Genomic DNA, 55,533 nt, shown 5'->3' on the forward strand with positions numbered 1-55,533 from the left:
TCGCCGGCCCGGACCTGTATCTGACCGGCGGCACGCTGCTGCTGGATCACGGGTTCGGGATCAGTTCGAACTTCCTGCACCTGTCGCGCATCGACGTGAAGGTCGGCGACCGCGTGGAACAGGGCCAGGTGATCGCCGCAGTCGGGGCGACCGGTCGCGCGACGGGCCCGCACCTGCACTGGGGCATGAACTGGTTCGATACCCGTATCGACCCGCTGCTCGTGCTGGAACGCGGGAAATAACGGCGTGCCGGCCGCTGGCCGGCACGCACACTCAGCCGCGCGCAGCCCACCAGGTCAGCCACAGCGTGCGCATCGGCGTGGCCTGGTACTGGCGATCCTGCGCCCAGGTCTGCTGGCGGGCACGGGCCAACGCGGCGTACAGCCGTCGGGGCCGCGGGCCGGCTACCCGCGCCGGCCACTTCGCCAGCAACTGCTGCGCCCACCTGCGCGGCGCGGCGGTGTCATCCTCGGCCAGCAGCGAACGCGGAATGGCAGCGACACCACTCTCGTGCAGGCGCTGGGCCAGGGTCTGCACCAGCACCGGGGTGGCGACATCGCCACGCGCCGGGCTGTCGAACATCACCGCTTCGACCGCAGCCACGGCGGCCGCATAGGCCTGCAAGGCGCGCAGCGCCTGCGCCGGATCGACCGGTATCGCACGCGCGTCGATCAGATCCGGCAGGGTCTCGGCCAGCTGTGCCCACGGCGCACGCACCGGCTCGAGCACCCGGCCCAGCGGATGGCGCGAACGCTGCGCCGCCCAGCTGCGCAGCTCTTCCCCCCACCACGCCAGTTTGGCGTCCGACGGCATCGGATCGCCGGCGGTGTTGAGGATGTCGTCGAACTCCTGCAGCAGCGAGAACCACGCCACCACCAGGGTACGCTGGTTCTCGGGAACGAAGCGTTCGGCCACCTGCCACTCGGGCCAGCGGGTCCGCCACTTGTCCAGGAAGCTGTCCAGGGCGCTGGAAGTACTCACGGTGTATTCCTTGAAAGGCTAGAGCGTGCGCGGAAGCGGCCACGCCTTGGCATGCTGCAGGTGTTCGGGCAGATCGACGAGGGTGTCGGCCCCCCAGGCCATCGGATCGTCGGCATCGAGCCGATAGCCCCACAGGGCGGCGACGGAGGCCATGCCGGCGGCGTTGGCGGCGACGATGTCGCGCTCGTCATCGCCGACGTAAACGCAGGTGCCCGGTACGATCCCCATGCGTTCAGCCGCGGCCAGCAGCGGCAGCGGATGCGGCTTGCGCTGGGCCAGGGTGTCGCCACCGATCAGCACCTTGCAGCGCTGTTCCCAGCCCAGCTGCGGCACGATCAGGCGGGCCAGGTATTCGGGCTTGTTGGTCACGATGCCCCAGGCACAGCCGGCAGCATCAAGTGCGTCGAGCATGCCGGCGATGCCATCGAACAGCGCCGCGTGCTGGCCGATCAGAGCCTCGTAGCGTTCCAGGAACTCCGGCACCAGCGCATCACGCTCGACCTGCCCCAGTTCGGGAAAGGCCACCGAAATCATCGCGCGCGAACCCTTGGAGACCACCGGGCGCAGCGCGCCCAGGGTGATCGGCCCACGTCGGCGCTCGGCCAGCATCGCGTTGGCGGTGGCCAGCATGTCCGGCGCGCTGTCCAGCAGGGTGCCGTCCAGATCGAACAGCACCGCCGGCGGGAAACCGAGCTCAGACACGGGCGGCGGCGTCCGGCTTGACCGCGTGGGCCAGGTAATTGATGTCGGTGCGCGTGCTCAGGCGGGCCCGGTTGCGCCACGGCTCGTAGGCCATGCCACTGACATCGCGCAGGTTGAAATCCGCTTCGCGCAGCCACTTGCCCAGCTCGGCCGGCTTGATGAAATCCTGGTAGTGGTGCGTGCCCTTGGGCAGCAGCCGCGCCACGTACTCGGCACCGACGATCGCTACGGCGAACGCGGCCGGGGTGCGGTTGACGGTGGACAGGAACAGCTGGCCGCCCGGCTTCAGCAGACGGTGGCAGGCGGCGATGATCGCGCCCGGGTCCGGTACGTGCTCGAGCATTTCCATGCAGGTGACCACGTCGAAGCTGCCCGGCTGCTCGGCGGCCAGGTCTTCAGCGGCCTGCACGCGGTAATCGACGCTGACGCCGGACTCCAGCCCGTGCAGGCGCGCGACCTTGACCAGTTCCGGGGCCAGGTCGATCGCGGTGACGTCCGCCCCTTCCTTCGCCAGCGCCTCGCTGAGCAGGCCGCCGCCGCAGCCGATGTCGAGCACGCGGGCGCCACGCAGCGTGACGCGCTGGGCGACGTACTTCAGGCGTACCGGGTTCAGCGCATGCAGCGGCTTCTGCGGGCCGTCGACGTCCCACCAGCGGTTGGCGAGCGCGGCGAACTTGTCCAGTTCGGCCTGATCGAAATTGGTGGAAGCAGGAGGGGTGTTCATGGGGATCCTTGGTGCATCAAGCACGGATGTGTCGGATACGCTCGCGCCACTGGCGGGCGTTGGCGACGATCGCCGCGGTGTCCATGCCAATCAGTTCGCGCTGGACCAGCTTGGGCTGGCCGGCGATCCAGACATCGCTGACCTGATGGCGGCCGGCGGCGTAGACGAGCTGCGAAAGCACATGGTGCAGCGGTTGGGTTTCCAGCGCGGACAGGTCCACGCAGACCAGGTCGGCCTGCTTGCCGACCTCGATCGAGCCGATGCGGTCGCCGAAGCCCAGCGCGCGGGCGCCGCCCAGCGTGGCCGCGCGCAGCGTGGTGGCCGCGTCCAGCGCGGTCGCGTCATTGGCCACGGCCTTGGCCAGGATCGCCGCGGTGCGGTTCTCGCTGAACATGTCCAGATCGTTGTTGCTGGCGCAGCCGTCGGTGCCGATCGCCAGGTTCACGCCGGCGCGCTGCAGGGCGCAGGCCGGGCAGAAGCCGGAGGCCAGTTTGAGGTTGGATTCCGGGCAGTGCACCACGCTGACGCCGCGCTCGGCGCACAGGTGGATTTCCGCCTCGGTCAGCTGGGTCATGTGCACGGCGATCAGGCGGTCGTTGACCAGGCCGAGCCGATCCAGCCGCGCCAGCGGACGCTGGCCATGCAGCTTGATCGAGTCGCTGATTTCCTGCGCGGTCTCATGCGTGTGCAGGTGCACCTGCATGTCCAGCTGATCGGACAGCATGCGCACGCGTTCGAAGTTCGCGTCGTTGACGGTGTACGGCGCATGCGGCGCGAACGAGGTGCCGATCAGCGGGTCGTTGCGCCACTGGTCGTGCAGCTCGCCGGCCTTGGCGAAGTACTCGTCGTCGGTCTTGGCCCAGGCGGTCGGGAAATCGATGATCACCGCGCCGACCAGCGCACGGAACCCGTGCTGCTTGTAGACGGCGGCCTGGACGTCGGAGAAGAAGTAGTTTTCGTTGGCGCAGGTGGTGCCGCCGCGCAGCATCTCGGCGATCGCCAGGGTGGTGCCGTCGGCCACGAACTCCGGCCCGATCACCGCCGCTTCCACCGGCCAGATGTGCTGCTGCAGCCAGACCATCAGCGGCAGGTCGTCGGCGACGCCCCGCAGCAGGGTCATAGGATTGTGGGTATGCGCGTTGACGAGGCCCGGCATCAGCGCCGCCTCCGGGCGCGAGACCGTCTGCTTGGGCGCAAAGCGCTCGCGCGCATCGGCACGCGGCAGGATCGCGATGATCTCGCCACCGCGCACGGCCACGGCATGGTCTTCCAGCACCACCGCATGCGGTTCGATCGGGACCACGTAACCGGCTTCGATCAACAGGTCACAGGCTTCGGGAATGCGGGCGGTGTCGGTCATGCGGACTCACTGTGCTGGGCGGCGACCCCGAAGGCGTGTGCGACCGGGGCGCTCTGGAGGTAGAGCCGAGCCATGCTCGGCTGCGCGTGGTGTCGGCATCATGAACGTCGGGAAGTGCCGCCGGGCTGCGCCTGGGTGCCGACCAAGGGTCGGTACTGCCAGGGGCCGGCCGATCAACGATCGGCTACCGGGTGGCGCAGCCGACCAACGGCCGGCTCTACCCTAATCCGGCTTCTCCGGATTACTTGCCTGCGCGCGCGGAGTACTCGCCCGAGCGGGTGTCGACCTTGATGATTTCATCCTGGTTGACGAACAGCGGCACGCGGACCACCGCACCGGTTTCCAGGGTGGCCGGCTTGCCGCCGCCGCCCGAGGTATCGCCACGGACGCCCGGGTCGGTTTCGGTGATCTTCAGCTCGACGAAGTTCGGCGGCTGCACGAAGATCGGCTCACCGTTCCACAGGGTGACGATGCAGGACTCTTCGCCCTTCAGCCACTTCTCCGCGCCGCCCATGCCGGCCTTGGTGGCCTGGACCTGCTCGAAGGATTCCGGGTCCATGAAGTGCCAGAACTCGCCGTCGCTGTACATGAAGTCCATGTTGGTGTCGACGACGTCGGCCTTCTCCACGTCATCGGTCGCCTTCATGGTCATTTCGACCACGCGGCCCGACTTGATGAAGCGGTACTTCATGCGGGTGAAGGCCTGGCCCTTGCCCGGCTTGACGTATTCGGTCTCGGTGATGACCGCTGGTTCATTGTTGACCAGGATCTTCATCCCGTTCTTGACGTCGTTCATGCCAACAGTGGCCATGCTGAAACTCCTGAATGGGCAAACGCCGCGCAGGCGCGGCGAGCCGGATAGAATGGGAAATCCCACCGACACCGGTGGGGTGACTCGATATTTCTGACCCACATGATAACCGCAGGCCCCCATTCCATGCAGCTTTCCGCCACGCCCCTGGCCGCCCCCGTCCGCTGGCAGCAACGGTGGCGCGAGGCGATCCGCGACCCGCGCGAGCTGCTGCGGCAGCTGGGGCTGGATCCGGTGGAGCTGGGCGTCTCGGACGAAGCGGCCGGCCAGTTCGCGGTGCGCGTGCCGCAGGGCTTCGCGGCCCGGATGCGCCACGGCGACCGCCACGACCCCCTGCTCCGCCAGGTGCTGCCGATCACCGACGAGCTCAGGATCGTCCCCGGCTTCAGCCTGGACGCGGTCGGTGACGGCGCGGCCAAGAAGGCCACGGGGGTCATCCAGAAGTACCGCGGCCGTGCCCTGCTGGTCACCACCGGCAGCTGCGCGATCAACTGCCGCTACTGTTTCCGCCGCCATTTCGACTACGGCACCGAGAACGCGGCCCGCGAGGGCTGGCGCGATGCGGTGGACGCGATCGCGCAGGACCCGGACATCGACGAGGTGATCCTGTCCGGCGGCGACCCGCTGTCGCTGGCCACGCACAAGCTGGTCGAGCTGACCCAGGCGCTCAGGCAGATTCCGCACCTGCGTCGGCTGCGCATCCACAGCCGGCTGCCGGTGGTGCTGCCCGAACGGGTGGACGACGAACTGGTGCAGTGGCTGGGCAGCCTGCCGTGGCCGGTGGCGTTCGTGATCCATGCCAACCATGCCAACGAATTCGACGCATCGGTGGATGCCGCGATGGCGCGCCTGCGCGAGGCCGGCGCCACCCTGCTCAACCAGGCGGTGCTGCTGCGCGGGGTCAACGATTCGATCGAGGCGCTGCAGGCACTGAGCGAGCGCAGCTTCGCCGCCGGTGTACTGCCCTACTACCTGTACCAGGTGGATCGGGTCGAAGGCGTGGCCCACTTCGAAGTGGACGACGACACCGCCAAGGACCTGCATGCGCAGCTGACCGCGCGCCTGTCCGGCTACCTGGTGCCGAAGCTGGTCCGCGAGATCTCCGGCGACAGCAGCAAGCGGCCGGTGTAATTAACGGGGACGGAGGTAGTTATTAACTACCTCCGTCCCCGTTAATCAGCGGCCCGATTCGAGGAGCTGCACGACCTCGGTCGCGCTGACCGGGTGGCTGAGCCAGTAGCCCTGGGCCAGGTCGCAGCCGCGCTGGGCCAGCAGGTCGAACTGCACTTCCTGCTCGATGCCTTCGGCGACCACGGTGATCCCCAGCGCATGGGCCATGGCGATGATCGCCGTGGTCAGGGCCAGGTCGTCCGGGTCGCGCTGCATGTCGGCGACGAAACTCTTGTCGATCTTGACCCCGTCCACCGGCACCTGGCGCAGGTGGCTCAAGCCCGAGAAGCCGGTCCCGAAATCATCCAGCCAGACCTTGACGCCGGTCCGGTGCAGCTTGTCCAGCAGCGCCGCAGCCAGCATTTCATCGCCGATCACCGCCGTTTCGGTCAGCTCCAGGTGCAGGCGCGAGGCCGGCAGGCCGGTATCGCGCAGGCAGTCGGCGACCAGGGTCGGCAGTTCCCCGCCCCGCAGCTGGCGCGGTGACACGTTGACCGACACGAACAGGCCCTCGCCGTCCACGCCGGCTGGCCATTGCACCGCCTCGGTGCAGGCCGCGCGCAGGACCTTGGGGCCGATCACCTCGATCAAGCCGCTCTGCTCGGCGACTTCGATGAACACCGAGGGCGGAATCGTGCCGAGGGTCGGGTGCTGCCAGCGCAGCAGCACCTCCACCCCGACCATGCGACGGTCGCGGGTGCGGAAGATCGGCTGGTAGGCCAGCCGCAGTTCGCCGCGCTCCCAGGCACCGCGCAGCTCCTGCTCCATGTGCACCCGGCGCTCGACCGCATGGTCCATCGCCCGGCTGTAATAGCGGTAACAGTTCTTGCCGGCCATCTTGGCCTGGTACATCGCGATGTCGCCGTTCTTCAGCAGCGTGGTGGCATCGGCGGCATCGTCGGGGAACAGGGTCACGCCGATCGAGGTGCCCAGGAACAGCTCCCGGCCCTGCACCACGAGCGGCTTGCCCAGCTCGCGCACGAGGATCTCGGCCAGTTCGCGGGCCCCGGCGGCGACATCTCCCTCACCGATCAGGATCACGAACTCATCGCCGCCGAAGCGCGCCAACAACGCCTCGTCGCCGCCGGCCTGGGCGACCGCCGCGCTGATCCGCTGCGCGAACTGCAGCAGCGCCTCGTCGCCGGCCTCGTGGCCCAGGGTGTCGTTGACCCGCTTGAAATCGTCCATGTCGGCGAACAGCAGCCCCAGCCGGTGTCCGGAGGCGCGCGCCGCCATCAGGCGATGATCGAGCGCCTCGCGGAACGCCAGCCGGTTGGTCAGGCCGGTCAGCGCATCGGTATAGGCCATGTGCCGCACTTCGCGGTCATGCCGCGCGATCGCCTGGCTCATGCGGTCGAACGCACGCATCAACTCGCCGACCTCGTCCTGCCGGCGGCTCTCCGGCATCCGCAGGGTGTAATCGCCCGCCTCGATCTGGCGGGCAGCACCGGCCAGCCAACGGATCGGCGTGACCAGCGTGCGCTGCACGTAGATGATCACCACCGCGCCGATCCCGATCAGCAGGCCGAGCATCAGCAGCAGCCACCCCAGATGGCGCTTGCCGACCTGCTGCAGGCGATCGCCCAGGGTCTGGTTGGCCTGCCGCTCCATCGCCTGCACATCGTCCAGCGCCATGCCCACGCGCACCCCGCCGATCCGCTGGTTGCCGATCATGATCGGCATCGCGTTGTCGAGCACCTTGGGCGAGGCCTGCACCACCAGCTCGCGCGCGCCGGCGGCGCCCGCAGCGAGCGGGTCGGTCATGGGCTGGCCGAACTCCAGCACGTCCACCGTGCCATCGTGGATCAGCCGGCCCCGGTCGTCGAACACCAGCACATAACGCACCACCTGCTGCCGGGAGGTATTGCGCACCAGCGCCCCGACCTGCTCCAGGTCGTTGTAGTACAGCGGGTTGGCCAGCGCATCGGACAGCTCACGCGCCAGCGCTTCGCCCCGGCTGCGCACGCTGCGGTCGAACAGGTCATGGATGACCGTGCCACTGAGGTGCTGCACCTCCTCCTGCATCGTGGCCTGGCGCCCAAGCACCACGGCCACGATCGCCACCACGACCAGCATCGCGCCGCCCATCGCCAGCACGAAGCGGGCCTGCATTCCGGAACCCAAGCGACTCATTCCACTTCCATCCGCACGCGCGTCAAGCCTTGTTTCAATTCATCCAGCCGGTGCTGCATCTGCGCATCCACCCGGTGGAACCCGGAAGTACCAAAAAACGTCTTCAATGCCGGCCGTGCCTGCGGATCGGACGCGGCGTCCAGCAGCACCTGCTGCAGGCGGTCGCGCACCTGCGGGTCCAGGCCCTCGCGCACCATCTCGACCGCCCGCGGGTACGGCGCGGTGCGATGGATGACGCGGAAATCGCGCAGGAAATTGGCGGGAATGCGCTTGCCATCGGACCAGTCCACGCTGCTCACCGCCCCCGCGTCGACCAGCCCCTTGTGCACGAACGTGGCGATGTTCGACTCCGACCGTGCGAACACGTAGCCCACCGTATCCGGCGCGGCGACATCACCGATCGAGGCCAGGATCTCCGGCGTTTCGCCATGCTGCAGCAGGGTCATGACCGGCACGAGATACGCACTGGTGGACGCCACGTTCTGCAGGGCCAGGGTGTGCCCGCGCAGGTCTTCCAGGGTCTGGATGGGACTCTCGCGGCGCACGAAGAACACGGTGTGGTAGTCGCGCACGCCGCTGCGCTCGGTCAACAGCAGCGGTCTGGCGCCGCTGCGCAATCCCAAGGCCACGGCGGTGCCGGAGGTTTCGGTCACCCAGTCGACCCGGCCGCGGCGCAGGTAGCTGCCCATCTGCTGGGCATCGCGCGCCATGAGGATGCGGCCTTCGGTGATACCGACGTCGTGCATGCGGGGGATCACGTAATCGAGCAGGGGCTGCAGTTGCGCATAGTGTGACTTGGGGTCGTCGCTGATCCGGCCCAGCACCAGGACATGGGCGGGCCCGGCCAGAGCCGGACCGGTCATCGCGGCGATGGCCAGACACAGCATTACGCTCTGCAGCAGCCTTCGCAGTCTCGACAAGCCCATCACTCCCCCCAAGGAATCGAGACAGACTACCCGAAAAAATGAGAACTGCGTCAGCTTACAGGGGCTTATTCGTCGCCAACCGCGCCATCCGCTGAGCGTCGGACAGGATGCCGCGCAGCAGCCGCACTTCCTGTTCGCTCAGTTCCGTCCGCAGGAACAGGCGGCGCAGCTTGCGCATCGCCGATTCGGGCGCACGGCCCTTGTGGAAATCGATCTCATCGAGGGTATCGCCGAGCTGGCCGAACAGGCCTTCGACCTGGGCATGGCTGGCCGGCGCTTCGCCGAAACCGGGGTCGGCCGGGGCAGCGACCGGGGCCTCGGCGGCGCCGAGGATCGCCATGCGCACTTCATAGGCCAGCACCTGGACGGCGGCGGCCAGGTTCAAGGAACTGAACTCCGGGTTGGAGGGAATGTGCACGGCCGCATGGCAGAGCTGCAGCTCTTCATTGGTCAGGCCGGTGCGCTCGCGGCCGAACACGAAGGCGACTTCGGCCGGCTCGGCGGCCTTGGCCAGCACCCGCTGGGCAGCCACGGCCGGCAGTAGCTCTTCCAGCTGCACCCGACGCGAGCGGGCGGTGCAGCCCAGCACGAAGCGGCAATCGGCCACGGCCTCGGCCAGGGTCGCCACGACCGGGGCGTCACCGAGGACATCTTCGGCGCCGGCGGAGCGGCGGAAGGCCTCTTCATCGAGCGGTTTTTCCGGGGCCACCAGGACCAGGCGGCCCAGGCCCATGGTTTTCATGGCCCGCGCGGCCGCCCCCATGTTTCCCGGGTGCTGGGTGCCGACCAGGACGAAACGGATGCGGGCGGGAGCGGTTTCAACGGACATGAACAGGCCAAATGGGAGCAGGACAGCGACAAATGGTAAACTGTGCGACCGGCCTCTGCGCCGGGACCGCTCTTTTCCCCCGCCAAACCCCTACTCTGCCTTTACGGGAGCTTTTCGCCATGCAGAAACCCGCCGTCACCGTCATGGTCAAGGCCGCCCGCCTCGCCGGCAACGTCCTGTTGCGCAACATCAACAAGCTCGAGGCGTTGAACGTCGTGCAGAAGGGCCGCATGGACTATGCCAGTGAAGTCGATGCAGATGCGGAAAAGGTCATCGTCAAGGAACTCAAGCGCGCCTATCCCGAGTACGGGATCATGGGTGAGGAAGGTGGCGTGCAGTCGGTCAACCGTTACATGTGGGTCATCGATCCGCTGGACGGCACCAGCAACTACCTGCGCGGCTTCCCCCATTACTGCGTGTCCATCGCCCTGGTCGAGAACGGTGAGCCGATCGACGCGGTGATCTTCGATCCGCTCCGCAATGAGCTGTTTACCGCCAGCCGTGGCGCGGGCGCGGTGTTCAACGACCGCCGTATCCGTATTGCCGAGCGCAAGGATCTGGGCGGCGCGATGATCCATACCGGCTTTGCCCCGCGTGAGCGCCAGCGCACGAGTGCGCAGCTGAAGGCCGTCGATGCGCTGCTGGTGCAGGCCGAAGATGTGCGCCGCACCGGTTCGGCGGCGCTGGATCTGGCCTATGTCGCCTGTGGCCGCGCCGATGCGTACTTCGAGGCCGGCGTGAAGGCGTGGGATATCGCAGCCGGCGTGCTGCTGGTCCGTGAGGCCGGTGGCCGGGTCTGCGATTTCAAGGGCGCGACCCCGGCCCGCATGGACAGCCGTGGTCCGGAAACCCAGCAGATCGTGGCGGGCAACGTGAAGATCAGCGATGCGCTGCAGAAGGTCCTGGTCAATACCGGCTACGCGGCGGAGTTCGACGCGAAGTTCTGATCGGGCGGGTTGCGATCTGCATGACGACGGCGCCTTCGGGCGCCGTCTGCGTTTGTGGGGCTGTCATCGTGCGCCCTGCTGGACGGGTCAACGCGTGCCTGGCTCGTCGTGCGTCGGTAGTGCCGACCGCTGGTCGGCTGCTGTTGAACGGCTGCGAACGGCAACGGCAGCGCCTCCATTGCTGAGGGCCCGAGGCCGCGTCCAACAAAAACGCCCGGCGAAAGCCGGGCGTTCTGGTCAGCGCACTGCGGTGTGGGTTACACCACGGTGTTGTTGGCGGCGCGAAGCGCGGCGATGCGCTCGTCCAGCGGCGGGTGGCTCATGAACAGCTTCTTGGCAGCGCCGCCAGCGATGCCGAAGGCGGCGATCTGGGTCGGCAGGGTGCTCTGGCCGTGGTTGACCTTGAGGCGTTCCAGCGCGGCGATCATCTTCTGGCGGCCGGCCAGGTGGGCACCGCCGGCATCGGCGCGGAATTCGCGGTGACGGGAGAACCACATGGAGATCATGGTGGCGAACAGGCCGAACACCATTTCCAGCACGAACACGATGATGTAGTACGCAAAGCCGCGGCCGCCGCCTTCGCGGTTGCCGGACAGGGCGCTGTCGATGAAGCCGCCCACGATGCGGGCGAGGACGATGACGAAGGTGTTGAGCACGCCCTGCAACAGAGCCATGGTGATCATGTCGCCATTGGCGACGTGGGCGATTTCATGGCCGAGCACGGCTTCGGCTTCGTCTTCGCTCATGTTGTGCAGCAGGCCGGTGGAGACCGCGACCAGGGCCTTGTTGCGGTTGGCGCCGGTGGCGAACGCGTTGATTTCAGGGCCTTCATACACCGCCACTTCGGGCATGCCGATGCCGGCCTCGCGGGCCTGGCGTTCCACGGTGGCCAGCAGCCAGCGCTCGGTCTGGTTGCGCGGCTCGGTGATCACCACCGCGCCGGTGGAGCGCTTGGCCATGAACTTGGACAGCAGCAGGGAGATGAACGAGCCCCCGAAGCCGAAGATGGCCGCAAAGACCAGCAGACCGCTCATCTGGTTGGGATTGACGCCCAGTACCGACATCACGATGCCGGCCAGGATCAGCACCGCAAAGTTGGTCAGAAGGAAGAGAGCAATGCGACTGAACATGGGAAAAGGACGCTCGTGGGAGGTTGATGAGTGCAAATCTGCGGTGACTTCAGCTTGAATTCAAGTCGCAAACTGACCGACGATTCATAGTCCATGTCCGATCCCTCCTATTGCGGGCGCTTTGCGCCCTCGCCCACCGGCCCCCTGCACCCCGGCTCACTGCTGGCGGCGCTGGGCAGCTGGCTGCTCGCGCGCCACGCCGGCGGCCGCTGGCTGGTGCGGGTGGAGGACGTCGATCCTCCTCGAACGGTGCCCGGCGCCGCAAGCGGCCAGCTGGCCATGCTGGCCGCCTGCGGACTCATCAGCGACGGGCCGGTGGTGCATCAGAGCCAGCGCGATGCGCTGTATGAGGCGGCGCTGGAGCGGCTGCTGCGCGAGGACAAGGCGTTTGTCTGCCATTGCAGCCGCAGCGAGCTGGCCGCGCAGGGCGGCATCCACCACCGCTGCGTGGCCCGCGCCGAACGCGCGCACCCTGCCGTGCGGCTGCGGGTGCCACCGGGCAGCGTGGTCCGCTTGGATGACGGCCTGCAGGGCACGATCGTCCAGGACGTGCACGCCGAGGTCGGCGATGTGGTGCTGCGCCGGGCCGACGGCTACTGGGCGTACCAACTGGCGGTGGTGGTCGATGATGGTGCGCAGCAGGTGACCGACGTGGTCCGCGGGGCCGACCTGCTCGACTCGACCCCGCGCCAGATCCTGCTGCAGCAGGCGCTCGGGTTGCCGACACCGCGCTACCTGCATCTGCCACTGCTGCTCGGCCCCGACGGGCGCAAGCTGTCCAAGTCCGAGGCCGCGCGGCCGATCGACCCCGCCCAACCGCTGCCGGCCCTGCGCCAGGCGTGGCGGCAGCTGGGTCAGGATCCGGCGATCGGCGCGACGGTCGACGAGGTCGACCTTTGGCTGCGGCAGGCCGCCGCCAGCTTCGATCCGGCACGGTTGCCACCGGGCGACATTTCAACCCTGCATGCGGCTGGCGAGGCTGCCCCTTTTGCCCGCTGATGTTGCAGAATCGTTTTCCCCCTTGTTGGCCCTGCCTTTCGGAGTAGCTGCTCATGACATCTCGCGTCGCACTGGTCACCGGTGGTACCGGCGGTATCGGTACTGCCATCTGCCAACGTCTGGCCGACCAGGGCCATCGGGTCGCCACCAACTACCGTGACGAAGCAAAAGCCAAGGCCTGGCGCGAGAAGATGCTGGCCCGCGGCTGCGATGTGGCGATCTTCCCGGGCGATGTGTCCGACCCCGGCACCGCCGAGAGCATGGTGCAGGCCGTCGAAGCGGCGCTGGGCCCGGTCGAGATCCTGATCAACAACGCCGGCATCACCCGCGACACCACGTTCCACCGCATGCGCGCGGACCAGTGGCACGATGTGATCAACACCAACCTCAACTCGGTGTTCAACGTCACCCGCCCGGTCATCGAGGGCATGCGCCGCCGCGGCTGGGGCCGGGTCATCCAGATCAGCTCGATCAACGGCCTGAAGGGCCAGTATGGCCAGGCCAACTACGCCGCCGCCAAAGCCGGCATGCACGGCTTCACCATTTCGCTGGCGCGTGAGAATGCAGGCTTCGGCATCACCGTGAACACGATTTCGCCCGGCTATGTGGCCACCGACATGGTGATGGCCGTGCCGGACGAGGTGCGTGCCAAGATCATCGCCGACATCCCCACCGGCCGCCTCGGCAAGCCGGAAGAGATCGCCTACGCGGTGGCCTTCCTGGTCAACGACGAAGCGTCCTGGATCACCGGCTCCAACCTGGACATCAACGGCGGCCACCACATGGGGTGGTAAGGGCCCGGAGAAGGGCGAATTTGCTGCACCCCATGTTGCGCAACATAAATGCGGCCCCTTGCTACCTATGGCGGTTGCATAGGCTGCTGCACTGCGCCATGCTGCGCGCCTACTGTGATGAGTGACTGCTTCATGGCTGCGACCCGCATTATCAAGAAGTATCCGAACCGCCGGCTCTACGACACGGAAATCTCCAGCTACATCACCATAGAGGATGTGCGCCAGCTGATCCTGGATGGCGAGGACTTCGAGGTGCGTGACGCCAAGAGTGGCGATGACCTGACCCGCTCGGTGCTGCTGCAGATCATCGCCGACCAGGAGCAGGACGGCGAACCGATGCTGTCCACCCAGCTGCTCAGCCAGTTGATCCGCTTCTACGGCGACTCGCTGCAGGGCTTCATGGGCAACTACCTGGAGCGCAGCATGCAGGTCTTCCTGGACCAGCAGCAGCAGTTCCGCCAGCAGATGGGCAATCTCCTCGGCCAGACCCCGTGGGCGATGATGAACCAGCTGACCGAGCGCAACATGGAAATGTGGCAGGACTTCCAGCGCAACATGGGCGCCGGCTTCGGCGGCCGCCCGGGTGGCACCGGAACGGGTACCGGCACAGGCACGGGTACCGGCACCGGTGCCGGCAAGAAGCCGGAAACCCCGGCACCGGGCGCGGGCAAGACCCGCCGCTGAGTCCGCGGTCCCAGCACACAGAGAAAAGGCGCAGCCTACGGGCCGCGCCTTTTTCGTTCAGGGGCCGGGCGACGTCAGCGTCGCCGTCCGGCCAGCCCTGGCGCCGTCCAGCCCGCGCGCATCAGCGCCTGGGCTTGGCGCAGCCGGTGCAGACGCGCTCGACCTTGTAGCCCTTGGCCCGCAGCTTTTCGACCACGCCATCGTTGCCGAGCAGATGCAGGGTGCCGACCACCACCATCGTGCCGCCCTGCCCGGCCTGCAGGTGCTGCTGCAGCTTGGGCACCCAGGCGTCGTTGCGGTCGCTGTTGATGCGCTTGTAGAGCTGCGGGTACTGGCCGCGCATTTCAGTGGCCATCGAGGTCCACAGCAGCTTGTCGTCGCCCCGGCGCCAGGCATCGTGCAGCTTGCGGCCCATCTCGTCGCCCTTGCCGGCCTGCTCCAGCGCCTCGGCCACCATCTGCTGCTGTTCCTTGGCCGACATCCCCGACAGCACCGCGACCTGGGTATCGATGTCCTCCAGCCCGTCGGTCGCCTTGCCTGCACTCGCGGCGCGGGTCATGAAATGACGATCCAGGCCGAGCGCCGGGTCCAGGCCCATCTTGGTGAACTGACTCAGCGTAATGGTCAGGCCGACGAACCACGGCTTCATGCCCTGCAACTGGGCCAGCGGCAGCTTGTTCTGCTGTGCGTAGGCCTGGAGCCTGGTCCAGGTCGCCGCATCCAGATCGCGCTTGAGCTCGGAACCATCGGTACGCACCGCGGCCTGGACCATTTTCTGCGCCAGCTGCGGCGATTCCATGTCCTGCGGGGACAGCTCGAACACCACGCGCTGCGAGGCCGCGAACGCCGCGTCGACGTCCGGCGAGAGCGGGTAATCGCTGGGCTGCAGCAGGTGGAACGAGCCCAGCAGGTACAGGCGGCTGTCGCCGGGGCCGGTCACTTTCCACAGCAGGGGAACCGGCGGCGTGGCCTTGGCCACGGGCGCGGCGGGCGCGGCCGGGCGTGCCTCGGCACCACCGGCACCGATCAACAGGCCCGCGGCGATCAGCATCGGGGACAACAGGCGCGACAACATCGACATGTTCAAGCCTCTCCTTCGGGAGCGTGGTACGCCTGCTCGCCTGCGTCCACGCGCAGGTCCAGGCGGTTTTCAGGGGGCGTCAGCGGGCAGGTCGCGAACGGGGTGAACGCGCACGGTGGGTTGTAGGCGTGATTGAAATCGATCACCACGCGGCCCTGGTCATCGGGCGCGGGCAGATCCAGATAACGACCCGCCGGGTAGCTGCCGTGGCCGCTGGTGCGGTCGCCGAAGATGACGAACAGGTCGCGGCCCGGTTCGCCGATCGCTTCCAGCCGCCAGGTGCGGCCGTCGCGCTCGAATTCCAGTGCGCCGGCATTGGGCATGTTCGTGGTCAACCCGGTGATGTCCACGATCGGCAGCGTCTTGCCGGCCGGATGCGGCACGAAGCGCGCGGTGACGCGCCAGGTGGGACCGCCCGGCCAGTAGGTCAGGCCGGTGAAGTTCGTCCGCGACGGCGCATCGGCATGCTTGACCCGCAGCGCGAAACGCTCGCCCCGATGAATCAGGCTGAGCTGGCCCTTGTCGTCGTCGAAGGCGATGACCGTCGGGGTGGGATCACGATCGCTGAAGAAGCGGATGCGGCCGGTGACCGGTTTGCCCTCCACGCGCATCGGCACGCCACGCTCCGGCGTGAACCAGACAGTCGTGCCTTCACGCGCGACCATGCCGAGCTTGTCCGGGCCCACGGCGAGGCGGATGCCGCTGCCGGGCCCGCGACCGATGTAATGCGCTTTGTGCTCCAGCCAATGCAGGCCGACCAGGCTGGTCCAGCCATCGGCGGCATGCAGCGCCTCGTAGCGCTGTTGCCGCCACTGCTGCTGTCCGGCTTCGAAGGCCGGATCGATGGCGACCTTCGCCGGCGCCGCCTCGTTCCTGCCGCCACACGCGGACACGCCCACGGCCAGCAGCAACGCGGCGGCCCACACTCCCCAGTGCTTCCCCATGACCTTCCCCTCAACGTCCGCGCAGGAACCAGCGGTCGATTTCCGCCAGTGAAAAACGCGCCCAGGTCGGTCGGCCGTGATTGCACTGACCCGAGCGCTCGGTGATTTCCATGTCGCGCAACAGTCCGTTCATCTCCGGCACCGTCAGGCGCCGGTTGGCGCGCACCGCACCGTGACAGGCCATGGTGGACAACAGTTCGTCGCGGGCACTGGCGATGCGCCGGCTCTGGCCATGTTCGCGCAGGTCGGTCAGCACGTCGCGCAGCAGCGCCTCGGGTTCGGCATTGGCCAGCAGCGCCGGAATGCTGCGCACGTGCAGCGAGCCGGGGCCGGCGCGGGTGATTTCAAAGCCCAGCGAGGTCAAGGTCTCGGCCTCGCGCTCGGCGGTATCGGCATCGCGTTCGCCGACCGCCAGGGTGATCGGTACCAGCAGCGGCTGCGCATGCAGGCCCATGCCATCGTGCGCGGTTTTCAGGCGTTCGTAGCCGATGCGTTCGTGCGCGGCATGCATGTCCACCACGATCAGGCCTTCGGCGTTCTCGGCCAGGATGTAGATGCCATGCAGCTGCGCGATCGCATAGCCCAGCGGTGGCACGCCACTGTCGGCGGCGGTCACCGGCAGACCGTTTTCGGTCGGCATCGGCGGCAAGGTGCCCGCCGCGGAGGCTCCGCCGGGCGCGCCATACAGCGCTGCATAGGCGGACGGCGCATCCGCCACGCGCAGCCCCAGCGGTGATTGCTGCGGGCGCCAGTCGCCACCGATGCCACCACCACCACCTGCTCCATTACCGGCGAGTGCATAGCCGCTGCCGCCGGAAGGCGGCAGACCATAGGCTGGCGCCGCAGTGGCAACACTCTCGGTGGCATGCACCTGCGGACCGGCCGCGGTCATGCCAGCGCGTGTTTCAGCCAAGGCTTCCTTGAGCGTGCGGTAGACGAAGTCATGGATCAGCCGAGAATCGCGGAAACGCACTTCATGCTTGGCCGGATGCACGTTGACGTCGACGCGGGTCGGGTCCAGTTCCAGGAACAGCACATACGCCGGCTGGCGGCCATGGAACAGCACGTCGCCGTAGGCCATCTTCACCGCGTGCGCGACGCTGCGGTCACGCACCGAGCGGCCGTTGACGTACAGGTACTGCTGATCGGTGCTGGCCCGCGAATAATGCGGCTGCGCGATCCAGCCATGCAGGCGCAGGCCGGCACCGCTGTGGTCCACGCGCAGCGCCTGGTTGGCGAAATCTTCGCCCAGCGTCTCGCCGAGGCGCGCGTCGGAATACAGATCACCGGGCTTGTAGCGACGCGAGGGTTTGCCATTGTGCGATACGCGCAGCTCGACATCCGGGCGCGCCAGCGCGAGCGAACGCAGCCACTCTTCGATATGGCCCAGCTCGGTGCGCTCGGCACGCAGGAACTTGCGGCGCGCCGGCACGTTGTAGAACAGCTCGCGCACTTCCACCGTGGTGCCGGGCGCATGCGCGCGTGGGGTCACTTCGCCGAGCCGGCCGCCTTCGATCTGCAAGGCGGAGCCGTGCTCGTCGATGGCGCGGCGCGAGCTCAGGGTGAAACGGCTCACCGAGGCGATCGACGGCAACGCTTCGCCGCGGAAGCCGAGCGTGGCCACCGATTCCAGATCATCCAGGCTGGCGATCTTGCTCGTGGCGTGTCGCGACACCGCCAGCGCGAGTTCTTCCGGTGCGATGCCACCGCCGTCGTCGCGGATCCGGATCAGCCGCACGCCGCCCTCTTCCAGGTCGATATCGACCCGGGTGGCGCCCGCATCCAGCGCGTTCTCGACCAGTTCCTTGACCACGGACGCGGGGCGTTCGACCACTTCGCCGGCGGCGATCTGGTTGATCAGGATGTCGGGGAGCTGACGGATGCTCATGCGCACCTCCCGGCAGCGGAGGTGGCAGGCGGGGCGGCGAGGCGGAGGCGGGAAACGGACGTCATCCCGTGATGATAGCGTGCGCCGGGCGATGCAACCCGCAGGGGTTACTTGCTGCCACCCGCCACGGTACCGGCGGCGTCGATTTCGGCCTGGGCGCGCGCGGCGTACAGGGTGCCCGGCGGCGGCTGGCGGCTGAAGAAGGTATGCACGCCATCGAGCACCGCACCGGCAATCTGGCGCTGGTACGCCGGGTCGATCAGCCGGCGCTCTTCATCCGGATTGGAGATGAAGGCGGTTTCGACCAGCATCGCCGGCATGTCCGAGGTACGCAGCACCGCGAAGTTGGCGCGTTCGATGTTGGGCTTGTGGTTCTTGCCGATCCGCTTCAGGCCGCCGAGCACGTGCCCGGCCGCGTCTTCGGAGGCCTTCATGTAGCCGCTTTGGGCCAGATCGAGCAGCACGTTGGCCAGGGTGCCTTCGGTCTGCTGCAGGCGTACGCCACCGACCAGATCGGCGGCGTTTTCCTTGTCGGCCAGCCAGCGGGCGCGCTGCGAGGAGGCACCCTTGGTCGAGAGCACATACACCGACGAGCCGGTCGCCGCACGGTTTTCTGCGGCATCGGCATGGATCGAAATGAACATGTCGGCCTTGGCCGCACGTGCCTTCTGCGCGCGCATCGGCAGCGGGATGAACACGTCGCTGTCGCGGGTCAGGTAGGCCTTCAGGCCGGGCGTTGCGTTGACCTGGCGGGCCAGTTCACGCGCCACCGCCAGGGTGATGTCTTTTTCGCGCTTGCCGGTCGGGCCGACCGCGCCGGGATCCTGGCCGCCATGGCCCGGATCGATCGCGATCACCAGCGGCCGCATGCCCGCACGCATCTTGACCCGCGAGGCATCGCTGGGCATCGCCGGACGCGGATTGTCCTGCGGCGCGACCGGGGTCGGCGTCGGCACCGGCGTGGGAACCGGCGTACTGGCGACGACGGCGCCGGTTGCCTGACCGGCCAGGATCGCCGCCGGCGAGGCGCTGTTGCTGGCGGCGTTGGCGGTGCCGGCGGCCGCGACATTCACGGTGGTCGCGGTGGTCGCCGTCGGGCCCGGGGCAGGCGCCGAGGTGGCGACCGTGGCACTGGCCTGCTGGCGCACCGAAGCCGTCAGCAAGGCCGTGGCGCGCGCGGCATCGCTGCGCGCCTGTGCGGACTGGGCGGCGGTCTGCGCGGGGGTCGGTGCCGGCGCGGAAGCGGTCGGCGCCGGTGAAGGCACCGCAGCCTGCGCAGCGGCAGGCATCGGCGCGGGCGCAGTGGCAACGGCGGTCGCGCTCGGCGCATCGCCCGGCCACTCGATCACCAGCCGCGACTGATCGCCCTGCTTGATCATCTGCGGACGGAACGGCGCCACCGATTCGGCCAGGTCGAACACCACGCGGAACGTGCCCGGCACCGGCTGCCCGGTGCGGACCGCGGTGACCACGCCCTTCGGCGCAGGCAGTTTGAGGTTGCGGATCGCGCTGGAGTCCGGGAAATCGACCACCAGGCGGTTCGGACCGGCCAGGGACAGGGTCTTGTACCCCCCGCTGCCGGCCAGCGAAATCTCCGCACGGGTCCCGGTCGCACCGGTCTCCACGGCCACCTGGCGGACTTCGCCCGCCCACGACAGCGCGCTCGTCAGACAGAGTCCGACGGCAGTGCAGAGGGCAGCGAGAGATTTCCCCATTGGCATAGGTCAGGATTCAATCACCGCGCTGAATGAAATGCAACTCCTTTTCCCTTAATAATCCGTAACCTGCCGGTGTTTCCTAGTGTCAGCCGACAGAAAGGGCCTGCAAGTCACCCCCTTGAGGCAGCCGTTGGAGCCATTCGCGACCCGCCGGACTGGTCCCGGTGAGCCGGGCACGGCGTCCTTGGCCCTGGATGTCCAATGCCACTTCCAGGTCGGTGGGCGGCAGCGCGCCGGCACCGCGTTCGGGCCATTCGACCAGCCACAGCGAGGCGCTGCCTTCGTCCAGCCCGAGGAAATCCAGCTCTTCGGCCTGGCCGATGCGGTACAGGTCCAGGTGCCAGGCCTCATGGCCGTCAGCCAGCGGATAGCGCTCCACCAGGGTGTAGGTGGGGCTGCGGATCGCGCCCTGCACGCCCAGCGCGCGCAGCAGTGCGCGGGCCAGGGTGGATTTGCCGGCGCCCAGGTCGCCCTGCAGCTGCATCACCGCCTGCGGCGGCCGGGTCGCGGCCAGCCATTGCCCGAGCAGGTCGGTGTCTTCAGGCTGCGCGAGGAAAAACTCGATCATGTTCAAACGTCCGGATTGACCAGCCGGCGCAGCGGCGCCAGCAGATCGGTGGGAAGCAGGCCCCGCTGGCCGTCACTGGCGGCGGCATCGCCGGCCAGGCTGTGCAGCAGCGCGCCGGTGCTGGCGGCGTCGAAGGCGCCCAGCCCCTGCGCGCGCAGGGCGGCAATGATGCCGGTGAGCAGGTCGCCCATGCCACCCACGGCCATGCCGGGGTTGCCGGCGGGCACCACCCGCGGCAGTGCGTCGGGCGCGGCGACCACGGTGCCGGCGCCCTTCAGCACCACCACGGCGTGGAAACGCGCGGCCAGCGCGTTCGCCGCCGTGAAGCGGTCGGCCTGCACCTGCGCGGTGGTCAGCCCGAGCAGCCGCGCCGCCTCGCCCGGGTGCGGGGTCAGTATCGCGTCGCTGAGTGTCCGTGGCGCCTTGGCCAGCAGATTCAGGGCGTCGGCATCGATCACCAGCGGTTTGCCGCTGGCCAGCACCTGCCGCCAGAGTTCGTGCGCCCAGTCGTCCTGGCCCAGGCCAGGCCCGATCGCGATCACCCCGGCACGGGGCAGCAGGGACTGCAGCTCCTGCGCGTCCTGCACGGCATGCACCATCGCTTCGGGCAGGCGCGCGAGCAGCGGTGCGACGTGCGGTGACTGGGTCGCCACGCTGACCAGCCCGGCGCCGGCGCGCAACGCCGATTCACTGGCCAGCATCACCGCCCCACCGCTGCCGAGATTGCCGCCCACGCACAGCACGTGGCCGGATTCGCCCTTGTGGGTGTTGGCGCGGCGCGCCGGCAGCTGCGCACGCAGGCGCGATGGCTGCCAGCATTCGGCGCTGCACTGCACACCTGCCGCAGCGGTTTGAGGCAGCTCCAGCGGTGCCAGGCGACGTCCGCCGACATGTTCCAGCGCCGCGCCGGTGTAAAGGCCCTGGTGGCGCACGATGAACTGCAGCGTGAGCGTGGCGCGGACCGCGACGCCCGGCACGTTGCCGGTCTGCGCATCCACGCCGCTGGGGACGTCCAGCGACAACACCGGCACGCCCGCCGCGTTGATGGCCGTGATCAGATCGGCCGCCGCACCGGCCGGGGCACGGTTCAGGCCGATGCCGAACAGCGCGTCCACCAGCAGGTCCACCGCCGGCACGCGGCCATCGAAGCGCTCCACCCCACCGCCGGCGGCGATGAAGGCCTGCTCGGCCTGCCGGGACAACGGCGTCGCCGGGGCATCGGTGTCCAGCCGCAGCACCGTCACCGGGCGGCCGGCCTCGCGGGCCAGGCGCGCCACTACGTAGCCATCGCCGCCATTGTTGCCGGCACCGGCCACCACCCCGATCCGCTGCGCCTGCGGCCAGCGCTCCAGCAGGCAGTGCCAGGCGGCCTGGCCGGCCTGCTCCATCAGTGAGGCACCGCCATCGCCCCGCAGGGCACTGGCCTGCGCATCCAGGCGACGCGCGGCGGCGATATCGAACAGTTCAGCAAGCTCGGGCATGCCGGGATTCTATACTTGTCGCCCAGGCGCAGCCTTGCCGCGCCCTTCCCAGGCTCCGTTTCCGCCCAGGCCATGTCCGCCGTCCCCCTGCCCGCCCCCGTCCATCTGGCCCGCGCCGCCGAACGCATCCGTGCGATCGCGCGCGTGCACGGCTTCCAGCGCTGCGGCGTGTCCGGCATCGATCTGCGCGAGGACGAAGCGCACCTGGCCGACTGGCTGGGCAAGGGCCTGTACGGCACGATGGAGTGGATGGCGCGGCACGGCACGCTGCGCGCGCGGCCGGACGAACTGCTGCCGGGCACCGTGCGGGTGATCTCGGTCGGCATGGATTACGGCCACAAGGACGACGCCGAGGCCTGGAACACCCTGCACGATGGCGACCGCGCCTACGTGGCGCGTTATGCGCTGGGCCGCGATTACCACAAGCTGATGCGCAACCGGCTGCAGAAATTCGCCGACAGCATCGCCGCCGAGATCGGACCGTTCGGCTACCGCGTCTTCGTCGATTCGGCCCCGGTACTGGAGCGCGCACTCGCCCGCAACGCGGGGCTGGGCTGGATCGGCAAGCACACCTGCCTGATCGACAAGCAGGGCGGCTCGTGGTTCTTCATCGGCGAAATCTACATCGACCTGCCGCTGCCGGTGGATACGCCGGCCAGTGCGCACTGCGGCACCTGCACGCGCTGCATCGATGTCTGCCCGACCCAGGCGATCATCGCCCCGCACCGCCTGGATGCACGCCGCTGCATCTCCTATCTCACCATCGAACACGACGGTGCGATTCCCGAAGAGATGCGCACCGCGATGGGCAACCGCATCTACGGCTGCGACGACTGCCAGCTGGTCTGCCCCTGGAACAAGTTCGCCAAGCGCACCGACGAGCCGGATTTCCGTGCGCGCAACGACCTGGACACCGCCTCGCTCGCCCAGCTGTTCGCCTGGGAGGAAGACGAGTTCCTGCGCCGCACCGAAGGCAGCCCGATCCGCCGCAGCGGGCATGAGCGGTGGCTGCGCAACATCGCCGTGGCGCTGGGCAATGCGCCGAGCCACGCCGAAACACTGGCCGCGCTGCACGCGCGGCACGCGCATCCCTCGGCGCTCGTGCGCGAGCATGTGGCCTGGGCCCTGCAGCAGCACGCCGCGCGCGCCACGGCGGGATGAAGCATCCCCGCCGACGTGCGACCATGGCGTCCCGTCCGTACCGTTTGGCCTGATCCCTCCATGGACCGCAGCGCGCAGATTCTCACGCCCAGCCAGCTCAACATCCTGGCCCGCGACCTGCTGGAAGGCGCCTTTCCGCTGATCTGGGTGGAGGCCGAGCTGGGCAGCGTGACGCGCCCGGCCTCGGGCCATATGTACTTCACGCTGAAGGACGCGCGCTCGCAGATCCGCGCGGCGTTGTTCAAGCCCAAGAGCCAGTGGCTGAAGTTCGTGCCGCGCGAAGGCATGCGCGTGCTCGCGCGTGGCCGGCTGACCCTGTACGAAGCCCGCGGCGAGTACCAGATGGTGCTCGACCACATGGAAGAAGCCGGCGAAGGCGCCCTGCGCCGCGCCTTCGAGCAGCTCAAGGCACGTCTGGAGGCCGAAGGCCTGTTCGCCCCCGAGCGCAAGCGGCCGCTGCCGGCGCATGTGCGTCGCCTGGCGGTGATCACCTCGCCGACCGGCGCGGCGGTACGCGACGTGCTGAGCGTGCTGGAGCGCCGTTTCCCGATGCTCGAGGTCGATCTGCTGCCCAGCCTGGTGCAGGGCGACAGCGCTGCCGCGCAGCTCACGGCGCTGCTGCGCTCGGCCGATGCCAGCGGCCGTTACGACGTGATCCTGCTGACCCGCGGTGGCGGCTCGATGGAGGATCTCTGGGCCTTCAACGATGAGCAGCTGACCCGCGCGATCGCGGCCAGCCAGACCCCGGTGGTGTCTGCGGTGGGTCACGAAACCGACTTCAGCCTGGCCGACTTCGCCGCCGACCTGCGCGCGCCGACGCCCTCGGTCGCTGCCGAACTGCTGGTCCCCGACCAGCGCGATCTGTTGCTGCGCGTGCGTCGCCTCGATGCACGCCTGGCGCAATTGCAGCGGCACAGCCTGGGGCAGGCCATGCAGCGCGCCGACCGTGCCCTGCTCCGCCTCAACGCGCAGAGCCCGCAGTCGCGCCTGCAGCTGCTGCAGCGCCGGCAGCAGGACGTTGCGCGCCGCCTGCACGCGGCCTGGACCACGCAGCATCAGAACCGTCTTGCCCACCTGCGCCACGCCGCGGCCGTACTGCGCAGCGGCCATCCGCAGCGCCGGCTGGACGCCCTGCGTGAGCGCCTGCAGCGCCTGCAGCCGCGCGCGGACAGTGCGATCGGCCGCCAGCTGCAGCGCGACGGCCTGCGCCTGCGTGCCCTCGCCCGCTCCATGGAAGCGGTCAGTCCGCTGGCCACGGTTGCGCGTGGCTACGCGATCCTGACCCGTGACGACGATGGCAGCCTGGTGCGCTCGCCCTTGCAGGTGCGCCCGGGCGATACGCTCAAGGCGCGCGTGCAGGACGGCGTGATCGACGTAACGGTCAACGAACCGGCGCGCTGATCCAGCGCATCGCCGATCAAGCGTTGGCGGTCAGCGCCCCGCGCTCTCGCAGAACGTCTGCCGGTACTCCATCGCCTTGGGCATCAACGCCTGCAGGTTCTGGATGCGCGTGCCGGGATTGGGATGCGTGGACGCGAATTCCGAGGTCGACTGCCCGCCGCTGGCCTGCCCCATCCGTTCCCACAACGGGATCGCCTCCTGCGGATCGAAACAGGCCGCCGCGGCCAGCATCAGGCCCACTTCATCGGCCTGGGTTTCGTGGCTGCGCGCGTACGGCAGCAGGTAGCCGTAGCCCATCGCCGACATCATCATCTGCTGCTGTTGCGGGTCCATGCCGCTGGCGGCCCCGGCCATCTGCCCGATCTGGGTCATCTTCTGCTGGGCCATGCGCTGGGCACCATGGCGCAGCAACGCATGCGCGATCTCATGGCCCATCACCACGGCCATCGCATCCACCGTGCGCGCCACCGGGATCAGCCCCGTGTACACCGCCATCTTGCCGCCCGGCAGGCAGAACGCATTGGCCTGCTCGGAGGGAATCACGTTGACCTCCCACTCGAAATCACGCGCGAAATGCGCCGGCTTCAGCCCATGTTCTTCGGCGAGGGCGGTTTCCACCACGTCCACCTTGGCGATCAGGCGCTGGGCGATCGCCTGGATCTCGCGCGACTGCGGCGCGTTGGGATCCAGCGGCCGCTCCTGCGCCAGGATCTCCTGGTAGGCCTGCAGGCCCAGCGCCTTTTCCTGGGTGGCATCCAGCGAGCTGTCGATCAGCACGCTCTCGCCGGTATACGGATCCACGGCGCGGTTGGAGAACCAATAGAACGCCGCATAGCCGGCAAACGCCAGCAGCACCCACCAGCGGATGTTGCCGAACAGGCCCGGCCGCCGGGCGCGGCCCTGCTGCTGACCGCCGAATGGATCGTTGCGCATGCGCTTGGTTCCTGAGATGGCCGTGGCACCCTGCCCGACGCTGTGCCAATCCTAGAACGCGCGCCGTGCGGCCGGGTGAAATCCAGCCGCACGGGCGATCGGTCAGATCCCGCGCACCAGCCGGAAGCCGATCCGTGCGGTGGTGGTGTCCGAGTCCTGCGACTGCCGCCATGCGGCGCGGGTCTGGGCCGGCGCATTGGCCCAGTTGCCGCCGCGGATCACGCGCTGCCGGCAGCCCGGGTTGAACCAGGCCACGCCGTCGGACGGCGCGCGCCGGTAGCTCGCATGCCAGCAGTCGGCCACCCATTCGCTGAGGTTGCCGGCGATGTCATGCAGGCCCCAGGGATTGGGATCGAAGCTGGCGACCGGCGCCGGCCCCCAATACCCATCGCCATAGCCGACGAAGGCGTTGTACCAGTGCCGCCCGGACGGCGAGACATCCTCGGCGCCGGTGAAGTTGCCCGCACGCGCCGGCGGGGTACCCGCATCGCCCCACGGGTAGCGGCCGCTGCTGCCCGCGCGCAGGGCGTACTCGAATTCGGCCTCGCTGGGCAGCCGGTACGAGCGCCCGGTCTGCTCGGACAGCCAGCTGGCGTAATTCTCGGCATCGCGCACGCTGACGTGCATCACCGGCAGATTGGCGATGGCCTCGGCGCCGTTGTAATCGGACTGCCAGTCCACCCCGCTGCGCCGCACGAAGTTGCCGCTGCGCTCGTCGTACACGATCGAATGGCCGCGCCGCGTGGCGCGGGGGCGGGCCTTGGTGGCCTGCACATAACGCCGGAAATCGGCGACCGTCACTTCGGTGATCGACATCGCGAAGCCCCGTTCGAACCGCACGTAATGCGAGGGCTTTTCGGCATCGGTCGCGCCCAGTTCGTTCTCGGCCGCGCCCATCTGGAACCCGCCATGCGGCACCACGATCATCTGCGGCCCGCGGCCCCCATCGCGCAGCGCATCGCTGAACACCTGGCGCGGCCGGAAGCTGCCGTAATGGGTGACCAGCTCGATGCGCTCGCGCAACTGGCCCACCACGGGATCGCCGGGCAAGGCGATGCGCAGTGCATCCTCCAGCTTCTGCCGCGCCGGCTTGAGCCCCTGCGGCGTGGCCAGATCGCGCAGGCCCTCGTTGCGCAGCCGCGCCAGCGTATCGGCACGGATTTTCTCGATGCGTTCGAAGGCATCGGCGATGGTGATCGAAGAGTCACGGACTTTGGCCGCTTCCGCCAGCCAGGTACCCGCGGTGGCGAAATCGGTGGCCCGCGCGGCTGTTTCCGCACGCCGGATCAGGGCGCTCTCGGCCGCTGCCAGTCCTTGCCGGGCACGCGAACTGTCGGCATCCAGCGCCAGCGCTTCGCGGAAATTGGGAATGGCCCCATCGCCGTCCTCGCCGATCCGGTCCGCACGCAGATCCTCTTCGCCGGCGCGGTTGTAGGCGACCACGCGCTGGGCGATCTCCACCCGCGACTGCAGCTCGCGCACCTTGGCATCGTCCGGCGCCAGGGTGAGCAGGACCAGAGCCATTTCGCTGGCCTCGGCCAACGCCTCGCGCTGCTTGAGCGGGCGATCCAGCAGGACGGAGGCCTCTTCCAGCAGACGCTGCCGGGCGCGCTTCAGGCCGGCCTCGGCCGCACGGTCCTTGGGGTCGTGCTGCAGCAGCGCGAGCCAGATCGGGATCGCGTCCTCGGCGGTGCGGTACAGCCGGTCTTCCTCGAAGGCGCGTGCGGCATCACGGCGGGCCTGCGCGACCCCGTCCTCGGCGAGAGTCACGGCGGGCGGCTGCCAGCGCTCCACGGTCTCGGCGGCGTCCTCACCGCCGATGGTCACCTGCGCCACCGGTGCGCTCGCCTTGGCCGCTGCCTTGGCCGGGACGGCGGCAGGCGTTGCCGCGGGCGCGGGGGCCGGCGCGGGCGAACAGCCGGCCAGCAGGCCCAACAGTGCAGTAAACAGCAGCGGCAATGTGCCTGACGGTCGCAAATGAACTCCTCGGGGTGTGCCTGGGCGCAGTGCAGTCCAGGCGGCATGCCGACGGCGCGGACAGGGGATCATCATAATCGCCACCGTCGTGGGCGGCGACCGCCAACGGCCCGGGTGTTCATCACCGCGCGGCGGCATGCCGGCCGTAACACGGGGTTAGGCTATCCTCCCCGACCTGAGCATCCCTTTGCAGTACATGGAATCCCACGTGGCTTACTGGATCAAAACCCCGGCGGAACTGGACGAGCGCTACCGCCAGCGCCCCACCCGCATCGGCCTGGACACCGAGTTCATCCGCGAACGTACGTACTGGCCGCAACTGGCGCTGGTGCAGATGGCGGTCGGTGACGAAATCCTGCTGATCGACCCGTTGATCCCCGGCATGAACGAGGCGCTGGCGCCGTGGCTGGCCGATACCGCCATCCTCAAGATCATGCACAGCGCCAGCGAAGACCTGGTCACCTTCAAGGTGGCCTGCGGGGTGCTGCCGCGCCCGCTGTTCGACACCCAGATCGGCGCGTCGCTGGCCGGCATCGGCGGCGGCATGGGCTACCAGAAACTGGTCACCGCCGTTACCGGCGTCACCCTGGCCAAGGGCGAGACGCGCTCGGACTGGATGCGCCGCCCGCTCTCGGAGGCGCAGCTGGAGTACGCCGCCGACGACGTCGAATACCTCTTCCAGATCCACGACACCATCGACGCGCGGCTGGAAGAGCTGGGCCGCCGCCAGTGGCTGCAGGATGACGCCGAGCGCCTGCTCGCCAGTGTCGAGAATGATGAAGAGCGCTGGCCGCACGTGGCGATGCGCTCGGCACAGTTCATGGACACCCCTGCGCAGCTGCGTCTGCTGCGGCTACTGCGCTGGCGCGACGTGCAGGCGCGTGCCAGCGACAAACCGCGCAGCTGGGTGCTCGACAACGAGCTGGCCGCCGTGCTCGCACGCACCCCGCCCGCCGATGTGGATGCGCTGTCCAGGCTGATGGAGGGCTTCCCGAAGGCACCCCGCAAGCTGGCCGCGCAGGTATGGCAGGCACTGATCACCCCGCTTGCCGACGAGGCCGACGCACCGCTGGCGCTGCCGGCCAACGACGCCAACAAGCAGGCCCTCAAGCGGCTGCAGGATGCGGTCACCGCGCGCAGCGCCGAACTCGGCCTGCCCGACGGCGTGCTGGCCTCTCGCAAGCATCTGGAAAGCTATCTGGAACGCCGCCAGTGGCCGGCCGCGCTGGCGGGCTGGCGCCAGGCACAGCTGGAGCCGATCCTCTCGGCGCTGTTGCCGCCGGCGGAGTGATCGGTACGCATCGGTGCAGTCTCGACTGCACCGATGCACTGCGATGCCCGCCGTTCAAATGCGCTGGCGACGGCGCACTGCCCTCGTTTCCTGAACGAATCGCACAGCGTGCCTGACACGTCGCCGTCGGCATGACTGCAGACACATACGCGCCTTTCGAGCGCATGCAAGAGTGAATCGCACGCACCGTTCCGCGGCTGCGCAAAGGACTCCCATGCATCTGATCGCGACTCGAAGGACCGTTCCCACCCCTCGCCGCACCACGCCGCATCTGCGCCGCTGGCTAGCTGTCTCCCTGCTGCTGGCGGCCACCACCGCCAGCGCGGCCGATGACCTGAAGGCCCGGATCGCCCAGGCCATGCGGGGCACCACAACGCCGGCGATGGGTGTTCTCGTGATCCGCGACGGCAAGGTCGCCGAACACGCTGTGCAGGGCGTCCGCCGCAACGATGCGGCACCGCCGGCCACCATCGACGATCAATGGATGATCGGCTCGACCGGGAAGCCGATCACCGTGGCGATGATCGCGCGCCTGGTCGAACAAGGCGTGCTGGGCTGGGATACGCCGCTGTCGACCCTGTTGCCCGACCTCGCGGCACAGATGCAGCCGGCCTACCGCGACGTCACCCTGGTGCAGCTGCTCTCGCATCGCGCCGGGCTGCCGGAGAACCTCACCGATGCCGCGGCGCTGGATGCGTTTTTCGTCGACAGGCGCGCCCTGCCGGTACAGCGGGAGGCCTATGTCAAAGCCGCCCTGGCCGAAGCGCCGATGCATCCGCCCGGCACTGAGTTCGCCTACAGCAACAGCGGTTTCCTGATCGCGGCGGTGATCGCCGAACGTGCGACCGGCAAAGAGGTCGAAGCACTGATGCAGCGCGAAGTGTTCCAGCCCCTGGGCATGACCGGTGCCGGGTTTGGTCCGACACCTGCGGGCCAACCGCTCGGCCACCGCGGTGGCAAGCCGGTGACCAAAGCACCGCAGAAGGCCGATGACGGGGTGCCGCCGATCTACACCGCAGCAGGCAACCTGCACATGCGCCTGCAGGACCTGGCGCTGTTCGCCATCGACCAGCTCGCGGGCAGCCAAGGCAAGGGCACGCTGTTGACGCCGGCCTCCTATGCACTGATGCAGACCGCACAGCCGGGCAGTGGATCCGGGCTGGACTGGGGCGTACAGCCGTCGATCGCCGGCCGTCAGGGCCCGGTGCTGGTGCACGGCGGCTCGGACGGCAACTGGCTGGCCTGGGTGGTGCTGTTCCCCGGCCAGAACAACGGCGTGATCGCCATCGCCAATGCCGCCGAAGACATGGGCGCCGACCAGGCCACCATGGGCGTGCTGGGTGGGTTGTTCGCCGAGCTGGCGCCGGCGGCCACGCCAGCGAAGTAGCACACGGCGCTGGCGAATTCAGCGCTGCCGAGTTGGCAATGGCCGGAAGGATCTACGCAGATCTTCCCGGTCACTTTCCACTGTGGCCGCAGAGCTCACGTACCGCCTCAAACATCGTGATTGCTTGCCTTCAGTACTTTCCAGCAGGTCGATTGCCTAGAATGCGCGATTGATCTTCGACAAGGACGTGGTCCCCATGACCGATTCCCCCAGCGACGCGATTGAGCTGCGCCAGCGCGCACGCGACGCGCTGCAGCAGGCGCGCTTCGACGATCTCGACCGGCTCCTCGCCGGGCTGGAGCAGCGCTGGCTCGACGGCGGGTCGCCCCGCTACGGCTACGGCTGGCTGCTGTCCAGCCTGATCGACCCGGCGCAGGCCCTGCCCGCACGACTGCAGCAGGCACAACAGTGGTGCGCGCAGCAGCCGCACAGCCCCCACCCCTGGGTGGCGCTGGGGTCGCTGTGGGAGCGCGTGGCCAGCCAGATCCGGTCCAGCGAGACCGCCGACCTGATCCGCGACGCGCAGTGGGCCGGTGCCAGCCTTGCCCGCGACCATGCGCTGGCCGCGTGGCTGCGCGCGATCGCGCTGCATCCGCGCCCGGCCTTCGTGCTGGGCAAGGTGATGCGGCTGACCTGCTACCTGGGGGAACCGCGCTGGCTGCACCAGCTGCAGCGCGGTGGGCGGGCCGAACTGTACGCATCCCTGCAGCAGCAGGATCCGGACGGCTATGCGGCGGCACTGGCGCTGCTGGCGCCTTACGGCGCACCGCTGGCGGAGCTGCCGGCGTTGCCAGCACGGCTGGCGCAGCGCACCGAAGACGACTTCGAGTACGCCGCCGATTACTGGTTGCAGCACGCGCTGGCGTTGCGCGCGGACGATGTCGGCCTGCTCGAAACTTTCCTGTACTACCTGTACCCGCGCTGGGGCGGCAGCCACGCGCTGATGCAGGACTTCATTGACGGCCCGTATGCGGCCCGGCTGATGCTGCCGCAGCGCAACCGCCTGCGCGTGATGAAGGAACGCGACTGGCTCTGGTTCGCGCCGGAGGCCGATGAAGAAGAGGCGATCGCCCAGCACGACACCGCCTACGCGAACCTGCTTGACCTGCACCTGGATGCGCCCACGCGCGCGCTGGTGCTGTGCTGGTGGGCGACGCTGGATTACAAGCTGGGCCGTGACGAACCCGAAGAGAACGACGTGCGCTGGGACGCGGCACGCATGACACATGCCTACACGTGCCTGGCCGAGGCGTTCGCGCTGGACCCGGCCACCGTGGTCGAGGAAGGCATGAACGCGCTGGAAGCCTGCGCGCTGTTTGCCCACGTCGAGGGCGCCGATGCATTGTTCGCGCAGGTGCTGGCCAGCGTCGAGGCGTTCACCGACAGCGCGCATGCGCTGGCGTGGCTGTCCGCTGCGCGCCATGCCGGGCTGTTCGGTTTCAGCCTCGACACGCCCCTGGCCGCACAGCATCTGCACCGCGCGATGGCGATGGCGGACGAGGACGAGGTGAACCTCTCCACGGTGGCGGCCAACCTGTTCTGCGACGTATCCGTACCGGCCGGCCTGCACATGATGCAGCAGCTTGCCGAAGGCGGTGACCGCCGCGCGATGGCGGCGATGGTGGACCTGTACCGTGGCCGCGTGGCCGGCCGCGACTTCCCTGCGTTCGCCGATCCGGCCCAGGCCGCGGCGTGGACCGAGCGCGCCATCGAGGCGGGCGACCTGGTGGCGATCTACAACCGCGCCTGGGAATTGAGCGAAACCTTCAAGCACACGCCCGACCCGGCTGTGCAGCAGCAGTCGCGCGCGCTGTACCGCCGTTGCGTGGATGAGGCCGCCCCTCACGACCGCGTGTGGCGGCCGGCGCACAAGAACCTGGCGGTGCTGCTGTACCAGGGCGAAGATGATCGCGACAAACAGGAAGCCGTGTTCGACCTGCTCGGCCCGCTGTGGTGGCGTGGCGACACTGCCACCAAGGCCTGGGCTGCCGGCTTCCTGGCCGACGTGTTCCACTTCGGCAACGGCGTGCCCGCCAACGCGTTCCTGGCCAAGGTCTGGGTGGACCGGGCGGCCGAAGCCGAGCCGGACAATGCCGATGTACTGCGCATGCGCCCGCTGATCGAGGGCCAGGGCAAACTGTTCGGCGCCAGCCGGGCGGCCAGGCAACAGGCGCGCGACCGCGACACCGTGGACCTGCGCAGCTGGCAGCTCACCTTCGGCTTCGACTCCGTGCCGGACCGCCAGGATATGCAGTCGGTATGAGCGGCATGACTACGCCACGTCGCTGACCGGGGTGCACAAACAGAAACGCCCCGCGATCGCGGGGCGTTGCCGGAACCACTCGCTGTCACCGGTGCCCTGCGGCACCGGTGGTCGCGTGACTTACCAGTTCATGTTGAGCGAAACACCCACGGTGCGCGGTTCGTTGTAGACCGCGGCCATGTAGTTTTCGATCACACCCTTGAGGTTCTTCTCATTGGTGATGTTGCGCGCGAACAGCGCCACTTCCCAGGCACCGTAGTTGGCCGAGTAGCCCAGCTTCAGGCCGCCTTCGAAGCTGCCCTTGGAGTTGAACTCGGCCGAGTCGTACAGCACGAAGCTGGTGTAGCCCTGCTTGTTCCAGTCGGTGGAGACGAAGAACACATCGGCGTCATTGACCGGCATGTCGTAACGCGCGGCCAGGTTGATGTTGTACTTCGGTGCGTTCGGCAGCGGGTTGCCGTTGATCTGCGCGAAGGTGTTGGCACCGACCTTGATGGTCGGATCGTTCACCGTGCAGACCACGGCGCCGTTCAGGGCGCAGACCTGCGCGTACACGCGGTCGTCCTGGATTTCGCTGTGCAGCAGGCTGACACCGGCGCTCAGGGCCAGGTTCGGGATCGGACGCAGTTCCATGTCCGCTTCCAGACCGTAGGCCTTGGCCTTGTCGGCGTTGAACAGCACGCCGTTGCCGTCTGAATCGTTGCCGTTGAGCTGGATGTCGTTGACCACGTAGGTGAACGCGGCGGCGTTCACGCGCAGGCGGTTGTCCCACAGGCTGCTCTTGATGCCGGCTTCCCAGGACAGGATGGTTTCCGAGTTCGCCGTGGTGAAATCGGCATTGAACACGGCCGAACGGCCCTGGATGGTCGGGCCGCGGAAGCCGCGGGCCACGCGCGCATACACGCTCAGCTGCGGGTTGAACGCATACATCGCGCTCAGGTCCCAGCTCGGCGTGGTGTCGGACATCTCCACGTAGGTGCGGCCCTTGTAGGTCACGGCGCCGGCAGCGGTATCGGCGGTCTTGAGCAGACGGGTCTTCTTCTCGTCCTTGGTCTGGCGCAGGCCGGCGGTCAGGGTGAACTTGTCGGTCACGTCATAGCTGACCTGGCCGAAGCCGGCCCAGGAGGTGTTGACGTTGCGCAGGCGCACCCAGTTGTTCGGGTTGCGGGCAGCGGTGTTCAGGAACCAGGCGCGCTGATAGAAATCGGTGGTGTCGCGGCCGTCGAAGTAGAACGCACCGACCTGCCACTTCAGGCGGTTGTCATCGGCATTGGCCAGGCGGAATTCCTGGGTCCACTGGTCCAGGTCGCGGATCTGGCCCATCGACTGGCCGTAGCCGTTCGGGACGCCGTTGACCGGGTAGTTCACCGCCGCGCCGCCGTCGGTGTCGCCACGGCTGTAGCCGGAGGTGGTTTCGTAGGCGGTGATCGAGGTCAGCGAGACATTGCCGAAATCGTAGATCGCCTTCACCGAGCCGCCGTAGGTCTTGTAGGCCTGCGGGTTGTTGTCGGCTTCGTCGTAGGCGACCTTGTCGCGCGGCACGTCGGTCTTGTTCGAGCCCTTGGTCAGCGCGCTGCGCAGGAACAGGGTCGAGGTACCGTCGTAGTCGCGTGCGTGGGCCGAGGCCAGCAGCGAGAAGTTGTCGCTCGGCTGCAGCAGCAGCTGCGCGCGCACGTTGCGGTCGTCGAAGCCGCCCATGGCGTTCTTCTTCGGCGAGACCGTGCCATCGGTGCTCGGGCCGCTGTAGGTGTTGTCGACGTAGTCATCGCGGTGCTGGTACAGCGCCGACACGCGGAACGAGGCGATGTCGTTGATCGGGCCGCCGAAGCCGCCATCGATCGCCACGCTGCCGTACGAACCGTAGCTGGCCTGCACGCGGCCGCTGTAATCCTGGCTCGGCTTGATGGTGTCGAACTTGACGATGCCGGCGGTGGTGTTGCGGCCGAACAGCGTGCCCTGCGGGCCGCGCAGCACTTCGATCTGGTCCACGTCGTAGACCGGGTTGGACTTCAGCACCACGTGCTCGAGCACCACGTCGTCCTGGATGATCGACACCGGCTGCGAGGCACCCAGGTAGAAGTCGATGTTGCCCAGGCCGCGGATGTAGAAGCGCGGGAAGATACGGCCGGTGGTGGTTTCGGCGTAGAAGCTCGGCACCTTGCCCGACAGCGCCAGCAGGGTGTCATCGCCGCCGGCGGTGTAGTCGCGGATTTTCTCGCCCTGCACCACGCCGACCGAGACCGGCACTTCCTGCAGGTTGCGTTCGCGGTGGTCGGCGGTGACGGTGATGGTGTCCAGCGAGGTGGCGCTGGCGGACTGGGCGTCCTGCGCCGAGGCGGCGGCGGACAGCATCAGCGCGGCCGAAGCACAGGCCAGCGCCAGGGCGCGGCGGCGCGGCAGGGAACGGGAAAGAAGACGCGTCGACACTGAAGCGTGGCGTAGAGCGGGCATGCAGAGGTCTCTGGTAGTACAGATCGGGGCAGCCGGCGGCATGGCCGGGCACCATAGGAAATCGACATCGCCGTGGAAACAGCGATGCGGCACGGTATTGGCTGGATGTTGCAGATTGGTGTCAGGGCGTTATGGGCGACGGCTGTCCGGCCCCCCTGGTCCACTTGGCTATGCGGCCGTGTCTTCTGGCGCGGATTATGCCCGCCCCGCGCGCGCGCCGGAAGGGTGGGCTTCGCGTTTGGCGCGTTACCTGCCATCCGTCACGTGCCGCCCGGCACTTGTCGTCCGTGTACCTCCCGCAAACACTGCGCCGGTCACCCACGAGATTCCCGCATGTCCCGTTGCCGCCTTGCCGCCCTGCTCCTGCTGTTGTCCGCCTCGGCCGCCCAGGCCGGGGAGCCCCCTGCGCAGTGGCTGGTCACCACCGACCTGTGGGGAAACCCGGCCTATCAGCTGCTGACCCTGCCCGACCAGCAGGGACCGCTTCAGGGACGTTTCGACGGGGATGCGCTGCAGGGCACTCGCGAGGGCGAGACACTGGCGTTTGTCGTGACCGGCAGTGATGGGGCGACCTACCGCTTCCATGGCACGCAGGCCGGCGGGACGCTGCGCGGGACCGCCGACTACCCCGACACCAACGCCAGCGAGCGGCGCGCGACGCACCCCTTCAGCGCGCGCCGCCTGCCGGATCGACCGGCCGGAGGTCCGCGGCAGCACGACTTCGTGCCCACCTCGTACGCCAACGAGTTCTCGCCCCATCGCGCGCCGGTACTGACCGTCTGGCCAGGTGACAGCGTACGCACCACCACGCTGGATTCCGGCGGCGTGGACGCGCAGGGCCAGACCCGGGCCCTGTTCGGCAATCCGCAGACCGGCCCGTTCTTCGTGATGGATGCCGAGCCCGGCGATGTACTGGCCATCCACATCAAACGGCTGCGCTTGAACCGCGACTATGCCGACAGCCTGGACAGCATCGTCGGCCGCGCACAGACGCCGGCGCTGGCTGCCAAGGCGACGGCACTGGACGAGCCCGTGCGCTGGACGCTGGACCGCCAGCGCGGGCGCGCGCGGCCGGAAGCCGCCACCGGCAAGCTCAAGGATTTCTGGGTGCCGGTGCGGCCCATGCTCGGCGGGCTGGCGGTCGCCCCCGGCTTCGGCAACGCGCCGATCTCCACCGGCGATACCGGCCGTTTCGGCGGCAACATGGATTTCAACGAAATCCGCGAGGGCGCCACCGTGTACCTGCCGGTGTCCCAGCCGGGCGCCCTGCTCTACCTGGGCGATGCGCATGCGCTGCAGGGCGATGGCGAAACCTCGCAGTACGCGCTGGAGACCTCCATGGACGTGGAATTCAGCGTGGACGTGATCAAGTCCCGCGCGCAGTCCGCGCCCCGGGTGGAATCGGCCACGCAGGTGATGGTGCTGGGCCAGGCCGGCTCGCTGGATGATGCACTGCGCGCGGCCACCGCGGGCATGGCGCAGTGGCTGGAACAGGACTACGGGTTGAGCCTGTCCGAGACGGCGCAGGTGCTGGGCAGCTCGGTCAGCTTCGTGGTGGCCAATCTGGCCGGGCGCAGCGTCGGGGTGGCGGCCAAATTGGACAAAGCCCTGCTGCGGCAGGTCGAACGGGCACCGGGCAGTACACCCGGCGCCCGGCCGTGATCCGGACCAGGCCCCACTTGGCAGGCAACGCCGGTCGGCGCTAGACTAGGCCCATCGCGAGGTACGGCCGAGGTCGGGTACGCCACGCAGTTGCACCACCCGTGGGGCCATAGCTCAGCTGGGAGAGCGCGTCGTTCGCATCGACGAGGTCAGGAGTTCGATCCTCCTTGGCTCCACCACTATTCAGCCCGACAGGGCACTTGAAAGGCCGGAACACCTGCAAAAACAGGGGTTTCGGCCTTTTTCGTTGAGGTGCCCCCCACTCTCCGATCTCGCTATCCGGCGCGCCACCTCACCCCCGTGTTCAGCTGTCGAGCAGAGCAGTGCCGTATGAGTTGTCCACAGCGCATAGCCAGTTCCCAGCCGGCTCCCTACGAAACACGTAGGTGGCCCGACGAACCGTCGAAATCGCCGCGCCGTCTTCATCAGCGCTATCCAGCCATGTTTCCATGACAACCAGCGCCGCTTCCCCGCCCTCAATCACTTCCATCTTTCCTTGCCGAACCTTCAATTGGCCGTCGAAATGCGCAGAGATCGCCTCGAATGCTCTCTTGATCTGGTCTTTGCCTCTGGCGTACATGCCAGGCTTCACCACCAGGGTGGCGTCATCTGTGTAGAACCGCATGAGGCCCTCGAAATCTCCAGCCGATATGGATCGGTCTGCGGCTTCGATGAGGGTTTTCAGGGGATGGTCGGACATTCTTGACTCCAAAAATGGCCGCGAGCGGAAAAACAAAACCCGCCTCGCGGCGGGTTGCGTTGTCTGGAAACGAGACGCGCTCTACCCACCCTTATGGAGGGTGGTAATAATCAACGTGAGGGCGCGTACAAATTGCATGAGGTGACCCTATCACTGGCTCCGGAGACTGGCAAATCCCCACTGCACGACCTCACTGGAGCCGTCCCACCCTCAGGACGCCAACAAGTCCTTGTTGAAAAACACTCGACGCGTCCCAGCAGGTTCGCACGGTATCTCGCCGAACACGCGCCAGCCCTGCTTTACATAGAAGTCCGGCGCTTGGAAACTGATCGTATACAACAGACCAGAACAGCACCCCCGCCGCCTGGCTTCGTCCTCAGCGGCCGCAAGAATGCGCGAGCCGAGGTCCTGCCCACGCAGTTCCGCCGGGAGGTAGAACAGGTCAATGAACAACATCCCCAATGATGTCCGGCCGGTCAGACCGCCCAATACCTTGCCAGTCTGCGGATCGGTGACCAGCACCGCCAGTTCGCGCCGGTCGGCGTAACCGGCAGCATCCAGATTGAAACCGTCCAACCCGCTGGCAATCAGATCGAGCGACTCCGGACTGGGCGAGTCTGTGATGGTGATATCGAGCTGCATTGTTTCTTGCGCCAGCAGTGTCGGGACCTTGAATCCTAGCAAATCGAACCTCTCCCCAAGCACCCGCCGTTGCTTCCCAAGTCGCATGCGGAACCCGCTTCTGGTAGCCGAAACTCAACAAGCGGACGGTTATGATTCACGTCCGAGGCATCCCGGCCCCGCCGCGAACCACATAGGCCCATGCCGAACACCGGACAGTTCCATCTCCTGCGCGTCGATGGTCAAGCCGATGAGGCCGAAAGACTCCTCGCGGTGACCGCCGTAGAGTGCAACTGCCTGCCGTGCGGCGCGCCTCGACTGCTCACCACGCAAGGAAGCACCATGTCCATCCATCAAGTGAACATCTGCGGTTTCGCGCAGATGCTTCGTGCGCTCAGAGGCCAGCTGGGCAAGGCCGACGCACATGCGCTGACCACCGGCTATTCCTCGCGAGACTTGCTTTCAGCGCGGTTGGCTCCGGACATGTATCCGCTGGCGAAACAGATACAGTTTGCCTGCACTCAAGCGCGTGAGGCGGTGTGCCGTCTCACTGGGCAACCGCTGCCGGTGCTGTGCACGCCCGGCGACATGGACCAGGCGCGGGAGCTGATCGACGAGACGTTGGACCATCTGGCTGCGGCAGACGCAGCGCAGATCGATGCCGGCGCTTCACTTGACGTGGCCATCGAGCTGGCAGGTGGCCTTGCGTTTGATATGAAGGGCAGCGAATACGCCGCCAACTGGGCCACGCCGCAGTTTTATTTCCACCTGATCACCGCGTACAGCATCCTGCGCCACAACGGCGTGCCTCTGGGAAAGGCAGATTACGTGCCGCACATGTTCGCTTGGATGCGGCAGGCTGGCTGATCCATACGGCCGGCCAGGGCTGAACGCGATTCCCCTTGCCTCACCCGTATTCAACAGCCCGCCCCGGGAAGCAGCTTCCCGGGGCGTTCTTGTTTTCACCGCCTTCGCGCAATCGCTTACGCGCCCTCGGGAGTGTCCTTGCGCTCCGGCCGACGCGTGCCCGCATCGTGGATCGCCTGATCGGTCTGCCCCGGCCGCTGCTTGGCGGTTTCATCCTGCTTGCGGTCCTGCTGGCTCTCTTCGATGCCTTCCTGCTTGCCGTGTTCGCTGGGCTTGGTGTCTGCCATGGGTCTACTCACTCGTGCGGGCGCCGGAGCGGCGCCTTCGTGGGAAGACTAACCAGCCGATCGTGAGGCACGAATCACGATCGGCGCACTCCTGCACACGTCGCACTCACACGCGCCGGGCCGCTCAATCCAGCTTGACCACCAGCTTGCCGAAGTTGTGGCCTTTCAGCAGGCCGAAGAAGGCTTCCGGCGCGCGTTCCAGTCCCTGCACGATGTCCTCGCGATACTGCACGCGGCCGTCCTTCAGCCACTGCCCCATGTCGCGCAGGAACGCGGGGAAGAAGGCGTGCAGATCGGACTGGATGAAGCCGCGCACGGTCAGGCGCTGGCGCAGCACCTGGCTCATGAAACCCGGCAACCGGTCCGGCCCCGGCAACACCGCGCCGCGTGCGTTGTAGGTGGCGATCGTGCCGCAGACCGGAATGCGCGCGAAGTCGTTGAGCAATGGCGCGACCGCATCGAAGACGTGGCCCCCGACGTTTTCGAAGTAGACGTCGATGCCGTCGGGAACCGCCGCACGCAACTGCGTGGCGAAATCGTCGGCGCGATGATCCAGCGCCACATCGAAGCCCAGTGTTTCCAGATACGCACGCTTCTGTTCGCCCCCGGCGATGCCGACCGTGCGCGCGCCCTGCAGCTTGGCGATCTGCCCCACGGTCGCGCCGACCGGTCCGCTGGCAGCGGCCACCACCAGGGTTTCGCCCGGCTGCGGCCTGCCGATTTCCTGCAGTCCCACATACGCGGTGAACCCGGGCATGCCGTAGACCCCGAGTGCGGTACTGATCGGCAGGCCGTCATCCTCCAGCGTGCGGCTCACCTGATCACCGGGGATGACCGCATGGGTCTGCCAGTTGCCGGGCGCCAGGACGTGCTCGCCGATGGAGAAACCGGGATGGTTGGAGGCGAGCACTTCAGAGACAGTGCGCCCCTCCATCACCGCATCCAGCGCGACCGGCGCCGCGTAGGACGGCCCTTCCTCCATGCGACCGCGCATGTAGGGATCCAGCGACAGATAGCGGTTGCGCAGCAGCACCTCGCCCGCGCCGGGCGCGGGAACCGGCACCTGTTCAACGCGGAAGTTGGCCGTGACGGGGGCACCACTGGGGCGCGAGGCGAGCACGATGCGGGTGTTGGTAAGCGTGTTCATCGGCGGATGGCTCCGGGGAGACGAAAAGGAACCCCGACAGTAAGCCTTCCGGACACGTCCAGGAGGGGGGTAAAACAGCGTTCCATCGGTGCAGGACGACGCGGCGGTGCAATCGCCTTGTGCGACAGCGACCGATGATCCGGATGGCGTCACAGCATTCCATCCGTACGCTGCACCGCGCATGCGTTGCCCTCGCCGCTGGCCAGGGCGCATTATCGCGTCATGAATGCTTCCTTTTTCCGCCGACGTCGCTACCTGCTGCCGGTGCTGATGTCCGCCACGACCGTGTTCGGCCTGGCATGCTGGGCGATCCTGGCGACCGAGCCCGGTTGCCTGGTCGCGCAGGGCCATTGGTCGTCCGGTGCAGGCAAGTGCCATACCCGCCTGTGCCTGCTGCAGGGCGACTGCGGCGAGATGGCCTCGCCGGCCGCGGCATGCGACAAGGTGCGGATCGGCGACAGCCGTGGCCGCGTGTATTTCCACCTGGGCGATCCCTTGCCCGGCGCGGGCGACGAAGCAGAGTGGCCCGAAGGCAAAGCCGACAACGGCATGATCCACGCACGCTTCGAGAACGAGCGCCTGGTCAGCCTGGCGTGCCCGGTTACGCCGTAGTGCGTGCCCGCTTCCATTGCAGCGGGCTCATGCCCATCTCGATCCGGAACATGTAGTTGAACGCCGACGCCGAGGCGTAGCCCAGCGCGTGCGCGATCACCGTCGGCGAACGCCCCTGCGCCAGCCACTCGATGGCGCGCAGCAGGCGCAGCCGCAACCGCCAGTCGCGCAGGCGCATGCCGGTCTCGCGTTCGAAGTGGCGTGCCAGGGTGCGTGGTGATGCACCCAGCAGCGGCGCCCAGTCCTCCACGCTGCGGGTATCGGCAGGCTGCTCGTAGAGCGCCTGGCACCAGCGCTGCAGGCGGGCATCCTGCGGCCACGGCAGATGCCGGGCGTGCTGCGGCTGGCGCGGCAGCTGCGCGGTGATCAGCGTGCACAAGGTGGCGTAATAGGTGCGGTCGTGATCGGGCACGGTGCGGTCGAGTTCGATGATCAATTCGCGCAGCAGCGGTGACACGTCCAGCACCACGCAGTGCGTCGGCATCCCCAGCGCTGGATCGTCACCCACATACAGATTACGAAAGGCCGAGGTACTCAATGCACCGGTGTGATGCAGCGTACCGGTCGGCACCCACAGCGCCTGCTGCGGCGTGATCACATGGCGGGCGTGTCCGGCACTGGCCTGGAGCACGCCGGTGCTGGCGTATACCAGCTGGTTCCAGGCGTGGACGTGCGGTGGAAACCGCTCGCCGGCGTCCAGCCGCTGGCTGCGTGCCACCACCGGCCATGGCAACCGGCGCAGCGGCGGCACGGGGACTTCACGCCAGCCCGGGGCAGTTCGCTCGATCGCGGCCATGTGACGCCTCATCGACATACGCGGTCATTCTATCGAAAGACGCCGTCACTGCCTTCCCCGCACGATAGGGGCCTCCCCGCTGCCACCGACGCACATGTCCCCTGTCGCCCCGCCGCCCCGTCATGCCTGGCAGGTCATCGCTGCCGGCATCTGTGCCCTGGTGCTTACGGTGGGCCTGGCACGCTTCGCCTATACGCCCCTGCTTCCCGTGATGCGCGCCGACGCGGGACTGTCGGCAGCCGGGGGCGGCTGGCTGGCGACGTTCAACTATCTGGGCTACCTGGCCGGCACGCTGCTGGTCGCCCGGGTCGGTGACATGCAGCTCAAGTTCCGCTTCTACCGCATCGGCCTGGTGCTTGCGGTGGTCTCCACCGGCCTGATGGGCGCGACCGGCCAGATGGGCAGCTGGGGCGTGCTGCGCTTCGTGGCAGGCCTGTCCAGCACCGCCGGCCTGCTGCTCGCCTCGGGGCTGGTGCTCAACTGGCTGCTCGCCCACCAGCGACGCCCGCAGCTGGGCCTGCACTTCGCCGGCCTTGGGCTGGGGATCGCGGTCTCAGGGCTGGCGGCCGCGGTAATGGCCGACCACCTGGCCTCCTCCCGGCAATGGATGGCGCTGGGCGCATTGGCGATCGTGTTCCTGGTCCCGGCCTGGGCCTGGATGCCGGCGCCGGTACCCATCTCCAACGCGACCGGTGCGGCCGCTCCTCCCGCGCCTGGCAGGCGTTGGCGCGGGCTGTTGATCGCATCGTATTTCTGCGCGGGGTTCGGCTTCGTGGTCAGCGCGACGTTCATCGTTGCCATCCTGGTGCAGACCCCTGCCTTCGCCGGTCGCGGCAGCTGGGTGTGGGTACTGGTCGGTATCACCGCGATTCCCTCGACGTTTGCCTGGGACCGGCTGGCGGCACGGTTGGGGCTGATCCGCGCGTTGATGCTCGCGTATGCACTGCAGACGGTCTCGTTCGTGCTGCCCTTGCTCGACGATGGGATAGCGGCGGGCGCGGCCAGCGCGGTGTTGTTCGGCATGACTTTCGCCGGCATCGTCAGCCTGACGTTGACCGTGGTCGGCCGCCACTATCCGCACAACCCGGCCAAGGCGATGGCGATGCTGACGCTGAGTTATGGCGTCGCCCAGATCATCGCCCCCGCGATCGCCGGCACGCTGGCGCGCGAGAGCGGCAGCTACCAAGGCGCCCTGGTGCTGGCGGCGATCATGATGGCGATCGGCATCGTGCTGCTGTGGTGCATGCCCGACGATGCAGGATCGACCGCGGCGTGATTGATGCCAGCCGCGCCGCGCGGTCGCCTGAACCGATGTTCATGCGCTCGGGTGACGCGCCCTCACCCGCTGGATCAAGTACTTGGACGCCTGCGGACAAGGGCTCGGAAACAAATGTGAAATTTTTTTCGCGAAACGCTTGCCGAACCCTGCATACCTCCGTATTATTCGCGTCCTCGCCAGCGGCAACGCAGCGATGAAGTGGCCGGGTAGCTCAGTTGGTAGAGCAGGGGATTGAAAATCCCCGTGTCGGCGGTTCGATTCCGTCCCCGGCCACCACACTTTCAGATGACCTGCAGAAATGCAGGTCATTTTTTTTGTCTGTCGTTCGGCACAGCCACATCGCGTCCTTCAACCAGGCAGTGTGCGCACAGCTTCGTGCGCCGATCATCACTCGCCTGTCCGCTGCGTGATCGCGTGCCACGACCTCCGCTCAGCGCGTCAGCGCACGCGACGATGACGCAATGATCGAAGCGGCGTCCGCAACGCACTGCAGGTGTACAACACCGCGATCTCCCAGCACCGAATGACGGAATATTCACAATTTCCGTCCTGCCTGTGCCTAAGCTCGCTGCGTCTTGTGTGGAGTGTCGACAATGCGCCGCCGCTATCTGATCAGTGCCCTGCTCGCCCTCGCCGCCTCCGGGTCGGCCTGGGCCGCCGCGCCGGTGACCTCGGTGGAGGCGCTGGACATGGACCGCTATGCCGGCCAGTGGCATGAAATCGCACACCTGCCGGTCTCGTTCCAGAAGAAGTGCGTCGGCGACATCACCGCCACCTACAGCCTGCGTGCCGATGGACGGATCAGCGTGCACAACGCCTGCCGCGTGGCCGATGGCGACCGCGTGGCCGCCGATGGCGTGGCGCGCCCGGTCGAGGGCCACCCTGGGCAATTGCAGGTGCGCTTCGTGCCGGACTGGCTGTCCTGGGTACCGCTGGTCTGGGCCGACTACTGGGTGATCGCACTGGACCCGGAGTACCAATGGGCGGTGGTCGGCGAGCCGGACCGCAAGTACCTGTGGATCCTGTCGCGCTCGCCGAGCATGGACACCGCCCTGTTCGGGCAGCTCAAGGCCCGCGCCGAGGCGATGGGCTATGACCTCGCCCCGCTGCGGGTGATGGCGCCGCTGGACTGACCCGCCCACGCCGCCCGGCGGCCCGCTGGGCGCGCCCCCAAGACTAAAAGCACGTGGCGTCCTCCTTCCGGTGCCCTACCCTTGCGTCACGCTGCCGCAGGCAGCGCGAACACCATACGCCGTAGTATGCTCATACCCATGCAACACCCGCCTGAGGATTGCGCCATGTCCCACCGCTTCCGTCCCCGCCTCGCCCTCGCCCTGATCGTCATCGCCTCGCTGGCCCTGACCGCCTGCAACAAGACGGTCAAACGCGTTTCCGAGCCGGCCGCCAGCGTGCAGGAGTTGACGGTGCGTGCCGATGGCAGCTGGACAGTCGCGCTGCGCCTGCAGAACTTCAGCTCGATGCCGATGACCTTCGACGCCGTCTCGCTCCAGCTCACGGTCAGCGACCAGGACGCCGGCCAGCTGCAGCTGCAGCCCGCGCTGTCGATCGGCGGCGTGTCGGCCGATGTGGTGAACGTGGAGCTCAAGCCAAGCTCGGGCGCACGCCTGGTCATGGCCGATGCATTGGCCGGCAACCGCACCCTGGGGTATTCGCTGAAGGGTTCGGTGAGCGCCACCCCGCAGGAAAAGAAGCAACGCACTTTCGAGATTGACAGCCGCAGCACGCTCAACCAGGCCCCCGGCCTGCCCGGCGTCCTGCGCTGACCGGCGGCTTTCCGCCTTCCTTTGCCACTGATCGAGACCGTACCCGATGAGCAGCTACACCGCCCCGCTTTCCGATATCCGTTTCGCCCTGCATGACGTGCTGAAGGTCGAGCCGCTGTTCGCGCGCCTCGGCCTGACCGATGCCACCGCCGATGTGGTCGATGCCGTGCTGGAAGAAGCCGGCCGCTTCAGTACCAGCGTGCTGGCACCGTTGAACAGCGTGGGCGACGAGATCGGCTGCGTGCTTGACCAGGCCACCGGCGAGGTCACCACCCCGCCCGGCTTCAAGCAGGCCTACACGCAGTTCGTCGACGGCGGCTGGACCGGCCTGACCGCTGCGCCGGAGCTGGGTGGCCAGGGCCTGCCGCATACGCTGGGCGTGCCGCTCAACGAAATGATCAACGCCGCCAACCTGGCCTGGGGCAACTTCCCGCTGCTCTCGCACGGCGCGATCGAAGCGCTCAAGCAGCACGGCGAGACGTGGCAGCAGGAGGCCTTCCTCAAGCCGCTGATCGAAGGCCGCTGGACCGGCACCATGTGCCTGACCGAACCGCATTGCGGCACCGACCTGGGCCTGCTCAAGACCAAGGCCGAGCCGAACGCGGACGGCAGCTACGCGATCACCGGCACCAAGATCTTCATCACCGCCGGTGAGCACGACCTCACCGACAACATCGTGCACCTGGTGCTGGCCAAGCTGCCCGATGCACCCGCCGGTGCCAAGGGCATCTCGCTGTTCGTCACCCCGAAGTTCAAGGTCGATCGCGAAGGCAAGGTTGGCGAGCGCAACGCGCTGCGCTGCGGCTCGATCGAACACAAGATGGGCATCAAGGGCTCGGTTACCTGCGTGATGAACTTCGACGGTGCCGAAGGCTACCTGGTCGGCCAGCCGCACAAGGGCCTGCAGGCAATGTTCACCATGATGAACACCGCGCGGCTGGGGGTCGGCCTGCAGGGCATCGGCCTGTCCGAGCGTGCCTACCAGAACGCGCTCAAGTACGCCCGCGAGCGCCTGCAGTCGCGCTCGCTGAGCGGCCCGAAGAACCCGGAAAAGCCGGCCGATCCGATCCTGGTCCACCCGGACGTGCGGCGCATGCTGCTGACCATCAAATCGCTGGTGGAAGGCAGCCGGCTGCTCGCGCTGCACGCGGCCACCCTGATCGACATCGCCCACCATGCCGACGATGCCGGCGAACGTGAGCGCGCCGATACGCTGGTGAGCTTCCTGACCCCGATCTCCAAGGCCTGCCAGACCGAATGGGGTATCGAGAACACCTACAACGCGCTGCAGTGCTTCGGTGGCCACGGCTACATCCGCGAGCACGGCATGGAGCAGCTGGCCCGCGATGCGCGCATCACCACGCTGTACGAAGGCACCACCGGCATCCAGGCGCTGGACCTGATCGGCCGCAAGACCGCGTCCAGCCAGGGCGCCGGGCTGAAGCTGATGCTCGCCGAGATCGAGGCCTTCGCCAAGGCCAATGAAGGCAACGAGGCGCTGGCCGAGTTCATCGCGCCGCTGCGCGCCAAGGCCGACGAATGGGGCAAGCTGACCATGGCAACGCTGCAGCGCGCGGCCGGCAACCCCGATGAGCTCGGCGCGGCCAGCTTCGATTACCTGTTCTACTCGGGCTATGTGGTGCTGGCCTACTGGTGGGCGCGCAGCGTCGCCGCCGCCGATGCCTCCGCGCAGAGCGCGGCGTTCAAGCAGGCCAAGCGCGAAACCGCCCGGTTCTACTTCGCCCGCGTGCTGCCGCGCACGCTCAGCCACGCCGCCGCGATCCAGGCCGGCGCCGAGCCGCTGATGGCGATGACCGACGCGCACTTCGGCGAAGGTTGATCGTTGACCGGCCCACCGACCAACGGTCGGTGGCTACCGGTGGGACGGTCGGTGGTTACCGGTCGGACGGTTGGTGGCTACCGGTCGCCCCGGGTAGCTGCCGACCGTTGGTCGGCACCCCGATACACCTTCTGGAGAAAAGCCCCCTTGATGTTCAAGGGGGCGCGCCGACAGGCGCGGGGCTTAGGTGGAATGCCTGTCCGAATCGTTACGAATCGGGTAGGGGCGCAAGCCCCTATACCCAATTCGTAACGATTCGGGTATAAGCTGTTTTCCCGATGGAGACAGACACTACACGCTTGGGTCTGATCGATACCGGAGCCTCGTCCGCCCCGGTCGCCGAGGTGTCGCCGATCGTTACGCTGCATCGGCCCGGCTCGGTACGGTTATTGGCCCTGGACGCCCACGGGCGCGTGCTCGACTGGATCAATTGGCAGGATGCCTCCTGCCTCTACGCGCGCGGCGCGGTGGCCTGGACCCTCGGCGACCCCTGCCTGCACATCCATGGCGGCATCTGCCGCACCACCGGCCTGCAGAGTGGCCTGGACCTGCACCCGATCATCGCCGCCCGCGGCCACGCCCGCTCCCGCGCGATCGATCCCACCCCGAACCTGTCCAATCCCGCGCTGTTCGCGCGCGATTCGCACCTGTGCCTGTACTGCGGGCAACAGTTCAATCGCCCCCAGCTGACCCGCGACCACGTCATGCCGATCTCCAAGGGCGGGCTGGACGTGTGGGAGAACGTGGTCAGCGCATGCTTCCACTGCAATTCGCGCAAGAGCAACCGGACCCCGCAGCAGGCCAGCATGCCCTTGCTCGCGGTGCCCTACCGGCCGAGCTGGATCGAACACATGATCCTGTCCAACCGCAACATCCTGGCCGATCAGATGGCGTTCCTGAAGGCGCAGCTTCCCAAGCGTTCCAAGCTCTCCGCCTGAGCGCGCTGCGACGTTCTGTCGCAGCCACCGTCACCGTTTACTCACTGAAAAGGCGGTTTGCTTGCCCCACCCCCATTTGGGGGGGAAAATAGGCGCTCAGAAGAAGCGCGATAAACATGATCGACTCCGCCCGCTATCCCCGCCTTGCGCGCATCCAGTCACCGGATGACCTGCGCAGGTTCGATGAATCCGAACTGCCCGCGATCGCGGATGAACTGCGTGCCTACCTGATTGAATCGGTGGGCAAGAGCGGCGGCCATTTCGGCGCCGGCCTGGGCGTGATCGAACTGACCGTCGCCCTGCACTACCTGTATCAGACACCGGTCGATCAGCTCGTCTGGGATGTCGGCCATCAGACCTACCCGCACAAGATCCTGACCGGCCGCCGCGACGAGATCCACACGGTCAAGCAGAAGGACGGCGTCGCGCCGTTCCCGAAGCGCGAGGAAAGCGAATACGACACCTTCGGCGTCGGCCATTCCTCCACCTCGATCTCGGCCGCGCTGGGCATGGCGATCGCGCGCCAGGCCGAAGGCGATGACCGCAAGGTCGTGGCCGTGATCGGTGACGGCGCGATGACCGCCGGCATGGCGTATGAAGCGCTCAACCACGCCGGCGGCATGGACAGCGAACCGAACCTGCTGGTGATCCTCAACGACAACAACATGTCGATCTCCGAGGCGGTCGGCGGGCTGACCAAGATGCTCGGCCGCGCCACCGGCAGCCGCACGCTCAATGCGCTGCGCGAAGGCGGCAAGAAGATCCTCGGCGACAAGAAGCACAACCCGACCGCGCGCTTCGTCAAGCGCTGGGAAGAGCACTGGAAGGGCATGTTCGTGCCGTCCACGTTCTTCGAGGAAATGGGCTTCCATTACACCGGTCCGATCGACGGCCACGACGTGCCGGCGCTGGTCGCCACGCTGAAGACGCTAAAGAGCCTGAAGGGCCTGAAGCTGCTGCACGTGATGACCACCAAGGGCAAGGGTTACGAGCGCGCCGAAGGCGACCAGATCGGTTACCACGCCGTGGGCCCGTTCGATCCGGACAAGGGCCTGGTCTCCAAGGGCGGGGCCAAGAAGCCGACCTATACCGACGTCTTCAGCGACTGGCTGTGCGATGCCGCGGCCGCCGAGCCGAAGCTGATGGGGATCACCCCGGCGATGCGCGAGGGCTCGGGCCTGGTGCGCTTCAGCAAGGAATTCCCGGAGCGCTATTTCGACGTGGCCATCGCCGAGCAGCACGCGGTGACCCTGGCCGCGGGCATGGCCACCCAGGGCGCCAAGCCGGTGGTGGCGATCTATTCGACCTTCCTGCAGCGCGCGTATGACCAGCTGGTCCACGACGTGGCCGTGCAGGAGCTGGATGTGCTGTTCGCGATCGACCGCGCCGGCGTGGTCGGCCCGGACGGCGCGACCCATGCCGGCAACCTGGACCTGAGCTTCCTGCGCTGCGTGCCGCACATGGTGGTGATGGCACCTTCCGATGAGGCCGAGTGCCGCCAGATGCTGACCACCGGCCTGCGCTACGCCGGCCCGGCCGCCGTGCGCTATCCGCGCGGCAGTGGCACCGGTATCGCCGCCGGCACGGACCTGTCCACGCTGGAGATCGGCAAGGCCGACCTGCGCCTGCAGGGCAGCCGCATCGCCCTGCTCGCCTTTGGCAGCACCGTGAGCGCCGCCGAACAGGTGGGTCGCGAGCTGGGCCTGACCGTGGTCAACATGCGCTTCATCAAGCCGTTGGACCGCGCCCTGCTGCTGGAACTGGCGCAGCGCCACGAAGGCTTCGTGACCATCGAGGACAACGTGGTCGCCGGCGGTGCCGGCTCCGGTGTGGCCGAGCTGCTCAACGCCGAAGACGTGCTCAGGCCGTTCCTCCACCTGGGTCTGCCGGACAGCTTCCAGCACCACGCCAGCCGCGAAGACCTGCTGGCCGAGGCCGGTATCGATGCCGCCGGCATCCGACAGACCGTGCTCAAGCGCTGGCCGATGCTGGTCAAGAGTGGCCAGCCGCTCAGCGCCACGGGCTGAAGCGCCCCCTCGCCCAGGGGTGAGCAGTTCCCCAGCAACAACGAGGCCGCGTCGAATCGACGCGGCCTCGTTTGTTTGAGCGGGCATAGAGCGCTGATGGGGCGCTCAGGCGTCGTACGCCGGTACTCAGTAGATCTGGAACTGCGCGCGGCAGCCGCCGTCCACCCAGACGCCCGTGCGGTCCCAGCCCCAGGTGCGGCCTTCGATACAGGCGTTGCGCGAGGTCTGGCGGATCAGGCGCGCCTCGCGCCGGACATTGGCCACGCAACGCTGACGGCGATGGTCATTGGAATCGCAGGTCAGGATCTGCCCCCGGCCGCTGTTGCCGCCGCCGTTGTGCCCCCAGCCGTTACCGCCGCCATTCCAGCGCCCGCCACCGCGGCCACCTTCAGCGACGAACTCGGCCCGGCAGCCCTGCGTCACCCATACGCCGCCGCGTGCCTGGCCCCAGGTCTGGCCTTCGACACAGGGCGAGCCGGAGATCTGCCGCACCAGCCGTGCACGACCGGGCAGCGCGCACTGCTGGGTGCGGTTCTTGATGGATTCGCAGCGCACCGGGCCGCCGTTATAGCCGTCGTCGTAATAGCGGTCGTAGCTCTGCGCCTGGGCGGCGCCAGCCAGCGCCATCAGTGCCGGCACGACGGCCCAGCACAATCGTCTGGCCGCGAGGGAGGGGCTGTTGTTCGACATGTGAACCTCGTTACGTGGTGGGGGAGGCGCACAGGATCGGTGATCGTCCGGCGGGGCGACATAGGCCAGAAGTCGCTGATTTCATCCCCTATTTAGGTACCCGACGCGAGGCTGACTGGACCGCCGGCGGGCGGTCACATCCGGCTGACAGCCACCGATGGTCGGCTCAGCCGTAGCGGACCGCGTCCACGTAGGTCTCCAGCACCTGTACGCGGACCGCGCTGCTGTGACCGGTCTCGGCGTAGTGCTCGCGCGCCAGCGCATCGGCGAAATCGAAGGCGATGGCGCCGCTGCGGAAGGCGATCGGCGCGGATTTGGCCGGGTGCACGACGTGCCAGCGGCGTTCGATGTGTTGCAGTTTGATCACCATGCGGATCGTTCCTTTGCGGCAGTCTGGGCGGGAAGCTCACGACGGGAGGGATCCTTCCCTCGCCAGGAACGATATAGCAGGCCACAGCCTGCCGGTATCGGATTAGTCTGATTCTGCTCAGCCGTCGGTGCCGAGGAACCGGAACGGTTCGGACGGCTGGAACCGGGGCAGCGCGTCGCCGGCGAACACATTGCGCTGGTCCGGGCCCAGATCGAGTTTCAGCACCGGTGCACCGCGCGAGAAGTCCGCCCTGTTGAGGTCCACCCAGAAGGTATTGGGGGTCATCGCCGATTCGAAGAAATACAGCCTGCGCTTGTGGTCCGCCACGGTCCGCCAGCGCGTGGAAGAGATGTTCGGTTCGCCCGGCGTGGTGATCCCATAGGGCACGGAGACGTTTCGGATCACGCTGAAGACACTGGCCAGCGCCACCACTGGATCCTCACTTTTGGGAATCGCGTTGATGTAGAACTTCGCGCGCGCGAAACGATCGGCCGAGCGGTTCGTGCCGGGCAACATGACGGTGCCGCCGATGTCCTGCCAGTACGCGTTGAGCGCCAGTTGCTGATCGAACACCGGCGAGTTGGTCATGACCTGGTACGCACGGTCGTGGTGGATCACCTGCTTGCCGTGGATGTATTCCACGATGGCACTGTCGCCGCTGGCATCGGACAGCGACAGGTGCAGCGTGGCCAGCCGCGACTCGCCGGGCACCTTGTCGGTCACGATCGAAAACGGTTCGCGTTCGAGCGCAGCGACGGCCTCGGCCACGGTAGCGAAATTGTCGAGCACATACTGCGCCCACAACGAAATCGCCAACCCCGGCCTGCTGCCACGTTGTTGCGGGTACTCGGATTCGGCGAGCCACAACAGGTTGGCCGACAGCCCGGCCTCGTTGAGGCCATCGGTGGTGGAGATGTCATAACCGGTGGCGACCACGCTGCCGTAGCGCGAGCTCCAGCGGATCGAACGCGGGCCGGCCTGACCGTCGCGGGCGATGCCTTTCGGCAGCACCCACAGGTTGGTGGCGACGTCGCTCTTCCAGTCCATCGAGCGGGCGGTGATGACGTCCTGGTTGTCGCCCAGGTAGACCACGCGCGTGCAGGCATCGGCCTGGGCGGAGACACAGGTAAGCGCCGCAGCGAGTGCGATGTGACGCAGCGAAAACAGTGTTTTCATGACGTGCCTCCTGGCAGTGGCGCTGACAACCTGGCGTCAAACCTGATACCGGCGATGTCCACACAGGCGGGTCGCACGCATCCTGCTTCAACGCATCATCGCGTTCCGCGGTGCCGTCACGGACTACAACGCAACACCGGCAGAATCGTCGAGCGTCATATCAGCCCACGCCCGGTGATGGAGGAGTGAACCCTGCATCCTGCCGCCTACTGCGCTGCGCCGCCGGCCGGGCCGGCGAAACGCTGACCAACGCGGGATCAACCGCCCTTGTTCTTGCCGCCGAAATCAAGCGGCTTGCTGTCGCCGCCACGATCGTCGTTGAACCGGATATTCAACTCATTGCAGCGGCTTTCACGGCGGGCGACCTGCGCCGGCAGGTCCTTGACCTGCGGCGAATCCTCGCACTGCGGGCGCGAAGCGACGTCGTCATAGGTGGCACACCCGGACAGGCCCAGCAGGGACAGGGCGGATACCGCGATCACAGGGAACAGCGAACGTACGCGCATCGAACCGGCACCTGAAAGGGGACGCACCTGTTGTCCCACGATGCCCGGGCCGGATCACCTGCCATTGGTCATGCCGGGGCCAGCCCCGGTTGCGGCCGCGGATCCACCGGCAGCACGACCAGGAACCGCGCACCGCCACCCGGCGCGCCATCCACGGCGATGGTCCCGGCATGACGCAGCACGATTTCCCGGGCCAGATGCAGGCCAAGGCCGCTGCCGCTGCCACTGGGCCGCAACCGATGGAACGGCTCGAACACGGACAGCCGCTCGGCCTCCGGTACGCCCGGGCCCTCATCGCTGACCGACAGGCAGCCGTCGTCGTGCAGCGCCACCGCGATCATGCCCCGCCCGCCGCCGTGGGCAATGGCGTTCTGCAGCAGGCTGGCGATCACCCGGTGCAGCGCATGCGGGTCGCCGCGCACCCAGATCGGCTGCTCCGGGGCATCCACCGAGAATCCGTAGCCGGCATCCACCACCAGCGGCGCCACATCGGCGGCCACGTCGCGGGTCAGCGCGGACAGGTCGATGCGCTGGGACTGGCTGCCATGCCGGTCCAGCCGCTGCAGATCCAGCAGCTGCTCGGCAATGTTGCTCAGGCGGCTCAGGTCCAGCTGCAGGCGCGAACGCGCATCGCCCGGGGGCAGGTCGGCCAGGCGCGTGGCCAGGATCGCGATCGGCATGCGCAGTTCATGCGCCGCACCGGCCAGGAAGCGGTCCTGCGCGTCGTAGCTTTCACCGATGCGGCGCACGGCCGCGTTGAAGGCGTCCACCAGCGGGTAGATTTCCAGCGGTACCGCGCGGGTATCCAGGCCGCTGCCACGCTCGTTGACCTGGATCGCGGCCGCCTGCGCGGCCACACGATTCACCCCGCGCAGCGCGCGATGGATCACCCACGGTGCCACCACCAGGGTGATCACCAGCACCGGCAGCGCGATCCAGCCGCCCAGATAGCGGAAGATCAGCAGCAGCTGGCGCACGATGCTGCGCTCGGGAATGCCCCCCACCGCCACGTGCAGTCGCCCTTCCGGCCGATCGACGACCACCACGCGCACGGCGAGCGCATCGGCATTGATGCGGGTACGGATGTCGGTCTGCTCGATCTGATCCAGTCGTGCCACCAGCTGGCGGTACTGCACGGGGACATCGCCATGCACCAGGCGTCGGCCATGCTCATCGGCGGCGGCGAACCAGAAGGTCGCCGGCGGCCGTGGTACCACTGCATCGACCTTCGGCAGATCCGCTTCCAGTCCCTGGGGACCCAGGCTGATCGCCGAGGCGATCTGGTCGCTGGTTTTCCAGTCGATGTAGGCCGAGCGGCGATCGCCGTAGGTCAGCACCATCGCACTCAATGCCAGCGCGATCGTGGCGGCCTGGATGAGGCAGACCTTCCACACCAGGTTGAACGCCAGGGAATCGGGCTTGAGCAGTCTCACGGCGTGTCCTTGAGCAGATAACCAATCCCGCGCATGACGTGGATCTCCACGCCCGCATCCGCTTCCAGCAGCGCCTTGCGCAGCTTGGAGACATGCGCGTCCAGCGCGTTGGACTGGATCGCGTCGTCGAACCCGTACACGGCCTCCAGCAACGAGGCGCGCCCCACCGTGCGCCCCTGCCGCAGCGCCAGTGCCTCCAGCACCAGCAGCTGCCGTCGCGGCAGCGCCAGCAGCACCTCGGACACGCGCGCCTCGCGCGAGACGAAATCGAACTGCAGCCGGCCCAGCGACAACACCGGCAAGGTGATCTGCGAGGGCCGCCGCGAGATCGCGCGGATCCGCGCGAGCAGCTCTTCGACGGCGAACGGCTTGGTCAGGTAATCGTCCGCGCCGACGTCCAACCCGGTGACCCGGTCGGCCACCGACGCACGCGCGGTCAGCATGATCACCGGCAGGTTCGGCACGTGCTCGCGCGCGATCCGGACGAAGCTGGCGCCATCGCCATCAGGCAGCTGCCGGTCCAGCAGCAGGATCTGGTGGACGCCGGCCTTGAGCGCTTCATCGGCCTGCGCCATCGTGCCGACCACGTCGACCACCATGCCGTGGCGCGCCAGGCTGACCTGGATCGCGCTGGCCATTTCCGGATCATCCTCCAGGAGAAGAAGGCGCATGGGAGCGGTGCCTGCGGGTACGAAGGAGGCGATGGTACCGCGCAGCCGGACGTAACGTTCCGACAATGTAGGGCGCCCACCATGACACTCCGGTTGTTCCCCTTCGGCAGGTCCATGCACGTCCGTTTTCGTTTTTCGCGTCCGCTTCCCACCCTGACTGGCCTGGCCCTGGCCAGTGCGTTCACCGCTACGGCCGCCCAGGCAGCCGATGCCCCCGAGACGGGCAGGAAAAGCAGCGTCGGCATTGCCGTCGTCGCGCTCAAGGCCCCCTACGCCGGCTATGACACCGATCGCCTGGCCGCCCCGATCGTGAGCTGGGAGGGCCGGTCGTTCTTCTTCCGCGGGGGCAGCGTAGGCTATCGCCTGCACCAGACGGCGCAGTCCGAGCTGGCCCTGACCGCCTCGCCCTACGTCATGCGCTTCAAGCGCCGCGACAGCCACGACCCGCAGCTGCGCCAGCTCGACAACCGCAGCCTGTCCGGCATGCTCGGCGTCTCCTGGCGGCACCAGGCCGAATGGGGCGTGCTGCAGGCCAATGCGCAGGCAGAAGTGACCGGGCACGGCGGCGGTTTCTCGGCCGATGCCCGCTATGCCTATCCGATCCCGGCCGGCCGCGTGACCTTCATGCCTGCGGTGGGCCTGAACTACGCCAGTGCCGATCTGAACGACTACTACTTCGGTGTCAGCGAACGCGAAGCCGCCCGCAGCGGCCTGGCGCACTACTCCGCCGGCAGCGGCGTGTCGCCCTACCTGGACATCGCCGCAGTGATGCCGCTGGGGCCGCGTTGGACCGCCACCGCCTCGATCCGCCGCACCTCGCTGGCGGATGCCGTGCGTGACAGCCCGATGACCCGTGGCGACCACATGGATACCGCCGCCCTCTCCCTCAGTTACGGATTCTGATCATGCGTCAGGGAATCGTACGTCGTGTCGCGGATCTGGCCCTGCAGATCGAGCCGGACCGCGCCGCCGTTCTTGAATGGATTCTGCATTCCCCGCTGCCCGCACTCGACGGGCAGACCACGTTCGAACTGGCCTGCGAGGGCCAGGGCGAGCGCGTCGTCGCGCTGCTGGACACCCTGCTGCGGCAGGGTGATCCCGCCTTGCCGCGCGGCTGATTCCTCGTTTTTCCCCCACCGGTGTCCTGGAGGCGCGAATGCACAACGCAACCGATACCTCGCTGCTGCAAGCAGCCAATGATGACCTCGCCGCGCATGCGATCGTGGCCAATCTCCACCGTGCGATCCAGCAGCGCATGGAGCGCGACAGCCAGGCCCACGGCCGGTTTTCGCGCGCCTACATCGCCGAGCTGTTCGACATCGGGCGCACCATCAGCGTCGAGTGCCGGCCGCACCACGTCGACAGCGAATGGGTCACCGCGCGGCGTTCGTGG

52 protein-coding genes and 2 tRNA genes (2 of these 54 cut by a window edge) are annotated in these 55,533 nt (G+C 67.8%); 25 read left to right on the forward strand and 29 right to left on the reverse strand.

Going from position 1 to position 55,533, the window contains the following annotated elements; all coding sequences use genetic code 11:
* A protein-coding gene (locus tag AB9O74_RS12285; RefSeq protein WP_369349476.1) for a M23 family metallopeptidase crosses the window boundary here: on the forward strand, positions 1 to 242 show its 3' end. Its footprint begins 604 nt before the window's first position; only the last 242 of its 846 coding nucleotides appear in the window; its start codon lies off the left edge, out of view; the stop codon is at positions 240 to 242.
* Between the two features lie 31 nt (positions 243 to 273).
* Here AB9O74_RS12285 and AB9O74_RS12290 read toward each other — a convergent pair whose 3' ends face one another.
* The 5 genes from AB9O74_RS12290 to efp all read right to left on the reverse strand — a co-directional run bounded on the left by AB9O74_RS12290 (position 274) and on the right by efp (position 4,578).
* Entirely contained in the window at positions 274 to 981 is a 708-nt protein-coding gene (locus AB9O74_RS12290) for a squalene/phytoene synthase family protein (protein ID WP_369349477.1), read from the reverse strand.
* A gap of 18 nt (positions 982 to 999) precedes the next feature.
* Entirely contained in the window at positions 1,000 to 1,683 is a 684-nt protein-coding gene (locus tag AB9O74_RS12295) for a phosphoglycolate phosphatase (RefSeq protein WP_369349478.1), read from the reverse strand.
* Entirely contained in the window at positions 1,676 to 2,407 is a 732-nt protein-coding gene (gene ubiG, locus AB9O74_RS12300) for a bifunctional 2-polyprenyl-6-hydroxyphenol methylase/3-demethylubiquinol 3-O-methyltransferase UbiG (RefSeq protein WP_346492659.1), read from the reverse strand. The genes AB9O74_RS12295 and ubiG overlap by 8 nt, the downstream gene beginning before the upstream one ends.
* A 16-nt stretch (positions 2,408 to 2,423) precedes the next feature.
* Positions 2,424 to 3,767, reverse strand: a complete 1,344-nt coding sequence (locus AB9O74_RS12305; RefSeq protein ID WP_369349479.1) for a TRZ/ATZ family hydrolase — start codon at positions 3,765 to 3,767, stop codon at positions 2,424 to 2,426.
* A gap of 241 nt (positions 3,768 to 4,008) precedes the next feature.
* Entirely contained in the window at positions 4,009 to 4,578 is a 570-nt protein-coding gene (gene efp / locus AB9O74_RS12310; RefSeq protein ID WP_019182820.1) for an elongation factor P, read from the reverse strand.
* A 126-nt stretch (positions 4,579 to 4,704) separates the two neighbouring features.
* Between efp and epmB the strand changes: the two genes are divergently transcribed.
* Positions 4,705 to 5,709 (forward strand): EF-P beta-lysylation protein EpmB, encoded by a 1,005-nt coding sequence (gene epmB, locus AB9O74_RS12315; protein WP_369349480.1) that lies wholly within the window; start codon positions 4,705 to 4,707, stop codon positions 5,707 to 5,709.
* Between the two features lie 45 nt (positions 5,710 to 5,754).
* On the opposite strand, the gene AB9O74_RS12320 is transcribed toward epmB, so the two are convergent.
* The 3 genes from AB9O74_RS12320 to AB9O74_RS12330 all read right to left on the reverse strand — a co-directional run bounded on the left by AB9O74_RS12320 (position 5,755) and on the right by AB9O74_RS12330 (position 9,636).
* Positions 5,755 to 7,881 carry a putative bifunctional diguanylate cyclase/phosphodiesterase gene (locus AB9O74_RS12320; RefSeq protein ID WP_369349481.1) on the reverse strand — a complete coding sequence of 709 codons (2,127 nt, stop codon included), beginning with the start codon at positions 7,879 to 7,881 and terminating at the stop codon, positions 5,755 to 5,757.
* Positions 7,878 to 8,768 carry a phosphate/phosphite/phosphonate ABC transporter substrate-binding protein gene (locus AB9O74_RS12325; protein ID WP_194243668.1) on the reverse strand — a complete coding sequence of 297 codons (891 nt, stop codon included), beginning with the start codon at positions 8,766 to 8,768 and terminating at the stop codon, positions 7,878 to 7,880. The genes AB9O74_RS12320 and AB9O74_RS12325 overlap by 4 nt, the downstream gene beginning before the upstream one ends.
* Before the next feature lie 94 nt (positions 8,769 to 8,862).
* Complete coding sequence (locus AB9O74_RS12330) at positions 8,863 to 9,636, reverse strand: RNA methyltransferase (protein ID WP_346489886.1); 774 nt, start codon at positions 9,634 to 9,636, stop codon at positions 8,863 to 8,865.
* A 119-nt stretch (positions 9,637 to 9,755) separates the two neighbouring features.
* Here AB9O74_RS12330 and AB9O74_RS12335 point away from each other — a divergent pair, with 119 nt between their 5' ends.
* Positions 9,756 to 10,583, forward strand: coding sequence for an inositol monophosphatase family protein (locus AB9O74_RS12335; RefSeq protein WP_019182815.1), 828 nt, complete (start codon positions 9,756 to 9,758; stop codon positions 10,581 to 10,583).
* Positions 10,584 to 10,840: 257 nt separating this feature from the next.
* Here AB9O74_RS12335 and htpX read toward each other — a convergent pair whose 3' ends face one another.
* A complete protein-coding gene (gene htpX / locus AB9O74_RS12340; protein ID WP_176989394.1) occupies positions 10,841 to 11,713 on the reverse strand; it encodes a protease HtpX in 873 nt (290 codons plus the stop codon).
* 93 nt (positions 11,714 to 11,806) lie between these two features.
* Here htpX and gluQRS point away from each other — a divergent pair, with 93 nt between their 5' ends.
* The 3 genes from gluQRS (at position 11,807) to phaR (ending at position 14,190) form a co-directional block, all read left to right on the forward strand.
* A complete protein-coding gene (gene gluQRS, locus AB9O74_RS12345; protein WP_369349482.1) occupies positions 11,807 to 12,712 on the forward strand; it encodes a tRNA glutamyl-Q(34) synthetase GluQRS in 906 nt (301 codons plus the stop codon).
* 53 nt (positions 12,713 to 12,765) lie between these two features.
* Positions 12,766 to 13,506 carry an acetoacetyl-CoA reductase gene (gene phbB / locus AB9O74_RS12350; RefSeq protein WP_152153448.1) on the forward strand — a complete coding sequence of 247 codons (741 nt, stop codon included), beginning with the start codon at positions 12,766 to 12,768 and terminating at the stop codon, positions 13,504 to 13,506.
* Positions 13,507 to 13,638: 132 nt separating this feature from the next.
* Positions 13,639 to 14,190, forward strand: coding sequence for a polyhydroxyalkanoate synthesis repressor PhaR (gene phaR, locus AB9O74_RS12355; protein ID WP_369349483.1), 552 nt, complete (start codon positions 13,639 to 13,641; stop codon positions 14,188 to 14,190).
* A gap of 121 nt (positions 14,191 to 14,311) precedes the next feature.
* Here the strand turns inward: phaR and AB9O74_RS12360 are convergent, their stop codons facing one another.
* The 6 genes from AB9O74_RS12360 to AB9O74_RS12385 all read right to left on the reverse strand — a co-directional run bounded on the left by AB9O74_RS12360 (position 14,312) and on the right by AB9O74_RS12385 (position 21,870).
* On the reverse strand, positions 14,312 to 15,271 hold the full coding sequence (locus tag AB9O74_RS12360) for a TraB/GumN family protein (protein ID WP_369349484.1): 960 nt from the start codon (positions 15,269 to 15,271) through the stop codon (positions 14,312 to 14,314).
* A 2-nt stretch (positions 15,272 to 15,273) separates the two neighbouring features.
* The gene (locus AB9O74_RS12365) at positions 15,274 to 16,215 is read right to left on the reverse strand and encodes a DUF1684 domain-containing protein (RefSeq protein ID WP_369349485.1); all 942 of its coding nucleotides are present in this window, start codon (positions 16,213 to 16,215) and stop codon (positions 15,274 to 15,276) included.
* Positions 16,216 to 16,225: 10 nt separating this feature from the next.
* Complete coding sequence (mutL, locus tag AB9O74_RS12370) at positions 16,226 to 18,103, reverse strand: DNA mismatch repair endonuclease MutL (protein WP_369349486.1); 1,878 nt, start codon at positions 18,101 to 18,103, stop codon at positions 16,226 to 16,228.
* A 107-nt stretch (positions 18,104 to 18,210) separates the two neighbouring features.
* Complete coding sequence (locus tag AB9O74_RS12375; protein ID WP_369349487.1) at positions 18,211 to 19,818, reverse strand: N-acetylmuramoyl-L-alanine amidase; 1,608 nt, start codon at positions 19,816 to 19,818, stop codon at positions 18,211 to 18,213.
* 88 nt (positions 19,819 to 19,906) lie between these two features.
* Positions 19,907 to 20,389 (reverse strand): tRNA (adenosine(37)-N6)-threonylcarbamoyltransferase complex ATPase subunit type 1 TsaE, encoded by a 483-nt coding sequence (gene tsaE / locus AB9O74_RS12380; protein WP_176989388.1) that lies wholly within the window; start codon positions 20,387 to 20,389, stop codon positions 19,907 to 19,909.
* A gap of 2 nt (positions 20,390 to 20,391) precedes the next feature.
* Entirely contained in the window at positions 20,392 to 21,870 is a 1,479-nt protein-coding gene (locus AB9O74_RS12385) for an NAD(P)H-hydrate dehydratase (RefSeq protein ID WP_369349488.1), read from the reverse strand.
* A gap of 72 nt (positions 21,871 to 21,942) precedes the next feature.
* On the opposite strand from AB9O74_RS12385, the gene queG reads away from it, so the two are divergent.
* Both queG and xseA read left to right on the forward strand, forming a co-directional pair.
* A complete protein-coding gene (gene queG, locus AB9O74_RS12390; RefSeq protein WP_369349489.1) occupies positions 21,943 to 23,031 on the forward strand; it encodes a tRNA epoxyqueuosine(34) reductase QueG in 1,089 nt (362 codons plus the stop codon).
* A gap of 60 nt (positions 23,032 to 23,091) precedes the next feature.
* Complete coding sequence (gene xseA, locus AB9O74_RS12395; RefSeq protein WP_319210540.1) at positions 23,092 to 24,432, forward strand: exodeoxyribonuclease VII large subunit; 1,341 nt, start codon at positions 23,092 to 23,094, stop codon at positions 24,430 to 24,432.
* 30 nt (positions 24,433 to 24,462) lie between these two features.
* Here the strand turns inward: xseA and AB9O74_RS12400 are convergent, their stop codons facing one another.
* Positions 24,463 to 25,365 (reverse strand): M48 family metallopeptidase, encoded by a 903-nt coding sequence (locus AB9O74_RS12400; RefSeq protein WP_176989384.1) that lies wholly within the window; start codon positions 25,363 to 25,365, stop codon positions 24,463 to 24,465.
* A gap of 102 nt (positions 25,366 to 25,467) precedes the next feature.
* A complete protein-coding gene (locus tag AB9O74_RS12405; RefSeq protein WP_369349490.1) occupies positions 25,468 to 27,342 on the reverse strand; it encodes a formylglycine-generating enzyme family protein in 1,875 nt (624 codons plus the stop codon).
* A gap of 208 nt (positions 27,343 to 27,550) precedes the next feature.
* Here AB9O74_RS12405 and rnd point away from each other — a divergent pair, with 208 nt between their 5' ends.
* The 3 genes from rnd to AB9O74_RS12420 all read left to right on the forward strand — a co-directional run bounded on the left by rnd (position 27,551) and on the right by AB9O74_RS12420 (position 32,283).
* Positions 27,551 to 28,633, forward strand: a complete 1,083-nt coding sequence (gene rnd, locus AB9O74_RS12410; RefSeq protein ID WP_346478145.1) for a ribonuclease D — start codon at positions 27,551 to 27,553, stop codon at positions 28,631 to 28,633.
* Positions 28,634 to 28,847: 214 nt separating this feature from the next.
* Positions 28,848 to 30,020, forward strand: a complete 1,173-nt coding sequence (locus AB9O74_RS12415; RefSeq protein ID WP_369349491.1) for a serine hydrolase domain-containing protein — start codon at positions 28,848 to 28,850, stop codon at positions 30,018 to 30,020.
* Between the two features lie 196 nt (positions 30,021 to 30,216).
* Positions 30,217 to 32,283, forward strand: coding sequence for a DUF4034 domain-containing protein (locus tag AB9O74_RS12420; protein ID WP_369349492.1), 2,067 nt, complete (start codon positions 30,217 to 30,219; stop codon positions 32,281 to 32,283).
* A 120-nt stretch (positions 32,284 to 32,403) separates the two neighbouring features.
* Here AB9O74_RS12420 and AB9O74_RS12425 read toward each other — a convergent pair whose 3' ends face one another.
* On the reverse strand, positions 32,404 to 34,734 hold the full coding sequence (locus AB9O74_RS12425) for a TonB-dependent receptor (RefSeq protein ID WP_369349493.1): 2,331 nt from the start codon (positions 34,732 to 34,734) through the stop codon (positions 32,404 to 32,406).
* A 333-nt stretch (positions 34,735 to 35,067) separates the two neighbouring features.
* Between AB9O74_RS12425 and AB9O74_RS12430 the strand changes: the two genes are divergently transcribed.
* A complete protein-coding gene (locus AB9O74_RS12430; protein ID WP_369349494.1) occupies positions 35,068 to 36,396 on the forward strand; it encodes an acetamidase/formamidase family protein in 1,329 nt (442 codons plus the stop codon).
* A 103-nt stretch (positions 36,397 to 36,499) separates the two neighbouring features.
* Positions 36,500 to 36,575: transfer RNA gene (locus AB9O74_RS12435), tRNA-Ala, on the forward strand.
* A 125-nt stretch (positions 36,576 to 36,700) separates the two neighbouring features.
* On the opposite strand, the gene AB9O74_RS12440 is transcribed toward AB9O74_RS12435, so the two are convergent.
* The gene (locus AB9O74_RS12440; protein ID WP_369349495.1) at positions 36,701 to 37,096 is read right to left on the reverse strand and encodes a DUF4440 domain-containing protein; all 396 of its coding nucleotides are present in this window, start codon (positions 37,094 to 37,096) and stop codon (positions 36,701 to 36,703) included.
* A gap of 210 nt (positions 37,097 to 37,306) precedes the next feature.
* The gene (locus AB9O74_RS12445; RefSeq protein WP_369349496.1) at positions 37,307 to 37,738 is read right to left on the reverse strand and encodes a GNAT family N-acetyltransferase; all 432 of its coding nucleotides are present in this window, start codon (positions 37,736 to 37,738) and stop codon (positions 37,307 to 37,309) included.
* A 180-nt stretch (positions 37,739 to 37,918) separates the two neighbouring features.
* Between AB9O74_RS12445 and AB9O74_RS12450 the strand changes: the two genes are divergently transcribed.
* Positions 37,919 to 38,584: a DUF1993 family protein gene (locus AB9O74_RS12450; protein WP_369349497.1), complete on the forward strand. Its 666-nt coding sequence runs from the start codon at positions 37,919 to 37,921 to the stop codon at positions 38,582 to 38,584.
* 116 nt (positions 38,585 to 38,700) lie between these two features.
* Here the strand turns inward: AB9O74_RS12450 and AB9O74_RS12455 are convergent, their stop codons facing one another.
* Complete coding sequence (locus tag AB9O74_RS12455; RefSeq protein WP_176989378.1) at positions 38,701 to 38,871, reverse strand: hypothetical protein; 171 nt, start codon at positions 38,869 to 38,871, stop codon at positions 38,701 to 38,703.
* A 124-nt stretch (positions 38,872 to 38,995) separates the two neighbouring features.
* On the reverse strand, positions 38,996 to 40,018 hold the full coding sequence (locus AB9O74_RS12460) for an NADP-dependent oxidoreductase (RefSeq protein WP_369349498.1): 1,023 nt from the start codon (positions 40,016 to 40,018) through the stop codon (positions 38,996 to 38,998).
* 222 nt (positions 40,019 to 40,240) lie between these two features.
* Here AB9O74_RS12460 and AB9O74_RS12465 point away from each other — a divergent pair, with 222 nt between their 5' ends.
* Positions 40,241 to 40,630 (forward strand): hypothetical protein, encoded by a 390-nt coding sequence (locus AB9O74_RS12465; RefSeq protein WP_369349499.1) that lies wholly within the window; start codon positions 40,241 to 40,243, stop codon positions 40,628 to 40,630.
* Here the strand turns inward: AB9O74_RS12465 and AB9O74_RS12470 are convergent.
* Positions 40,620 to 41,426: a helix-turn-helix domain-containing protein gene (locus tag AB9O74_RS12470; protein ID WP_369349500.1), complete on the reverse strand. Its 807-nt coding sequence runs from the start codon at positions 41,424 to 41,426 to the stop codon at positions 40,620 to 40,622. The two genes, AB9O74_RS12465 and AB9O74_RS12470, sit on opposite strands and share 11 nt — an antisense overlap.
* Positions 41,427 to 41,520: 94 nt before the next feature.
* On the opposite strand from AB9O74_RS12470, the gene AB9O74_RS12475 reads away from it, so the two are divergent.
* The 7 genes from AB9O74_RS12475 (at position 41,521) to dxs (ending at position 49,294) form a co-directional block, all read left to right on the forward strand.
* Positions 41,521 to 42,702, forward strand: coding sequence for a YbfB/YjiJ family MFS transporter (locus AB9O74_RS12475; protein WP_369349501.1), 1,182 nt, complete (start codon positions 41,521 to 41,523; stop codon positions 42,700 to 42,702).
* 203 nt (positions 42,703 to 42,905) lie between these two features.
* Positions 42,906 to 42,981: transfer RNA gene (locus AB9O74_RS12480), tRNA-Phe, on the forward strand.
* Between the two features lie 317 nt (positions 42,982 to 43,298).
* On the forward strand, positions 43,299 to 43,838 hold the full coding sequence (locus tag AB9O74_RS12485) for a lipocalin family protein (RefSeq protein ID WP_346478131.1): 540 nt from the start codon (positions 43,299 to 43,301) through the stop codon (positions 43,836 to 43,838).
* Between the two features lie 165 nt (positions 43,839 to 44,003).
* The gene (locus AB9O74_RS12490) at positions 44,004 to 44,489 is read left to right on the forward strand and encodes a hypothetical protein (RefSeq protein WP_369349502.1); all 486 of its coding nucleotides are present in this window, start codon (positions 44,004 to 44,006) and stop codon (positions 44,487 to 44,489) included.
* 46 nt (positions 44,490 to 44,535) lie between these two features.
* On the forward strand, positions 44,536 to 46,329 hold the full coding sequence (locus AB9O74_RS12495; protein WP_369349503.1) for an acyl-CoA dehydrogenase C-terminal domain-containing protein: 1,794 nt from the start codon (positions 44,536 to 44,538) through the stop codon (positions 46,327 to 46,329).
* A 278-nt stretch (positions 46,330 to 46,607) separates the two neighbouring features.
* Positions 46,608 to 47,267, forward strand: a complete 660-nt coding sequence (locus AB9O74_RS12500; RefSeq protein WP_176989371.1) for an HNH endonuclease — start codon at positions 46,608 to 46,610, stop codon at positions 47,265 to 47,267.
* Between the two features lie 116 nt (positions 47,268 to 47,383).
* Positions 47,384 to 49,294, forward strand: a complete 1,911-nt coding sequence (gene dxs, locus AB9O74_RS12505) for a 1-deoxy-D-xylulose-5-phosphate synthase (protein ID WP_369349504.1) — start codon at positions 47,384 to 47,386, stop codon at positions 49,292 to 49,294.
* Positions 49,295 to 49,420: 126 nt separating this feature from the next.
* Here the strand turns inward: dxs and AB9O74_RS12510 are convergent, their stop codons facing one another.
* From AB9O74_RS12510 to AB9O74_RS12535, 6 genes are all read right to left on the reverse strand, one after another.
* Positions 49,421 to 49,984 carry a DUF3011 domain-containing protein gene (locus AB9O74_RS12510; protein ID WP_369349505.1) on the reverse strand — a complete coding sequence of 188 codons (564 nt, stop codon included), beginning with the start codon at positions 49,982 to 49,984 and terminating at the stop codon, positions 49,421 to 49,423.
* Positions 49,985 to 50,150: 166 nt separating this feature from the next.
* On the reverse strand, positions 50,151 to 50,354 hold the full coding sequence (locus AB9O74_RS12515) for a hypothetical protein (RefSeq protein ID WP_176989368.1): 204 nt from the start codon (positions 50,352 to 50,354) through the stop codon (positions 50,151 to 50,153).
* A gap of 117 nt (positions 50,355 to 50,471) precedes the next feature.
* Positions 50,472 to 51,530 carry a linear amide C-N hydrolase gene (locus AB9O74_RS12520; RefSeq protein WP_369349506.1) on the reverse strand — a complete coding sequence of 353 codons (1,059 nt, stop codon included), beginning with the start codon at positions 51,528 to 51,530 and terminating at the stop codon, positions 50,472 to 50,474.
* Between the two features lie 257 nt (positions 51,531 to 51,787).
* Entirely contained in the window at positions 51,788 to 52,036 is a 249-nt protein-coding gene (locus tag AB9O74_RS12525) for a hypothetical protein (protein WP_369349507.1), read from the reverse strand.
* Between the two features lie 68 nt (positions 52,037 to 52,104).
* A complete protein-coding gene (locus tag AB9O74_RS12530; RefSeq protein ID WP_369349508.1) occupies positions 52,105 to 53,469 on the reverse strand; it encodes a sensor histidine kinase in 1,365 nt (454 codons plus the stop codon).
* Positions 53,466 to 54,140: a response regulator transcription factor gene (locus AB9O74_RS12535; protein ID WP_179458421.1), complete on the reverse strand. Its 675-nt coding sequence runs from the start codon at positions 54,138 to 54,140 to the stop codon at positions 53,466 to 53,468. The genes AB9O74_RS12530 and AB9O74_RS12535 overlap by 4 nt, the downstream gene beginning before the upstream one ends.
* Positions 54,141 to 54,254: 114 nt before the next feature.
* Here AB9O74_RS12535 and AB9O74_RS12540 point away from each other — a divergent pair, with 114 nt between their 5' ends.
* The 3 genes in view from AB9O74_RS12540 to AB9O74_RS12550 are tightly spaced (at most 38 nt apart) and all read left to right on the forward strand, a layout consistent with a single transcriptional unit that may run on beyond the window.
* Positions 54,255 to 55,043, forward strand: a complete 789-nt coding sequence (locus AB9O74_RS12540; protein WP_369349509.1) for a MipA/OmpV family protein — start codon at positions 54,255 to 54,257, stop codon at positions 55,041 to 55,043.
* A 2-nt stretch (positions 55,044 to 55,045) separates the two neighbouring features.
* On the forward strand, positions 55,046 to 55,258 hold the full coding sequence (locus AB9O74_RS12545) for a hypothetical protein (protein WP_369349510.1): 213 nt from the start codon (positions 55,046 to 55,048) through the stop codon (positions 55,256 to 55,258).
* A 38-nt stretch (positions 55,259 to 55,296) separates the two neighbouring features.
* A protein-coding gene (locus tag AB9O74_RS12550) for a hypothetical protein (protein ID WP_369349511.1) crosses the window boundary here: on the forward strand, positions 55,297 to 55,533 show its 5' portion. The gene runs 180 nt beyond the window's last position; the window shows 237 of its 417 coding nt (coding positions 1-237); its start codon is at positions 55,297 to 55,299; its stop codon lies beyond the right edge, outside the window.

The organism is Stenotrophomonas sp. JAG2 (assembly GCF_041080745.1).
GTDB lineage: Bacteria > Pseudomonadota > Gammaproteobacteria > Xanthomonadales > Xanthomonadaceae > Stenotrophomonas > Stenotrophomonas maltophilia_AA.

Coding starts and splice junctions, on each gene's coding strand:
- ubiG (WP_346492659.1), bottom strand. CDS start 2,407: ATGAACACCCCTCCTGCTTCCACCAATTTCGATCAGGCCGAACTGGAC.
- AB9O74_RS12305 (WP_369349479.1), bottom strand. CDS start 3,767: ATGACCGACACCGCCCGCATTCCCGAAGCCTGTGACCTGTTGATCGAA.
- efp (WP_019182820.1), bottom strand. CDS start 4,578: ATGGCCACTGTTGGCATGAACGACGTCAAGAACGGGATGAAGATCCTG.
- epmB (WP_369349480.1), top strand. CDS start 4,705: ATGCAGCTTTCCGCCACGCCCCTGGCCGCCCCCGTCCGCTGGCAGCAA.
- AB9O74_RS12320 (WP_369349481.1), bottom strand. CDS start 7,881: ATGAGTCGCTTGGGTTCCGGAATGCAGGCCCGCTTCGTGCTGGCGATG.
- AB9O74_RS12325 (WP_194243668.1), bottom strand. CDS start 8,768: ATGCTGTGTCTGGCCATCGCCGCGATGACCGGTCCGGCTCTGGCCGGG.
- AB9O74_RS12330 (WP_346489886.1), bottom strand. CDS start 9,636: ATGTCCGTTGAAACCGCTCCCGCCCGCATCCGTTTCGTCCTGGTCGGC.
- AB9O74_RS12335 (WP_019182815.1), top strand. CDS start 9,756: ATGCAGAAACCCGCCGTCACCGTCATGGTCAAGGCCGCCCGCCTCGCC.
- htpX (WP_176989394.1), bottom strand. CDS start 11,713: ATGTTCAGTCGCATTGCTCTCTTCCTTCTGACCAACTTTGCGGTGCTG.
- gluQRS (WP_369349482.1), top strand. CDS start 11,807: ATGTCCGATCCCTCCTATTGCGGGCGCTTTGCGCCCTCGCCCACCGGC.
- phbB (WP_152153448.1), top strand. CDS start 12,766: ATGACATCTCGCGTCGCACTGGTCACCGGTGGTACCGGCGGTATCGGT.
- phaR (WP_369349483.1), top strand. CDS start 13,639: ATGGCTGCGACCCGCATTATCAAGAAGTATCCGAACCGCCGGCTCTAC.
- AB9O74_RS12360 (WP_369349484.1), bottom strand. CDS start 15,271: ATGTCGATGTTGTCGCGCCTGTTGTCCCCGATGCTGATCGCCGCGGGC.
- AB9O74_RS12365 (WP_369349485.1), bottom strand. CDS start 16,215: ATGGGGAAGCACTGGGGAGTGTGGGCCGCCGCGTTGCTGCTGGCCGTG.
- mutL (WP_369349486.1), bottom strand. CDS start 18,103: ATGAGCATCCGTCAGCTCCCCGACATCCTGATCAACCAGATCGCCGCC.
- AB9O74_RS12375 (WP_369349487.1), bottom strand. CDS start 19,818: ATGGGGAAATCTCTCGCTGCCCTCTGCACTGCCGTCGGACTCTGTCTG.
- tsaE (WP_176989388.1), bottom strand. CDS start 20,389: ATGATCGAGTTTTTCCTCGCGCAGCCTGAAGACACCGACCTGCTCGGG.
- AB9O74_RS12385 (WP_369349488.1), bottom strand. CDS start 21,870: ATGCCCGAGCTTGCTGAACTGTTCGATATCGCCGCCGCGCGTCGCCTG.
- queG (WP_369349489.1), top strand. CDS start 21,943: ATGTCCGCCGTCCCCCTGCCCGCCCCCGTCCATCTGGCCCGCGCCGCC.
- xseA (WP_319210540.1), top strand. CDS start 23,092: ATGGACCGCAGCGCGCAGATTCTCACGCCCAGCCAGCTCAACATCCTG.
- AB9O74_RS12400 (WP_176989384.1), bottom strand. CDS start 25,365: ATGCGCAACGATCCATTCGGCGGTCAGCAGCAGGGCCGCGCCCGGCGG.
- AB9O74_RS12415 (WP_369349491.1), top strand. CDS start 28,848: ATGCATCTGATCGCGACTCGAAGGACCGTTCCCACCCCTCGCCGCACC.
- AB9O74_RS12420 (WP_369349492.1), top strand. CDS start 30,217: ATGACCGATTCCCCCAGCGACGCGATTGAGCTGCGCCAGCGCGCACGC.
- AB9O74_RS12425 (WP_369349493.1), bottom strand. CDS start 34,734: ATGCCCGCTCTACGCCACGCTTCAGTGTCGACGCGTCTTCTTTCCCGT.
- AB9O74_RS12430 (WP_369349494.1), top strand. CDS start 35,068: ATGTCCCGTTGCCGCCTTGCCGCCCTGCTCCTGCTGTTGTCCGCCTCG.
- AB9O74_RS12440 (WP_369349495.1), bottom strand. CDS start 37,096: ATGTCCGACCATCCCCTGAAAACCCTCATCGAAGCCGCAGACCGATCC.
- AB9O74_RS12445 (WP_369349496.1), bottom strand. CDS start 37,738: ATGCAGCTCGATATCACCATCACAGACTCGCCCAGTCCGGAGTCGCTC.
- AB9O74_RS12450 (WP_369349497.1), top strand. CDS start 37,919: ATGCCGAACACCGGACAGTTCCATCTCCTGCGCGTCGATGGTCAAGCC.
- AB9O74_RS12455 (WP_176989378.1), bottom strand. CDS start 38,871: ATGGCAGACACCAAGCCCAGCGAACACGGCAAGCAGGAAGGCATCGAA.
- AB9O74_RS12460 (WP_369349498.1), bottom strand. CDS start 40,018: ATGAACACGCTTACCAACACCCGCATCGTGCTCGCCTCGCGCCCCAGT.
- AB9O74_RS12465 (WP_369349499.1), top strand. CDS start 40,241: ATGAATGCTTCCTTTTTCCGCCGACGTCGCTACCTGCTGCCGGTGCTG.
- AB9O74_RS12470 (WP_369349500.1), bottom strand. CDS start 41,426: ATGGCCGCGATCGAGCGAACTGCCCCGGGCTGGCGTGAAGTCCCCGTG.
- AB9O74_RS12475 (WP_369349501.1), top strand. CDS start 41,521: ATGTCCCCTGTCGCCCCGCCGCCCCGTCATGCCTGGCAGGTCATCGCT.
- AB9O74_RS12485 (WP_346478131.1), top strand. CDS start 43,299: ATGCGCCGCCGCTATCTGATCAGTGCCCTGCTCGCCCTCGCCGCCTCC.
- AB9O74_RS12490 (WP_369349502.1), top strand. CDS start 44,004: ATGTCCCACCGCTTCCGTCCCCGCCTCGCCCTCGCCCTGATCGTCATC.
- AB9O74_RS12495 (WP_369349503.1), top strand. CDS start 44,536: ATGAGCAGCTACACCGCCCCGCTTTCCGATATCCGTTTCGCCCTGCAT.
- AB9O74_RS12500 (WP_176989371.1), top strand. CDS start 46,608: ATGGAGACAGACACTACACGCTTGGGTCTGATCGATACCGGAGCCTCG.
- dxs (WP_369349504.1), top strand. CDS start 47,384: ATGATCGACTCCGCCCGCTATCCCCGCCTTGCGCGCATCCAGTCACCG.
- AB9O74_RS12510 (WP_369349505.1), bottom strand. CDS start 49,984: ATGTCGAACAACAGCCCCTCCCTCGCGGCCAGACGATTGTGCTGGGCC.
- AB9O74_RS12515 (WP_176989368.1), bottom strand. CDS start 50,354: ATGGTGATCAAACTGCAACACATCGAACGCCGCTGGCACGTCGTGCAC.
- AB9O74_RS12520 (WP_369349506.1), bottom strand. CDS start 51,530: ATGAAAACACTGTTTTCGCTGCGTCACATCGCACTCGCTGCGGCGCTT.
- AB9O74_RS12525 (WP_369349507.1), bottom strand. CDS start 52,036: ATGCGCGTACGTTCGCTGTTCCCTGTGATCGCGGTATCCGCCCTGTCC.
- AB9O74_RS12535 (WP_179458421.1), bottom strand. CDS start 54,140: ATGCGCCTTCTTCTCCTGGAGGATGATCCGGAAATGGCCAGCGCGATC.
- AB9O74_RS12540 (WP_369349509.1), top strand. CDS start 54,255: ATGCACGTCCGTTTTCGTTTTTCGCGTCCGCTTCCCACCCTGACTGGC.
- AB9O74_RS12545 (WP_369349510.1), top strand. CDS start 55,046: ATGCGTCAGGGAATCGTACGTCGTGTCGCGGATCTGGCCCTGCAGATC.